The following is a 56,313-nucleotide window of genomic DNA, read 5'->3' as shown; positions in this document are numbered from 1 at the left end:
TTGACTATTTTTTCTGCCACAAAGGCACAAAAGCACGAAGGAAAACAAAGAAAAATGTTACTGCTAAGCTATTATTTTCACCACATAGGCACATAGAACACATAGTTTTAAGAGAATAAAAGAATGAAAACATAGTTGTTTACCTTATTTTTAGTTTTCATTGCATGCCTCCTGGAAGCAAAAAAGCAAGAAAAATACCATGCTTCCACTTTTTTCTTTTTTTCTTCTTTTTTCCTTAGTGCCACTTTGAGCCTTTGTGCCTTTGTGGCAAAAAAACATTTAAACATTGCTATATCTTCGCCCCGTGCTACCACCTTTATTAATACAATCATTGCAGGGCATAAAAGGCTTTCACGCTGCTGCTTTTGAAGCTGTCCACCAGTCTGGCGAACAGGTTACCTCCATACGCCTAAACCCGGCAAAACCGTTGACCGTTGACCGTTTATCGTTCACCGAAAGACCTTTTCCACTTAAAACTCAAAACTCAAAACTTAAAACAAAAGAAATTGCCTGGTGCCCCCACGGACATTACCTTGCCGAAAGGCCGTCTTTTACGCTAGACCCTGTTTTTCATGCAGGTGCCTATTATGTGCAGGAAGCCAGCAGCATGTTTTTGTGGCATATGTTGGAGCAAACCATAGGCAATAATACCAAAGGTTTAAAAGTGCTTGACTTGTGTGCTGCCCCCGGCGGGAAAAGCACCTTATTGGCTTCCTATTTTAAAGATGGACTGGTAATAAGCAACGAGGTGATAAAAGCAAGGGCAAGCGTTTTGGTAGAAAATATTACCAAATGGGGCAGCGGCAATGTGGTGGTTACCAATAACGACCCATCGCATTTTAAAGCCTTGGAAAACTTTTTTGATGTAATAGTGGTAGATGCCCCATGCAGCGGGAGCGGCCTGTTCAGGAAAGATGCGCAAGCCATTGAGGAATGGAGCGAAAACAATGTACGCCTCTGTAGCCAAAGGCAGGAACGCATTATAGCCGATATATTGCCTAGCCTAAAAGAAAATGGTATATTGATATACTCCACTTGCAGTTATAGCAAAGCCGAAGATGAAGATATACTAGATACATTGATAGACAACCAATTACTAAAACCCGTTCCTATTCCACTTCAGAATGAATGGGGTATTGTGGAAACTTTATCTGACAAGCATGTGGCAAATGGCTATCGATTTTATCCCTACCTTACCAAAGGCGAAGGCTTTTTTATTGCGGCTTTTATCAAAACCAATGGAGGCCAATCGGGCTATTATTCTGAACAAAAGCTGGGAGGGTTATCAAAAACAGAACAACAAACGATTAATGAGTTTATCCACTTAGGAACTGATTTTTCTTACTTCAAGCAGGGTGATGCCATCAAGGCAATAGAAACACAATGGTTTGCCTCATTGCAGATGCTGGCAAAGCACTTGTATATTAAAAAAGCTGGGATAGAACTCGGCACAATCAAAGGCAAGGATGTTATACCGCACCACGAGCTGGCATTGAGCTATTTGCCACTTGATTGTTTCAACAAAATGGACCTAGATGAAGAACAAGCTTTGCAATACCTGCGTAGGCAAGATTTTTTTGTGGAAAGCACCAAAGGCTGGAACTTAGTAACCCATTGTGGATTGCCGCTTGGCTGGGCAAAAGTTTTACCCAATCGGCTGAATAATTATTATCCGCAAGCATGGAGAATTTTAAAAAGCTAATTTTACCTGTAATTAACCACTTTGTTGTTTATGCTGCTACCAAGCCCAAGAAAAATTACCCTGTTTATAGCATTATTTACCTGTTTTGTGCTTGGTTTCCTTTCCAGCACGCAAGCTCAAACCGGGGGATATACCCTGCACACCATCAAGCCAAATGAAACACTGTCTATACTGGCAAAGGCCAACCATACAACGGTAGGCGACATCATGCGGCTAAATGGGATGAACACAAAAAGTGTTTTGAAATTGGGCGACATCATCAAGATACCAGATGTGCCAAAAGATGCGAATGCAAAAATCGATAGTTCACTATTCAAAATAAACCCTGCAATACCTGTTAAACAGAATGTTGCCGTTGTCCCGGCAAAACCTTTAGTACAAGTAGTTGCAAAAAGAGTGCAACCTGCCTTGATAACTACAACTACACTTACCCACTACACGGTAGTAAAAGGAGATAACTTGTATAAGCTTAGCAAACAATACAAAGTTCCAGAGCCACAATTGATGGAGTGGAACAACATGAAAACGGACAAGCTATCCCTTGGGCAAGTACTAATAGTGGGCAAGTCAACTTCCAGGAACGCCAAAGTTGATGCAGAACCTGCTCCAGCTGCTGTTGAAAAAACTATACTACCCAAAAAAAACAGCTCAATCAATGTTGAAGATGCTTCATTGGCAAAACAGCCTTTTACTTTGCCTAAAACAGACATTGTTGCAAAAAAAGATACCATTGCACAAATGATTGCTGCAACCACAATAGATACGCTTTCAAAAGCAAGTACCAAAGTAACTGAGGCAACTGTTATGAAAGATTCGGCCATAAAAGCAATAGATACACTTGTAAACGCAAGTGCACATATAACAGACGAGATAACAAAAATAGATACTTCAAAAAAAACACTAAATGCTGTGATAGTAACTGCAATTGCAAAAGATACTGTTGTAAAAAAAAGCCCATTATTACCAAAACAAATTACAAAAGATACAGCCTTGGTTATTATTCCAAAGGACGATTTGCCAAAGGCTATTAGTAACATTAAAGCAGAATCTACACCTATCCCTAAAAATGCTAAGTATGTAAATGAGGAAGGCTTTTTTGCTACTTATTTCAACCGGAAATCCATTTCTTCCAACATAGTTATGGGGGATGCCGGCACCTTTAAATCATCCAGTGGCTGGAGCGACAAAAAATATTATGCCTTGGTAAACGATATTTCGCAGGGTACTATCATACGCATCACTGCCAACAATAAAAGCATCTGTGCAAAGGTTCTTGGCCCATTGCCCAGTATAAAGGAAGATGCAGGGTATTTAATCAGGATTAATGCTGCTTCGGCAGCAGCTTTGGGCGTGGATGGCAGGTTTGCTGCTACAATTAATTATTAAAATTTATATTACAGTTGCCAACCTTTTAAAAGCTAGCAACTTTAATATGTTTATTACTCCGCACTATTCCTCAACTGTTCAAACAATTCTTTCTGCATGTCAGTTAATGTTTCTGGTATTTGCACATTCAATTGGATGTACATATCGCCATAAACTTCTGGCTTGCCATACAAGGGCATTCCTTTCCCTTTTACACGTATGGTTTTGCCATTTTGCGTGCCAGCGGCAATTTTTATTTTTATTTTGCCCGAAAGGGTAATCACAATTTTTTCACCGCCTAATACGGCTGTATATAAGTCAATATTTTCTGTTTGGTACAAATCGTCGCTTTTACGGGTAAATACTGGGTGAGGTCTTACAAGTATGCGTACCAGCAAATCCCCGTTGCGCTCTTTGGTACTACCTTTAGACCCTTTACCCTTAACCTTTAATAAAAGGTCGGTATAGGAACCGGGTTTAGAAGTAATGCGTAGCTTTTCGTCTTCCAATTGCAGAAAACGACTAGTGCCTGTATAGGCTTCTTCCAGCGAAATTTCCATTTCCGCTTCTATGTTGTTGCCTTTAAAGCCTGTGTTCCTACCACCGCCGCCACGACCAGCAGTACGCCCGCCGCCTGAAAAAAACTGCTCAAAGAAGTCAGAGAAACCTGCGCCACCAAAGCCATCTCCACCCCCGCCAAAATCAGCCCCACCAAAAGGGCTGCCACCGCCTTGGTTTTTCATACGCTCGTGCTGCTGCCAGTTTTCGCCCAGCTCATCATATTTTTTCCTTTTTTCGGGGTCGCTCAATACTTCGTTGGCTTCGTTGGCCTCCTTGAATTTGTCCTCGGCAGCTTTATTGCCAGGGTTTTTGTCGGGGTGGTATTTTAGTGCCAATTCCCGGTATGCTTTTTTTATCTCGGCTGGGGTGGCTTTTTTGTCTATGCCTAATACCTTATAATAATCTTTATAGTCCACGGGTTTTATTGTATTTTTAAGTTACAATATAATACAAAGTTACATACCTGATTACAACACAGGTATTATTTTCCCACAAAGACTCAAAGTCTCTAAGTAGCACTAAGAAAGAAAAAGCATATAGTTTTTTCTACCCTTTGAAACTTTGTGCCTATTGGTGTTTTCATTTCTTTGTGGCTAGTTAAATATTTTAATCGCCATTGTCTTCATCCAAGTTCTCATGGTTGTCGCCGCCTAGGCTGTAATAATTGTTTTCTTCATCTTCTTCACCCAGTATTTCGTCCTCGTCGTCCAATTCTCCACCGGGAATATCCAAATCGTCGCCAGATTTGTCCCTGCCAAAATCTTTCTCGTTCCTTTTCTCGAATTTGCCTTTTTCGTTTTCGGTTTTTAATTTGGAAACATCTTCTGGATCAATGTCTTCCTCTTCTTTAAAACGGCTGTATATGTCTTCGTTGGCAGGATAAATAGGGTAGCCGGGAAAATCTTTTTCCTCTTGTTGCTTGTCTTTGCGTGGTTCTTGCGTGTTCATAATCTTTAATTTAATGAGATTAAATTGTGCTAACGATTCTGTATTTGTTCAATATCTATTTCCAAGCTATATAGCCCAAATAGTATGCCCCATTCACATAGTAGAAAAATCCCCATTAAATTTCTCTGTTGAGAAATTTAATGGGGATTTTTCTACTGAATTTTAATCTTTTCCGTGACCATGACCATTACCGTGGCCTTCACCATGACCTTCGCCGTGTCCATTTCCGTGATTTCCATGATCGTCATCATGTCCATTTCCATTATCGTGTTTTTCACCATGGCCGTTGTCGTGCCTGCCTGAGTGAGAAGAATTATCATGGTGTTCTTTCTTGTCTTTAAAAGTTTTTTGATACCCGCCTTTATAGCCTTTATGGTATTTTACGTGGTAAACATTATATGTATCATAAGGCCTGCTTCCATGATAATCTGTCATCACAACTTTATAACCATGATACAAATCGTAATTTGCATAAGGGCCGGGTAAAGAAGCCCCACGGATCCATTGCCCGTTATTCATGTAAATAAAATTTGAATTAGTCACGTCATAATAAGATTCCACATCGGGCAGGTAATAATATTTGGCTTCCGGTGCAGCTGCAGGTGCCCACATAGGCGGCGTGCCGATATTTATGTTTACCGAAAGTTGTGCGCTGGCATTTTTAATCATTAAGCATGATAAGGCTATCAATAATACTTTAACTGTTTTCATTTTTGCTTTTTTAGTTGATGAATGTGAACATGTGCTACAACAATTACTCATCTACTACTATATAAGCATAAAGGATGCCGCGATTGGCCTAATCTTCTGATGCCACTTTTGTAGGGTATTTTAAATGAAGGCTACCGAGGTATTCCGTTACAATTTTTGCCACCAGATAATTCCTGTACCAACGCTTGCCCGCAGGGATTATATGCCAGTTGGGGTTATTGCATTTGGTAATTATTTTATCATAGACTTCTATGTACTCATCCCATTTTTTGGGAACTAATTCATCTGCCTTGGCATATTTCCACATTTTGTGTGGTTTTATCAATCGTTCTTTCAACCTTACCTCTTGCTCTTCCCTGGAAATATGTAGGAAAAATTTTAAGATATGTGTGCCGTTTGCCTCTAAGTGTTCCTCTACCGTGTTAACAAGGTTCATCCGTTGGTCTATATCATCCTTTGACATTTTTTTTGCGATAGAAGGCACAATAATATCCTCATAGTAGCTGCGGTTAAATACTTCTATAATTCCCTTTGCAGGAAAATGCGGCCATACACGCCAAAGGAAATCGTGCGAAATTTCTTCAGGCATAGGTGCTTTAAAATATTTCACGTCAACCCCGGCAGGGTTCATACAAGACATAACGTGGCGGATAGTGCCATCCTTGCCAGAAGTATCCAAACCTTGGAAAACTACCAGCAGGGCAAAACGCCCATCGGCAAAAAATACATTCTGCAGGTCGAATAATTTTTTCTGGAACCCTTTTAACTCTTTCAAGCAGGCTTCTTTTGAGAAGGCTGCCATATCGGGAAGGGTGGGATATTTTTCCAGTTTCCCCATTGGTATCTTGTGCATGGTATTTATTTTACAATCGTTTTATTAAATCCAATCTATGAAAATTTATAATACATAAACCGTGCGGGAGATTTGGGGCGGTGAAAGTTTGTTTTGCTTATAGAATTTGAAGCCCTTTTTTTGAAGCACTTTAAAGTGCTTCAAAAAAAGTGCTTCAAGGGAAGATTAGAAAATTATCCAAAATCCGAAATAACAATATGCCTATAATACTACTAACATGGTTTAGAAATATTCTAATATTTGTATTTTCACAATTGGCGAAATAGTTATCTTTAGTTGAATTTTAAATAATTATCGCTAGTATGCCCCGTAATTTTTTTAAACCCTTCGCCTTCATCTGCATTGCTTTTTTGTTATTGGTTTTGGCATTTACCATTGCCCCTAAGCCTATTGTTGTCAATAAACAAATACAACAAGCAAGCAGGGTACTTCCATGCTTCTTGGTATTTTCAGATATACATTTAGACCTAGGGAATGAAAATCAGGAGATTGCAAACCAAGGCAACAATACCAGTAACGAGCTTTGGGATCGGGCAAAAACAAAAATAGCCAACACAATAGCTGACCAACACCCACGGTTTATAATCGTATTGGGCGATTTACCAAGGCACGATGCAAAAAAAGAGGCGCCATCAACTGCAAGCACCAGGAAGGAAGCTAGGACAAAAGTATTGGCTGACTTGAAAAAATTGTCGGAGGATTATAATACTCCATTGCTGTTTGTGCAAGGCAACAACGATGCAGATACCAACTATGGCAGGTTTTCCACAACTATTTTTCAAGATTCAAGCTGGCCATTTTTGATGGCTAAGAACAAAGTAGAAACTCGCCCGAAAGAAGCACGTTCCCTGTTCAATGCCCTAGGGTGTTATTCGGCATACCCATTGGGTAAAGGGCAAAAGCTAAGGGTAATAGCACTGAACACGGTTGTCTTCAACAAAAAATACCACAAAAAATGGGCAGAGGATGCCACAAAAGAATTGGACTGGCTAAATAGCCAATTAGCCGATGTAAAAGAGAATAACGAACAAGCATTGCTAGTAATGCACATCCCCCCGGGAACGGACGGCTATGCAGATAAAGGCGAATACAAACCTATTTGGGACGCCTCTATTGACAAAGGAAATGACATAAACAATCAGGATAAATTCCTTAATATCATTGCCAGCTTTCAAGATAATATTGTTGGGCTGCTTAGTAGCCATTCGCACATGGATGGGGTAAGGCTGTTAATGGATAAGTCTGGTGCTTTTGCATCCTTAATTTCTGTACCCGCTATTGCTCCGGGTCATGGCAATAACCCTGCTTTCAAGGCGTTTACCTATAACCCCTATAAAAAATTCCAGCTACATGACTTTACCACCTACTATATGCCCTATTGGAACGATACTGCCCCCGAGAAAGCCAAACTTGCTAATTGGGACAGTGCTTATTCTTTCCAAGCTATCTTTGAGAACAAAGCCGGACAATCTATATTCCAAAGGCTAAAAGAGCTAAGAGAAGGCAACGAAGCATCGCAAAAAATACTAAAACAGGATGTTAAGGATATTTATGCTGCAAAATCTAAGTTGATAAATAACAACGTGAATACAGATATTACGATTGATGTGAAATAATAAAAGATGGTTTCAATTTTCTAGTTGGGCTATAAAGTCATGGCCAATTATTTTTTGCCAAATGAAAAATCCCGCCAAAATTACTTTGGCTAACTTGCAGCAATGAAAGAATGGATAGAATATGTTTTGCAATTTGGCAATTTAAACCAACAGCAAATTGACTTAATCTCAAAAAAAGCGACAGAATTAGAACTACGGAAAGATGCTTATTTTTCGGAAGCAGGAAAGATTTCCCGGCAATTTGGCTTTATTATAGATGGTATAGCAAGGGTTTGTTATTACAATAACAAAGGTGAAGAAATTACCAAATATTTAATTGAAGAAAACAATATGGTAGTGGACTTAACTAGTTTTGACAATGAAATTCCATCATCCTCTTATGTGCAAGCCATTACCAATTGCAGGCTCGTTGTTTTTTCCAAGAAAGATTGGCAGGAATTAATAAACACCATTGTTGGCTGGGATACGATTGTACATAAGATTATTTCAAAAGCATTGCTTCAAAAAGTAGAGCGGATAAGCCCATTATTATCGCAAGATGCTACTAGCCGCTATTTAAAGTTTATGGAAATATATCCTACGGTTGTAAACCGCATCCCGCTTTCTTATATCGCTTCTTACCTTGGCATCACGCAATCTTCACTTAGCCGGATAAGAAAAAAAATAAGCTAACACGCTTTTTGCCAAATGGCAAATGGTTTCATTTTTAAATAGGTCATTTTTGCTCCATCAAATTAAAACAAAAAAATGAAATCAGTATTAATTAGCGGGGCCAACAGGAGCATTGGCTTGGAAACAGCAAAACAATTGTCAAAAAAAGGGTTGTTTGTTTATTTAGGAAGTCGAGACATTGAGAAGGGCAATGCTATTGTACATGAATTAAACGAAGATGGTTTTCATAACATCAAGGCTATTGCTATAGATGTTACGAAATCAAATACCATTTTTGCTGCCAAAAAAATTGTAGAAAAGGAGCAGGGGAAATTGGATATATTAATTAACAACGCTGGCATAAGCAAAGGATTTCCTGAAAGCGTATTGACTACCTCTATAAAAGACATCCAGGATGTGTTTGACACCAACTACTTTGGCGTAATCAGCGTTACGCAAATATTTTTGGAATTGCTTAAAAAGTCGGACAGCCCACGAATTAGCAATATTACTTCTGGGCTTGGGTCGCTCAATTTGCATAGCGACCCCACTTGGAAATACTACAATGTGAAGCTGGCAAGTTATGTACCTTCAAAAGCCGCTTTAAATGCCTTTACTATTTTATTGGCTTATGAACTGAGAGACTTGCCATTTAAAGTAAATGCAATTGACCCAGGCTATACCGCTACCGATTTCAACCACCATAGTGGCTCCGGAACAGTGGAGAGTGCTGCAAGTTTCATTATTAAACACACACTTACAGACGAGAATGCCCCAACAGGACAGTTTTTTAGCAATGATATTGAGGATGGAACGGAAGTAAGCCCTTGGTAAACAAAATTGATTTAGCTCTATTGATAAATGTAACTGTTCATTAAGGCTAAATCAGTTCTTTTATTCTTACCCCTTATTTTTCTTTTTAAAAAATCCCCTCAATAAAAAATTATGCTGGACAGCTTCTAGGTCTTCGTCTAGCTTGTGGCTGCTGCTTTCTAGGTTTTTGAGGGTGGTTTTTACAGAAGCAGCAGACACAGAATCATTGAGTAATAAGCCTACCGTATTGTCTTTTTGGTTAAATCGTTCGCTGGCTGTTTTTAAATTGCCTGCAAAGCCACTGATGGAATAGGCAGAACCTGCTAGCCCAGCTATGGCATTGCTCAAATTGGTGTGCATGGCCGTGTCTGCTATTATCTTATTGACAGAATTATTGGGGTCGTTCAGTTTGTGGGAGAAGCTGCCCATATTGGCCAGCACTGTTTTGCTTTCAGCAGAACTTGTTTTAAAATTAGCAACAGTAACATTCAGGTCATTTATGGTCTGGCGTAACTTGTTGGCCATTTCCTTGTCATTGATCAAGCTACTAATGGTGCCAGTGCCGCTATCAATACTTTTACTTATGTGTTTAAAATTTGCCGTAATTTCCAGCAGGTTCTTATTGTTTTGTTGCAATGTTGCCAGCATTTCGTCTGTGCTTCCAGATTTCTCAACTGCGAGGTAATCATCCTTTTGAATCTCAGGTGCAGCAGGCTCACCGCCATATAAAACTACTATTTTATTGCCAATCAAACCATCGGAACCTAGTTTGGCCTTTGTATCCTTGTGCAAGTGCGATTGTGCACTTTCCTCTATGCTCAAGGTTACCAGTACTTTAGAATCGCCATAAAAACTAATTTTCTTTACTGTTCCTATTTTTACCCCAGAAAACCAAACATTGCCGCCTTGCAGCAAGCCGCCTACATCATCAAAAATAGCGTTGATGGTAAACGTTTTTACAAAGGTGTTTTTCTGTTTGCCTAACGACATGGTAATGAGTATCAATATTGCCAAGCCAATACTTATAAAAATGCCAACAATTATCGGGCGTTTATTTATTTTTTCCATGCGATTAATATTTGAGTTGAGTAGAATGGTTTTTATCAAACCGCTTTCTGCGGGTCCATTATAAAATTGTAATTATAAAATGCTTGTAAGCTTTCCTCCTGAGAGGCAAATACTTCTGCAAACGTGCCTATTTTTAAAAACTTACCTTCCTGCAAAACGGCTATCCTGTTGGCAGTTGTTTTTGCACAGGTGAGGTCATGCGTGATAATGATGGCGGTAGTATTGTATTGCTGCTGCACTTTTACAATCAGGTTGTTTATCTCCACACAAGTAATTGGATCCAGCCCAGACGTGGGCTCATCATACAACATAATGTCTGGCTTTAAAATCAATGTCCGTGCAATGCCAATGCGTTTCCGCTGCCCGCCAGATAATTCAGATGGCATTTGTTTAATGGTTTGTGGAAGGCCAACCTCGTGTAACACCTCCTCTATGGCATTGTTTACTTCCTGCCTGCTTAGGTTGGGCTGGTTCCTTACCAAAGGGAATTCCAAGTTTTTTCTTACGCTCATGCTATCGTACAAGGCACTACTTTGGAATGAGAACCCAATTTTTACCCTCAGCTCCCTCAGTTCTTCCGGGCTAATAGCCGTAACATCTTTTCCTAATACGTTTATAGTACCGCTATCTGGTTTCAACAATCCACAAACCAGTTTTATAAACACAGACTTACCAGAGCCTGAGCGCCCAAGGATAGCAATGTTTTCATCTTTAAAAATATTTATGTCTACTCCATCCAACACAGTAAGCTGCCCAAAGGATTTTTTTAACCCCTTGATAGAAACTACTGTATTGTTATAATCGATATTCATTTGTTTTTAATTTAATACCTACTGCTACCATGGGTTTTAACCGTTTCTACTGTTGATCAACCCTTTCAGGGTTATTGGCAAAATGTCAGTCATTTTAAATATTTCCTTTTTGAAAGTCATTTGCAAAAGATGACTAAACCCACATAATTAATAACTCATAATTCATAATTATCGTATTGCGTTTACAACCTGCACTATCAACATTTCCTCCATGAAAATCAGGAACATGGAAATAACCACGGCTTTGTTTGCTGCCATTCCAACACCCCTAGTGCCATTTTCGGCATGGTAACCTTGGTAGCAGCCAGCTACACCAATTGTGAAACCAAAAAACAACGATTTAATAAGGGAGGAAATAATATCTAAAAAGGAGATTTTGCTCAATGCTTGCCGAAAAAAAGAAGTAAAGCTGGTTAGCTCATTGGCATGTACATTCAAGTAAGAACCAAGCATACCTATGAAGCCGGTGTATAAAACCAAAACAGGAAGCATAAGCATTACGGCGGTAATGCGGCTTGCTACCAAATATTTAAACGGGTTAGTACCAGATACTTCCATGGCATCTATTTGCTCTGTTACTTTCATGCTGCCAAGCTCTGCCCCCATGTTGGAGCCTACTTTGCCCGAAGCAATCAGTGCTGTAACCAAAGGTCCTAATGCCCTGATGATGGCTACTGACATTAATGATGGTAGCCAAGAACTGGCCCCAAAAGTGGCTAATGATGGTCGGGACTGCTTTGTAAAAACAATACCTACTACAAAACCAGTTACCGAAACCAGTGCTAAAGACCGTACACCCACTTGATAGCATTGGTTGATAATTTCTTTTAGTTCAAAAGGAGGGGAGAAGACTTCTTTAAAATAGGATATGATGAATTTATAAATGTCGTATATGGATCTAAAAAAATCATCCAATGCTTTAGATATAAAAAAATGCTCTTTTGGTATCGCTTCCGCTATGGGTACAGTTTTTTCCATTAAGTAATTGCTTGTAGTATTTAATGAATAGGCTAATCCCATGCCCAAAAACAGCTTTAAGCATTAGTATAGTTAAAATAAAATGAGAATTACAAGCAACATATCCAAAAACCTACCAGTTAGGCTGTTCGTCAGTATTGGATAAGTATAAAGCAACACAATATGGGTAAATATTTCCCCATATTGTGTTGCTTTAATAAAAGTGGTTATTTTAATTTTTCTTTGAAAAGTGGTGCTGTACAAAAGCGTGCATTTGGTTGTCGGTCATTTTATCTGCCTGCTCCACATCAATGGCTATTTTATCAAAATGATGGTCTGCCTTTAATATATTATGTAATTCTACTTTTGCGTCTGTTGGCCCAAAAAGAAGCACATCCGTGTAGTTTTTAATAATATCACCTAATTGCTTGTAATATCCAGCTTCCAGATGTTGTTCCTTATGGTTGCTAAGGCTTTCGCTTTTACTCAATGTTTCTTCTTTCACGGCATGGGTGAAAGGCGATTCAAGGGTTTTTGTTTCAATAGGTTCAGTTGTAAATTCCATTAAGTGTGCTGTTGAATGGTCCATCCAAATGCCTATGCTGTTCGATACTTTCATTGTAATTCTATTTTACGTCTGCTTTATTGCTTTGTAAAGGTCAATGAAGCAAGGCAATTGAATGTTATACAAAAGCAGTTATCATTTACAAGATTCACACATTTATTTTGCTACAAAGGCACAAAAGCACAAGGAAGCCCAAAGGTTTAAAAGCAAGAAACAGGCAAAAGCAACAGGCAAAAAACAATATTGCCTATTTTGGGTACGAGAACCACCGCAAAGATAAAAAGCAAGCAGAAATTCGCCACCGCTTACGATGTCAGCGAAGCAAGTAACCACGATATGCAGCCGCTTGAGGGCTTGTTGGATGCCACTGACAATAGGCAGCCCTGCATGGCGATTCTGCCTACACCAACCTCAATCAGGAGGCGGTGAAGGCAGAATATGGGATGGTAACCAAGTGAATGAAAAGGTGCTTGGAACATGCCTTTGACAGCGGCGCAAATAGCATCGAACACCTTAAAATCAAAGACAAGGGCAAAAGTGGAGCATGTTTTCGGCTTCATGGACATGTCCATGAAGGGTATGTATATCCACAACATGGGCATCAAGAGGTCAAAAGCCGTGATAGGGCTGATGAATTTGGTGTACAAGATGTTAAGGAAAATCCAATTGGCCATGTAGGGGCTACACTAATCCAGCACTTCTATATCCTTAGGATACTTGGCCTTGTTAAATTGGAATATATTATCGTTTAAGGTAGCATTAGTATTTGGGTTGCTGATGCTTAGCTCAATTGTATTATTGCTTTTGTCCAATACTTTTGCCTTAGTAATAAAGCTCTTGGCTTTATCTATATAAATGTTTATTTTTTGAACATTCTTGCGTTTGTCATTTGGCAACAATTCTATTTGGTAAAAATTGCCAGCAGCAGATATTAACTTGTAAGTATAATCTTTGTCGTAAAAGTTTGATAATAATATTTGTGGGCTAAGTGTAGATCCTGCATCCTCAACACTAGAAACAGTAATGGTTTTGTTGCCATCAAAATTATAAATTTTTGCTCCATCGCAAATGATTTCCACCTTGTTTTGTTTCATTACGTATTTCTGCCCTTTTAAAGAAACAGAACCCACTTTTGTCCCATTGTCCTTGCCTTTGCTTGTTATAGACTTCAATGAGAATGTAGCAGTAATGGCTTTAAAGTTTTTTATTTTAGCACTTACGCCATCCAGTATTTTTTTTGCTGCTGGGTCGTTTTGGGCTTTTGCGGTTGAAACTAAGGTTAAAAACACAAATCCAATTAGGTATATTTTGTTCATTTCAAGAATTTAGAAGTGCAAATATAGGAGAGGGGCAGTATGATAACTTTAATAGATAATTGCTTTAACGAATATTTGAAACCCTATAAGTAAAAAAGAGCAGCTACTTTAACAATAGGTAGCCGCTCTTTTTTTAAAAGTAATAAACTTATTTCAATTTACTCACCCGCCAAACTTAGTGGGTAGGCATAAGTGCCTTGGAAACCAGGGTAGATGCCTAATAGTCTCACAGTATTACCCTTGGCTGAGGTCAAGGCAGCTTTTAGGTCGTCAACAGTTTTTATTTCCACGTCGTTTACGCTGGTGATTACAAACCCATCCTGCATCTTAGTGGCTTTCAAAAGGCCTTCTTTTATTTTCTTAACAAGAACACCACCAGCAATATCATTTGCGCTGGCGATTTTTTTATCTACATTCTGCAAGTCCGCGCCTAGCTGGTCTAGGATGCTCTCATTTTTTACTACATCTGTGTTGCCGCCTTTGTTTTTAAGCACAACGCTTACGGTGTTTTCTTTGCCATCCCTAGTATAGGTAATGGTAATTTTGTCGCCCGGTTTGTAGCGTGATACTTGCTCAACCATTTCAGGGCCGGTGGTAACAGTTACCCCGTTAATTTTAGTAACAACATCGCCTTTTTTAATGCCAGCCGCATTGGCAGCCCCGCCAACAGGCGTTTCCATTACATAAACCCCATCTACATCTTTAATACCTTGCTTGGCTTTTTCTTCTTCGCTAATGCCTTCCATTGGGTAAGAAATGCCAACAAATGCCCTTTGGACAGTACCAAATTTCACTATGTCGTTTACTACTTTCTTTACGATATTCACAGGTATCGCATAAGAGTAGCCAGCATAAGAACCAGTTGGGGAGGCAATGGCAGAGTTGATTCCTATAAGCTCACCATTGGTGTTTATCAGTGCACCACCGCTATTGCCTGGGTTTACAGCAGCATCTGTTTGTATGAACGATTCCACTGGCGTTGCACTCTGCCTTGTGTTAATGTTGATACTTCTTGATTTTGCACTAACAATACCTGCGGTTACAGTTACATCAAGGTTTAATGGATAGCCTATTGCCAATACCCATTGACCAAGTTTGGCATCGTCGCTGTTTCCATAAACTAGGTAAGGCAACCCTTTGGCTTCAATTTTAACTACGGCTATATCGCTGCTTGGGTCTGTGCCTACAACTGTTCCCTTATAAGATTTCTTGTTAGGCAATGTTATGTTTATTTCATCTGCACCGTCAACTACGTGGTTGTTAGTTACTATTAGCCCGTCTTCACTAATAATTACGCCACTGCCACTTGCCCTTTGCTCGGGGATAACTTTTGGGCCGTTGAAGAAGTCGTCAAACATGCCGCCGCCAAACATATCGCCAAAAGGGTTTACCTGCTTTTGGGTATTGGCTATACGTTTTTCTTTTGTTTTTGTTTTTATATGGACTACGGCAGGTGTGGCCGATGTGGCAGCAGCCGTAAAATCAACATTAGCCAGTGGGCTGTTATTATTGCCGAAAAAGCCTGCATAGTTGGCAGGTATTTTTCCTGGTTCCTGAACGGAAGCATACCTGTTTTGTACTATTTTAGTATAGCCAAAAACACTAATCAATGTAGTTGTGGCACTGATGCCAACAATGGTTAAGATGTTTTTTAAATTCATAGTTCCCTAATTTTTCGTTTTGATAGAAACAAATAACATGCCTTTGTGCTGCAAAATAAACAAACCTATTTTGTTCTTAATATATATAGCAAAGCCAATTAACAAATTTTTTGCTGCCAACTATATTTTTGTCATGCCGACAGTAAAAATGTCAATCTGATATAAGCATGTTACTGACAATATGTAAATGTAACGTTGATGTGCATTTGTTTTGAAGAATTGGCAAATATTTAAGGGCTAATTCTTTTTTTGAGGTGCTTGTGAATGCCAACCTAGTATTTAATGCAACCTTAATTGAATACAAAGTGAAAATATTTATGAACTATTTTAAGAGGCGTTGCATGTTTGGTTTGGCTGGCTTTTGGCACCCTGAATTTATTTTTTAGGTATTCATACATCATAACTCATTGAAATACAGTGCTTTTGTGGTTTTTAAGATGCCTATTTTGTGCTTATTTTATGCTTATTTTGTGCTTATTTTATGCGTGATTTATGCTTATTTTGTGCGTGATTTTCGCAGAAAAGTGAGTACTTTTTCGTGTTTTTTTGAGCAAGGATGTAGTTCATAATAATGTTTTTTTGCGTTTAAAATGAGCCCCATGGGGCAGCGAACAAAGGAAAACAAGGGATTATATAGTATAAAGTTAGAATTGATTTAGGACCCGTGCAAAAGAACAATCCTATATGGGGGAAATACGCCCCCATGAGTGTCCAAAAATGCCCCCATGGTGGGGGAAATCTGAATTACAATAACATATACGTACTCACGAGCATCTCCAAAAAAAAATTAGTGTATTTCAGGTCAACTTCCCGAAAGTTTAAACTTTCGGGAAGTTCTTGAAATAGTTTTCCTAATAATGAAACCAGTTTGTTAACACAAGGATTTACTTTTGTCGACCATTAGGGTAGGTTTCTGTATATTTGCTGCCCTTTGCTTGGAGGGTTATGTACATGAATGATTGAAAATGAACCTAACCAAAAAAGTAGATTAAATAACCTAGTAATATTTAAACTTACCATTAATATGGCAGTAGCAGGTGAAAATAGCATTGAAGGATTACTACATAAAATTGATGGGTTATCAATAAAAGAAGTGTTGGAATTGTTTGTTTCCGATTTTCCGGGCAAAGTTACTTTCTCCTCCAGCTTTAGCTTTGAAGACCAGTTTATTTCGCACGAAATACTAAGCAACCAATTGCCTATCAGCATATTTACATTGGATACTGGGCGTTTGTTTTCGGAGACCTATAGTGTGTGGAGCAGCACCAATGAGCGTTACCAAACACATATCAAGCCTTATTACCCCCAACATGAGGCATTAGAAACTTTTGTTTCAGAAAATGGACCCAACGCTTTTTACGAAAGCGTGGAAAACAGGAAAGCCTGTTGCTTTATCCGCAAAGTAGAGCCTTTGAAAAGAGCGTTGGCCGGGAACAGTATCTGGGTAACTGGCTTAAGGGCTGAACATTCGCCCGATAGGCACAACTTGGAAATATTGGAATGGGACGAGGGCAATAAAGTAATAAAATATCACCCATTGCTGCATTACACCACCGAGCAGGTAAAAGAAAATATTACAAAACATAATATTCCATACAATCCACTGCACGATCGTGGGTTTGTAAGCATTGGCTGCTTACCTTGCACCCGCGCAGTAAGGCCGGGCGAAGATTTCAGGGCAGGCCGTTGGTGGTGGGAAAATGCAGCTAAAAAGGAATGTGGGTTGCATGTGCATAATTAAGGGTTATTTTAAGTTTTGAGTGTTAAGTTTTGAATTGAAGGCGCATGAGGCAGGTAACGCTTTTCAGCATAGCATTTTTTGAAAATAAAAAATAAATGAGCAATTACAGATTAGACTATTTGGATCAATTAGAATCGGAATCCATTCATATAATGAGGGAAGTGGCAGGGCAGTTTGAACGTCCTGCATTGATGTTTTCGGGAGGCAAGGATTCTATTGTGCTGGTGCATTTGGCATTGAAAGCTTTCCGACCGGGTAAATTCCCTTTTCCATTATTGCATATAGACACAGGCCATAATTTCCAAGAAGCATTGGATTATAGGGACAAAATGGCAGCGGATATTGGCGAGAAATTGATTGTACGCAATGTGGAAGACACCATAAAAGCTAAGCATTTAACTGAACCAAAGGGCAAGTTTGCCAGCAGGAATGCTTTACAGACCTATACTTTGTTAGATGCGATAGAAGAATTTAAGTTTGATGCTTGCATTGGCGGCGCAAGGAGAGACGAAGAAAAAGCAAGAGCCAAGGAAAGGATATTTTCAATAAGGGACGAGTTTGGGCAATGGAACCCAAAATTGCAACGCCCAGAATTATGGAACATTTACAACGGCAAGATTGATAAAGGTGAAAACGTAAGGGTTTTCCCTATTAGTAACTGGACTGAATTGGACATTTGGAACTATATCAGGAGGGAAAACATTGCATTGCCTTCTATCTATTTTGCCCATGACAGGGAAGTGTTGGAATTTGAAGGTCAGTATGTGGCTATGTCCAAATTTATTCAATTGGAGCCTACTGATAAAATTTCCGTGAAAAAAGTACGGTATAGGACAGTAGGGGACATGACCTGCACAGCAGCAGTAGAAAGCGAGGCATCGGTTATAGATGATATTATCAACGAAATAATAGCCACAAAAACGAGCGAACGTGGCGAAACAAGGATTGACGACCGGGTAAGCGAAGCCGCCATGGAAGACAGGAAGAAAGGCGGGTATTTTTAAGTTCGTTCTCACCCCCATACCCTAATGGGGTGTAAGGACAGCAATGGTATTCAAAATTTAAAATTCACATTCAAAATTCCCCTTGGGTTTATGGATATATTAAGATTTATAACGGCAGGCAGTGTAGATGATGGTAAAAGTACCCTTATCGGGCGTTTGCTGTACGATAGCAAGAGCATTATGATAGATCATTTGGAGGCTTTGGAAAAGCAAACCAAAAACCGTGAGGATGGGGAAATTGATTTGGCATTGCTAACAGATGGTTTAAGGGCCGAAAGGGAGCAAGGCATCACGATTGATGTGGCCTACAAATACTTTTCTACACCTAAACGCAAGTTTATAATTGCAGATGCGCCGGGGCATATACAATATACTAGGAACATGGTTACCGGGGCTTCTAATTCTGAGTTGATTATCATATTAGTTGATGCAAGGCTTGGCGTGATAGAACAAACAAGGCGACATTCTATTATAGCTTCATTGCTTAATATACCGCATGTGGTTGTGGCAGTGAATAAAATGGACTTGGTAGGCTACTCGCAGGATGTGTACAACAATATCTTGATTGATTACGAAATATTGGCGAAGCAATTAGGCATAAAAGATATTACTTATATACCAATTTCTGCTTTAAATGGGGACAATATTGTTGACCCTTCACAGCTTTTACCATGGTACAAAGGGGATACTTTATTACATTTCCTTGAGAATGTATCCATAGAAAATGATATTGATTTAATCAATGGCCGTTTCCCAGTTCAATATGTAATACGCCCCCAAACGGAAGAATTGCATGATTACAGGGGGTACGCAGGAAAAGTTATCAGTGGTATTTATAAAATAGGGGATGCCATCACGGTGTTGCCATCAGGTGTAAAAAGCAAAATAAGCCTGATAGAATTAGGTGGCAAGGAAGTGCAAGAGGCTTTTGCACCACAAAGCGTAATCCTGCATCTGGAGGATGATGTAGATGTAAGCCGTGGGGATGTGCTGGTAAAAGACGATAATTTGCCACAGGTAGAGCAACAACTGGAAGTGTTGCTTTGCTGGATGGACAGCAAACCATTGCTGCCCGGCAATAAATACCTTTTTCAAATAAACAGCACAAGGGTAAGGGCTATTGTAAAGTCAATCGACTATAAGCTGGATGTAAATACATTGGAAAAGGATTATTCGCCAGTAAACGCTGGGCTAAACGATATTATAAGGGCAACTATTAAAACAGCACAGCCCATCCCGTATGACAGCTACCAAAAGTTGCGGGTAAATGGCGGGGCTATATTGATAGATGAAACCAGCAATGTAACAGTAGGTGCATGTATGATACAATAGTAATTAGGAATTGTGAATTAGGAATAATACGGTGGGCTAAAAAATCACTTTTAATAAAATATTAAAAATGGCTTCATTAAACCAACAAATAAGCATCGCGGATTATTATTTTGGATTTTTAAAAAATCTTAATACAAATAGTAAACTTGACCTTATTTCAAAACTTTCTCAATCTCTTAAAGAAAGCGATAAGGTTGAGGAAACTTCGTTGGATTCTCTATTTGGGGCTTATAAATCTGATGAAACAGCCGAAGAAATTATTGAAGGGCTAAGGGCATCAAGAGTGTTCAACAGAAATATTGAACCGCTTTGAAAAAATATTTACTTGACACGAATATCTGTATCTTCTTTATAAAAGGGCAGTATGATTTAAAAAATAAAGTAAACAAGGTAGGCTCGCAAAATTGCTTTATTTCAGAAATAACTGTTGCTGAATTAAAATATGGAATAGAAAACAGTAAGACTGTTGATGAAATGAGGGTAATAGTAGAAGCTTTTATCCCCAAATTTGCCATCATTCCAATTTATAATTGTTTAGATATCTATGCTAAAGAAAAAGCCAAATTGAGAAAGCATGGGCAATTGATTGATGATTTTGACATATTGATTGGTGCTACCGCTGTTGCGAATAAAATGATTATGGTAACTAATAATGTGTCGCACTTAAATAGGATTGAAAATATTGAACTTGAAGATTGGACTCAAGGTTCAAAAAAATAGCCAACTGTCGTAATCGTATTTAAAAAATGAACAAATGAAAGAAGGCGATTTTATACAGGAATTATTCCAGCGGAACAGGAAATGCTTGAGCCATTTCCCTGACAAGGAACTGGTGGAAAATTTCATGGACGAACTGTTTAGTTTCCTGTTTGCTTCTTATCAGGAAAAATACAAAACGGAAATGGCATTGGCTGGGCATTATGCCAACCTGAAAAATACATTTGCAGCCATCCTTTTCGAGTTATTAAAGAATGAAGTTTTAGTCAAAGAAAATGCAGACATTTTCTTTAAGGAGTTGCCAGAAATTTACCAACAATTATTGCAAGATGCGCAAGCCACGTTGGATTTTGACCCTGCGGCAAAATCGCTGGAGGAAGTGTTGATAGCTTACCCTGGGTTTTATGCTACATCAGTTTATCGTATAGCCCACCAGTTGCACCTGCAGGAAATCCAAACCCTGCCACGCTTATTGTCGGAATATGCACATAGCAAAACAGGGATTGACATACACCCGGGGGCAACTATTGGGCAATCATTTACCATTGACCATGGAACGGGTATTGTGGTAGGTGAAACAGCAAATATTGGCAACAATGTGAAATTGTACCAAGGGGTAACTTTGGGTGCATTGAATGTTGATAAATCCATGGCATCTAACAAGCGGCACCCAACGATAGAAGACAATGTGGTTATTTACAGTGGGGCTACCATATTAGGTGGAAAAACCATTATTGGCCATGACAGCATCATTGGCGGCAATGTGTGGCTTACTAGTAGCGTTGAGTCTTTTTCAATTGTTTATCACAAAAGCGAAGTGCGGGTAAGGGAGAAATTTGATTTTTCCGAAGTACTGAACTTTGTTATTTAGGTTGGCCACCAAGGCACGAAAACACTAAGCGGCACAAAGAAAAAAATTTATAAGTATTGGGTAATATTAAGCAGGTTCTCTTTCTTTTCTTTTTAGTTCTTCCCTTTTTACCACTTTGGGTCTTCGAGTTTTTGTGGCAAAAAATACTTGAGTACTATCAATCATTAAAAGCATATAATAACCATTTATGAAAGCAAATAACATTTTAGAAACGATTGGCAACACGCCGCATGTATTGATCAATAACTTGTTTGGCAATAAACACAACATATACATCAAGCTGGAAAAAACTAATCCTGGTGCTAGCATCAAAGATCGTATTGCCTTGGCAATGATTGAAGATGCGGAAGCAAAAGGGCTGTTGACAAAAGACAGTGTAATAATAGAACCTACTTCTGGCAATACTGGTATTGGTTTGGCAATGGTAGCCGCTGTGAAAGGCTATAAGATTATTTTGGTAATGCCGGAAAGCATGAGCATTGAACGCCGTAGGCTGATGGCATTATATGGTGCTGATTTTGTATTGACTCCCCGTGAAAAAGGGATGAAGGGGGCAATAGAAAAAGCAACTGAATTAACGGCTTCTACCCCAAATGCATGGATGCCACAACAATTTGACAATCCTGCCAATACAGATATCCATCGTAAAACAACTGCACAGGAAATACTAGCTGATTTTCCAGATGGGATAGATTATATAATAACTGGCGTAGGTACAGGTGGGCATATTACAGGCGTGGCAGAAGTGCTAAAAGCCAAATTTCCTAATTTAAAAGTATTTGCAATAGAACCTGAGTTGTCGCCCGTTTTAAGTGGGGGTGCACCTGGCCCTCACCCATTGCAAGGCATAGGGGCAGGTTTTGTTCCTTCTATATTGAATACTAAAATATTGGATGGCATTATTAAAGTAAGCAAAGACGATGCCTTTACTTATGCCCAGCGTATTGCGAAGGAAGAAGGCATACTGGTGGGCGTTTCTACGGGTGCATCCTTGGCTGCCGTTGCAAAGAAATTGTTAGAAATACCAGAAGGGGCTACAGTGCTTACGTTTAATTATGATACGGGAGAGCGTTATTTGTCTATAGAAGGGTTATTTTAAGTATTAGAGTGAGCCACTCTCCAAGAGTGGCTCACTCTAAATTTCAGTGGAATAAATTGTATTCCCTAAAAAAGGAATAGTACAATAACAAATGGATGAGAAAAATACAGTTGCAGTAGGAAAGGTAATCTTAGCAGGCGCAGGCCCAGGTGACGCAGAGTTGATTACCCTTAAACTGCAAAAAAGGCTGGCTATTGCAGATGTTATTATTTGTGATAGGCTGGTAAACCCTGAGATAATTGCCTTATTTGCAAAAAAGGATGTGGTAGTAATTGGTGCTGGCAAACAAGGATACAACGAAGCTTCTAAAACGCAGGATGAAATCAATCAATTGATTGTTGACAATGCTTTAAAGGGGTTGACTGTTTTGCGATTGAAAGGTGGCGATGTAGCTTTTTTTAGCAACGTACTGGATGAATTGTATAGTTTGAAATCAAACGGGATACCATTTGAGATTATACCCGGTATTACTGCTGCTGCTGGCGCGTCTGCTTATACTGGTATACCACTTACTGCAAGGGGTTTTTCGCAAGGGGTACAGTGGGTAACATTCAACCCAAGTGCAGTTCACCCGCCTGAAAAATGGAAGTACTTGGTTGAAAGCAATGACACGCTGGTATTTTACATGGCATCGAAAAATGTAATATTCCTGTCAGGGTTATTGTTACAATATGCCGCTCATAAGGACTTGCCATTGGCAATAGTGGAACAAGCCACCACCCCTTATCAAAAAATCAATATTACCAGTTTAAAAAACTGTGCGGTTGATTTCAAGGATAGGGAATTTAGCTCACCAAGCCTAGTGATTGTTGGCGAAGTAATCAACCTTCACCACCAGTTCAAATGGTTTGAGGGCGAAGAAAGCGGGAGCATTTTTAAAGAGTTGGCAAAATAAATACACACACATACAAAATAGGAATGTTGGAAGAAGCAAGATTGAAACAGTTGAAAGAACTGGTACACGCCTTTTCAAAGGAGGAATTGATTTGGATAAATGGTTATACTACCGGCTACCTTGCAAAAGATGGCGCTGGAACAGCACCTGTGCCTGTACTGCATAAAGAACAACAATTGGCTTCGCCAAAAGCTACTGTGCAAAAAATAACCATTGTTTATGGTACTGAAACAGGCAATTCTAAGCGGTTGGCTACTGAATTTGCCGCCAAGGCAAAGAAAAATGGAATATTGGTGAAAATTGTGGGCATGGATCAATACCGCCTTACAGATTTACCCAAGGAAGAATATTTCCTTGCGCTTACCAGCACCCATGGTGATGGGGAGCCACCTGCTGCTGCAAAGAAATTTTATGAGTATATCCACCAAACCACAGTTGCATTGTCTTCCTTGAAATTTAGCGTGCTTGCTTTGGGCGACACATCTTACCCACTGTTTTGCCAAACTGGCGAGGACATGGACAAGCAGTTTGAAAAGCTAGGCGGGCAGCGGATTGCCCCCTTGCAAAAATGCGACTTAGAATATGAGGAGGATGCCAATAAATGGTTTGCTTCGGTACTGCATGCTTTGAACACAACCACGCACAAGGAGCAGATAAACCAAGTAATTGCCGTAACCACAGAGATTAAAAAGTCAACTGGCAAGAAGACATATATTGGTAATATTATTACCAACATCAACTTGAATGCGAGGGGCAGCAACAAGGAAACCCACCACATAGAAATAGTTGCTGATGATTTGGAATACCTGCCCGGCGACTCCATAGGCATCGTGCCAGAAAACCCACAATGGGTGGTAGAAGGTATTATTGCGCTTACGGGTATCCAAGGCAATAAGGAAATTACCTTCAAAAAAGACACAGGCACGGTGTATGATTTATTGACCAAGAAAATAAATATCCATTACCTGCTGGAAAATACTATTAAAAAATATGCAGCCATTATACAACAGGATATACCTATTGTACGGATGGACTTATTGGATTTATTAAAAATTTACCCAACCAAAGATGCTGCCCAGTTTGAGGAAGTGCTGGGTATCTTAAACCCAATACCCCCAAGGCTTTATACTGTTTCTTCTTCCCCTAACGCGCATTCTGGGGAAGTACATGTAACGGTTGTAAAGGACATTTTCCATGTAGATGAAACAGAAAAAAATGGTCTTTGCTCCAATTATTTGTCCTTGTTTAGCGAAGGGGCTTCATTGCCATTCTTTGTTCAGCCTAACAAAAGGTTTAAACTGCCGGAAGCACACAAGGATATAATAATGATTGGACCTGGAACGGGGATAGCCCCATTCCGCTCGTTTGTAGCAGAAAGGGATGCGACAGGGGCAACTGGCCGTAACTGGCTATTTTTTGGCGAGCAGCATTTCACTACAGATTTCTTATACCAAACAGAGTGGCAAAACTGGTATAGCACGGGTGTATTGACAAAAGTTAGCTTGGCATTTAGCCGGGACCAAGAAGGAAAATTGTATGTGCAGCACAAGATGCTACAACAAGCAAGGGAACTGTTTGAATGGATAAAAGGAGGCGCATACGTTTACATCTGCGGCAATAAAGAAAGAATGAGCGTGGATGTAGAAAAAGCATTCTTGGAAATTATTGCAGCCGAAGGCAATTTATCGGAAGCAGATGCAGTGAAATACTTGCATAACTTAGAAGAAGAAGGCAGGTACGAGAAGGATGTTTATTAAAACCCCCATCCCCAAAAGGGGGGCATTTACGCACGATGTCCCCAAGGGTTGCCAACCTTTTGAAGGTTGGCAACCCTAAGCAAGAAAACCTCATAATAGTAGGTAAAAAGAAAAACAATTACAAATGAGCGAGAAACAACAACTGTCAGCAGTAGAACATATAAAAGTGAAAAGCCACGGTTTGCGTGGTACATTGCAACAAAGCCTTATCGATGAAATTACAGGTGCCGTGCGGGAAGACGACCATGCCTTGATAAAATTCCACGGCATGTACGAGCAGGACGACCGTGACCTACGGGAAGAAAGGGCTATAAAGAAATTGGACAAGCTCTATTCCTTCATGGTGCGTATGCGTATACCCGGTGGTTTAATTACCCCTGAGCAATGGGTAGCTACGCACCATATTGCTGGTCAATATTCTACGGGAGTAATCAAAATTACCACTAGGCAAACGATACAATTACATGGTATTTTAAAAGGCCAAATAAAACCTACTTTGCAAAGTTTCAGTAAAGCAGCATTAGATTCCATTGCTGCCTGCGGTGATGTAAACAGGAACGTGGCTTGCGCTTCCCACCCGCACCAATCGCCCATACATGCGGAGATACATGCTTACGCAGATAAAATAAGCACCCTTTTGTTGCCGAAAACAAGGGCTTTTTACGAAATTTGGCTGGATGAAGAAAAGGTAGAAGAAGTAAGCGAGATAGACCCTTTGTATAAGGATACCTACCTTCCCCGTAAATTTAAAATTGGCATAGCCATACCACCTAACAATGAAGTGGATGTGCTGACAAACGATTTGGGCTTGATTGCTATTGTAAAAGACAATGAATTAAAGGGCTTTAACATTGCAGTTGGCGGTGGTTTGTCTGCCACGCATGGCAATGCTAACACCTACCCAAGGTTGGCTACCGTGATTGGGTTTACCGACACGGAAGAAAAAACCTTGAAAGCGGTGTATGAAGTATTGACCATACAAAGGGATTTTGGCAACCGCTCCGACAGGAAGCTGGCTCGGTTAAAATATACCCTTGATAAATTGGGGGTAGAGAACTTCAAGAAAGAATTGGAAAACCGTTGTGGTTTTGAACTGGCTGCCCCTAAAAAAGCAGTATTCACCGCAAGGAAGGATGAATATGGATGGGTAAAAGATTACCGTGGGCTTTGGCATTATACCCTGTTCATTGAAAATGGAAGGGTTACTGACGAAGATGGTTATTTATTAAAAACTGCCTTGTTGGCCGTGGCAGAACAAGGCAAAGCCAATTTTAGGTTTACCAGTAACCAAAACCTTATACTAAGCGATATTAAAAAAGAGGACAAAGCAGCCGTTGAAGATATTTTAGCTGAATACAAAATATTGGAGAAGCAAGCTGCCTTTTCTGCTTTGCGGATAAACTCTATCGCTTGTGTAGCATTGCCTACTTGCCCATTAGCCTTGGCAGAATCACAACGTTACCTACCATCTTTAATAACTAAGATTGAACCCATTTTAGCAAAATACCAGTTGCAGGACGATGATATCGTTATCCGTATGACAGGCTGCCCCAATGGTTGTGGCCGCCCTTATGCCGCAGAAATTGGTTTGGTAGGTACTGCTGCGGGCCATTATAATCTCCATATCGGTGGCGATAGGGAAGGCACACGCCTGAATACCAAATACAAAGAACATTTGGACGAGGCTGCTATTTTAAAAGAACTAGATAGCCTTTTTGCTGTGTACAAAACAGACAAAAAAAAGAAAGAAACTTTTGGTGATTTTGTGATGCGCAAGGAATTAGTATAGGAATGAATCAAAATAGGGTAGAAGGGCAAAATCTGGAAAGGATTTTGCCCTTTTTTATGTTCAATATGGTAAGTCAAAACTAGTTTAGCCCGATTTTTTAAAATACATATACGCCCCTTTAACCTAATTGCCTGTACCCATGTCCATTCCACCGCCTTGATCGGCTTTTGTGTTTTTACGTTTAAATAAATTCACATCGAACTTGCCAAAACGGTAACTGAAATTCAACCTTGCTACTTGTAAATCACGGTATCTTTCTGTGTCTTGTGTAAAGTAAACAGCATCGGTATGCGTTTTGGTTTTTGAGCGGAAAATATCATTCATGCCCAATGTAAGCGATCCGCTTCTGCCCTTTGTCCATGTCCAATCTTTTCTTAAGGCTACATCCACATCAAAATAGCGTGGCAAATTATAGCCTTGTGCCGATGTTTGCGGCCCACCACCAAACATGCCACCGCCACGACCACCACCGCCTTGGTTGCCGCCACTGCCTTGTGGCAACAAGGTTTTAGAACGGCTTTCTCCAGACAATTGTAGGCTGACCCCTTTAGCTATTTTGAATGTATTGTTTATTTTAGCAAACCAGCTAAGTATGCTATTACTAACAGTTTGCCCTGGTATAGTTGCATTAATTTTTGAATCATAAAAATTTACGTTCAACAATATATCCCACCATTTGGCTACTGGCATCTTGTCGGTAAGTTCTAGCCCATAAGTATAACTATTATTTGCATTGATGTAACTGGTGTAGTACAAACTATCGCTAGTAGCACCAGCTTGGATATTCCGGTTGATGTCTTTGTAAACATAACGAGTAATTAAATCGGTAGAATACTTAAAATATGCAGTAGCCAAAAAATTGGAATTGCGTGTGTAGTTGTTGCTGTAAGACCATTCCAGCGAATTGGTAAATTCAGGTTTTAACTCGGGGTTGCCCACAGACGGGTTCTGGGGATCCGTAAAGTCGTAGGCAGGCAACAATTGGAAGAAGTTTGGCCTATTGATACGGCGAGAATAATTCAACTGCAAGTCTTGCTTGTCGTCTATTTTATAAGTAATGAACGCACTTGGGAAAAGGCTAAGCGGGTAAGACACTTTAACTGGGGTAGAGTCGGCACCAGAAAGGGTATATAGCTTGCCATTGTAATTTGAACTTTCTGCCCTGAAGCCCAACTGGAAGGCTATTTTTTTCATTCTGAAACTATAAGTAGCATAAGCAGCATAAACTTGGTCGTCAAATTTATAGCGGCTGCTAGACAAAGGGTTTGCATGGGCAAGGTCAGGCTGGTTGAACTGAAAATTATTTGTCTTATAATTACGGATGGCTGCCCTTGCACCTGCTTCTATTTTACTATCGTCTGTCAACTGGTTTTCATAATCGGCTTGAAGAGTAAAGAAATGGTTATAGCCATCAGCATTGCTCAATTGTTGGTACTGTGGGTACTTAGGTGTGCCGCCCTGCAAAAAAGTATTGGAATTGATAGAAGTGAAATTGCTATTGGTACTGGAATTATAATTAGCATCTGCGCTAAATGTATGCCCATCTTTTGCAAAAAGGTGCTTGTAGCTCAACTGCCCCCCAAAGTTCTCGAAATGGAAATCTGTACCTGTATTACGGCTAGTGCTGGAAATAAATGCGGTAGGTTGTGTGCTGTCTATCGCTTGACTAGACACATTGTTAAACTTGCCTTGGGCGTAATTTCCAGCTATGCTAATGGTGTTCCTATTATCAACAAAATAATCAAGCCCGGCACGATAAAATTGGAAATGCCCATTATTAGTTCCGTCTGTGTTAGAATACACATCTGTATTGGGTTGGCCAAAATAGGTAGTACTGGAAATACTTTTAGAAATCGACTTGCGTTGGTTGTAATTAACACTGCCAGTAAAGTTCACTTTGTTTTGTCGGTAGTTAATATCGCCGCCGCCATTCACTTTGCCCCTGCTGTCAACCCCAGCCCTAAGATTGCCATTGTAGCCATTCTTCCTGTTCTTTTTAATTACAATATTAAGGATGCCCGCATTCCCTCCACTAGCATCGTATTTTGCCGAAGGGTTGGTTATAATTTCTACTTTGTCTATAATATCTGCTGGTATTTGGTCAAGGGTTAAGGTAGTAGGCCGCCCATCTATAAACAAAGTGGGCGTAGCATTCCTAAGTGTTACGTTGCCATCAATATCCACGCTAACCGATGGTATGCTTTTCATGATCTCGGTGGCAGTCTGCCCGGTACTACTTAGGTTTTTATCTACATTAAATACTTTCTTGTCTATCCCTAATTCCAATAAAGGTTTTGTAGTAGTAGTAACGGTTACGCCAGCCAATTCTGCGGCATCCACTTCTAGCTTTAGGTTGCCTAAGTCTTTGTCTGCCATAGCAGCAATTTTTTGCATGTCTGGCGTTGTGCCGGGGGCAGGCATTGCAATACCAAAACTTATAGGCATTTCTAATTTTTTATAGCCAACAGACGATGCTTTTAGTGTAAACCGCCCCATTAAGGAAAGGCCATCCAAGTTAAAATCGCCATTAGGTTCTGTAACCACCGTTTTCAGTATTGCCAGTTTCAATTGCTTAGTAACGGTATCGAACTTATTGCCAGTTAATTGAATAGTTACCCCAGCAATTCCCTTATTTTTTGAGTCAACAATTTTGCCATAAAAATGCCCCATACTCAGATTGCTTCGCCCAGCCCCACCTGCCCTGCCAGCACCATTTGGATACTGGGCAATAGCCCCTAGGCAAAGTGTAACGAGAAATAGTATCACATAAAATTTCCGCATATAAAGTAACGTTTATTATATATTTTATTTATTCAAAATTGTGATGTCATAAAAAAGGCAATCTGTTACAAGTAGATGAACGGTAATTACAAACGGGTAGATGGGCAGAACTGCCAATATTAGGCGATAGAAACCAGTGAGCGTTTAATTTGTTTGCTTTAAGTAAGCATTTTTACTTTACTAGGGCTAATAAAAAAAATTCAAAAAGCCCCATTACAAAACCTAATACACCAGCAATCAACTGTGCCTTTTGCAATTGCCTGCCAACGCTATGTTTAAAAATAGCTTCAAATTTCTCCACTGGGTAATCAGCTATTTTTTGGGTTATTATTGCTTCCAAGTCCAAGTCCGCTTCTAGGTTTACCATATAATTTTTCATCAATGCCGGGAAAAGCGTTTTCATCTCTTCTGTAAAAACGGCTTTTAGGTCAGCAATGGTTTTATCGCCAATAAACATACTGATTACGGGCATTTTTTCTGCTAACGTTACCCTTATAAACTTGTCAACATGCTCTTCTACAAAGGGCATCATTTTTTCAATGCTATCAGGGTTTACCATTTTGCTTTCCAATTCCTGCAAGGAAAAAAGTTCTTTGCTGGCCAATTGGCCTAGCTTTAAAGCTAGTTGTGGCTGGTTGTTAGGAAAAATACCATGCAGCTTAATCCCCATTATTTTACTAGGCATTTGAGGGCGGAACAACATTTTTATAGCTATCCAAATTGTAAACCATCCTATAAATGCAGCGAATAAAGGTATCAACAGCAACGTACAATTCATGGAAATAGTGTTATACTAAAGAAATTGGTTTGTGAAAATCATTTACTCAGCGGTATAAAAAAGGAAAACCTTGGCTTTTTAACAGCCAAGGTTTGATAAAAGTTGTAATGGGAGAATGATGGGTCTCGAACCCACGACCTACAGCGCCACAAGCTGTCGCTCTAACCTACTGAGCTACACCCTCCATCCTATTTCGGGGAGCAAAAATAGGGAATTTTTCTATTTGAAAGGCAATAGGAATTAGAAAAATTTGGAAGAAGTAGATTTTTATTCATTTTTATGAGAGTTAATTTGCCACGAAGACACAAAGAGGCACAAAGTTTTAAAGGAAGAAGGACAAAGAAAAAAGAAGAAGATTTATAGTATCAAGACCTATAACCTTATTTTTCCTAGTGCTTTTTTCATATTCCCTTTGTGTTGCTTTGAGCTTTTGTGCCTTTGTGGCGAAATAATACCTAAGTACTTATACTGCCCGTATCAAAAACCTTTGTTAATCACTTTTGAAACTATTTCCCTGCAAACACTATTTGGCTTACATTTGATAATTGAATTCGTATGCGAAAAATATTGAACTTTATGATGCTTAAAAAAGGATGGGTATTATGTACCATAGTAGCGTTTGCAGCTGGCTTTTTTGCTTTTAGAAAAATAAACCACAATCCAGTACCAGCAACACAGCAACAAAAACTATTAACCGCAGTTGGGCAACTGCTGGAAGATGAACATTATAGCCCTAAGCCACTAGACGATGCCTTCTCCAAGCAAATATTTAAGAAGTACCTAGACGAGCTGGATGGCGATAAAACGTTGTTTATACTAAGCGATATTAATTCATTAAAAAAATATGAAACCACTATCGATGAAGAAATAAAAGGCACTTCCGACATTCAATTCACGCCTGCCGTTAATGCAATCTACAATAAAAGGGTGCCTGAAGTAGTTGCATTGTACAAGGATATATTGGCTAAGCCATTCGACTTTACAGTAGATGAAACATTGCAGCCAGATGCTGAAAAACAAAATTATGCAGCAACCGAGGCAGAACGCAAGGAAAGGTGGAGGAAACGGTTGAAATACCTAACACTAGAACGCTATATCGACCTAATTGAACAAAGGGAGAAAAGCAAAGTCGATAGCATTAAAAACCAAACGGATGTTCAACTAGAAGCCGAGGCACGTGCTAAAGTATTGAAAGGTACAGACAGGATGTATGAGCGCATCAGGGTAAAACTGACCGAGGACGAGCGTTTCAATATGTTTGTAAACGTGATTACCAACCTCATGGACCCACATACAGATTATTTTGCCCCTGTGGAAAAAAGGCAGTTTGACGAAATGATGAGCGGCCGTTTTTATGGTATTGGCGCACAATTGCAAGAGCAGGATGGCACAATTAAAATTATTAGCTTGATACCCGGTGGCCCTGCTTGGAAAAGCGGAGAGCTTATGGTAAACGACATTATTGTAAAAGTAGGCCAAGGTGGCAAGGAAGAAATGGTGGACATCACTGGCTTTGATGTGTCGGATGCAGTAAAATTAATTCGTGGCAATAAAGGGACAGAAGTAAAACTATCGGTTAAAAAAAGCGATGGTACCAGCAAAACAATTGCCCTGCAAAGGGACGAAATAGTACAGGATGAAACATTTGCCCGTAGCGTGGTGGTAAAAAATGGTGATAAAAAAATTGGTTTTATTTCTTTGCCAGATTTCTATGCCGACTTTGAACGCCCCGATGGTGCAAGGTGCAGCCAAGATGTTGCAAAGGAAATTATGAAACTAAAAGACGAAAAAGTTGACGGCATTGTAATGGATTTACGTTTTAATGGTGGCGGTTCTTTGTACGAAGTAATACAAATGGTGGGTTTGTTTATTAAAAATGGCCCAGTAGTGCAGGTAAAAGACAGGGAAGGCAAAATAGTGGTGATGGATGATAAAGATGCTTCTGTTTTATATGATGGCCCACTAGCAGTAATGGTAAACGAAACCAGTGCCAGTGCCAGCGAAATATTTGCTGCGGCCATACAAGACTATAAACGAGGGGTAATTATTGGCAGCACTTCCACTTATGGAAAAGGCACTGTTCAACGCAATGTGCCATTGGGCAAACCATTGGACTTTTTCTCAGGCCGTACTGAATTGGGTGCTGTAAAACTTACGTTCCAGAAATTCTACAGGGTTAATGGTGGCTCCACGCAATTAAAAGGCGTACAGTCTGACATTGTACTGCCAGACCCTTACGATTATGTAAAAATCCGTGAAAAAGACAACCCTAGTGCTTTGCCTTGGGACGAAATAAAAAAAGCAAATGCAGATTTGTTTACTGGTTATGCCGACATTATTAAACAAGAAAATGCTAAAATTAAAACCAATACAGCATTGGCTTTGATTAAGGAAAATACAGATTGGCTGGCCAAAAACGTAGATGCCCCAGTAAACCTGAAATTGGATAAATACAAAGAACAGCAAAAAAAACTTCGTACGACCGTTAATCAAAATACCAGCTTGGCAAAACTAGCCACCGAAATGCAAATGGATGTGCTAAAACCAGATTACGATAAGTTTTACAACAACCTCGACAAGCAAAAAGGTGAACGGTACAAGGCTTGGCTGAAAGCTTTAAAAACCGATTTATACATAGATGAAGCTGTAAAAATTGTAACAGACTTGGGTACACAGCAAAATCCACTAGTGAAGGCGAATTAAGAATTAGGAATTAAGAATTTATATAGTATTTATGTGAAAAATAAGAAAAAGGTTGCAATTTTGCAACCTTTTTCTTATTTCAGTAACAATTAATACTCAGATATATAAAAACTTTGTGCCTCTTTGTGCCTTTGGGTCTTTGTGGCAAATTGTACTAGTTTATTCAATATTCAGCTTTTATCTTTTTCGGCTGCCTGTGTATCGCGTGTGTTTTTTTGCACGGTGATTGCACCAAACAAGCCTAGCAGGAATGCAAAAGCATAAAACCCTTTTTCACTAGGCAACATCGTGGCATTCCACAATCCTATTACCAACAATAAAATGGCCAATAATGTTGAAAACCAGCAGATACCATAATAAATATCCGTTACAGGCAACCCCTCTAGCCTGTCCCTTACACTTTTTTGCAAGGAAACCACGGCAAAAAGGCCAAACATCAACACAGTGAAATAATAGCCTTTTTCATTTAACACCATATCTGATCTCCATAAGCCAACGAAATAACCTATCATACCAATTCCCAAGGCTACCCAGGATGCTGCAATAAATGCACTTGACGGTTTTTGATACATATTTTTTTAGTTTTACAGTTTATTTATATTGAGAAAAAATGCCTTTATCGGCAGGTGTCCAAATACAAGCTTTTTGCCCTGATGCTTTTAGCCCATTATTTGCCCATGTATTACAAGTATGGAAAAGGCTATAACTGCCTTTTGCTTCATAAAAAGCATCCCTGTCATTGTAATTTGCATTGGTAAAAATAAACATTACATGCCCTGATGAATCTTTCCGAAAGCTATTATCGATATAGTTTATCAGTCGTTGATACTGGGGTTTTCCAATCATTATTTTTTTGCAAGAACTATCTTCCTTTATTGTTTTGTAAAAAGTAGCATGTATTGCGGTAGTGCTTAACCCAAAAGCTGCCCTGCAAGCAACACTACATTTCAAATCTGCCCATGTAGGTGTTTCTAAGTAAAAACCCTTATCGCCCCACCCCATAGCCAAATATTGCATGGTAGTATCTTTTGAAGTAGTATTTGAAAACTTAATTTTTTTGCTCCAATCAAATTGATCATTTTTTACTGGAACCACTAAGTCTGTATGTACGCCGTTTGTTTTTATATAAATAGCAACTTCAGCTGATTGTGCTTCTTTAGCGACACCAATATGAGATAACGAGTAAGCAAATGCTAGATAAATCAATATAAATGCAACAAAACCTAACAAGGTATAACCAGTATATTTTAGAACCTTTCTCAATTTGTAGATAATTAGCAGTTAGCAGTAACCAGCCAGCACTGAACGAAAATAATGATTATCATATAAATTTATGCAGGTGTAAAAAAAATAACAACTCTTTAGTATTTTATAACTTCTACTAGTAATAAAGTAAAAAATCAGTACGCTAATAGATAAATCAGTCATATCCCGATAATTAAAAAAGCCCGCAACCATCAGTTTTAGCTGATATTGCAGGCTTCCCCTTTTCAAACCCTCTACCTCTAATTATTACTTATTTACTAATCATCACCCTGCTATTCGTATATTTTTCATCTTCTTTTACCACACACAATATATATACCCCATTGGTAGCTATTTTATTGGCAATATCCACGGCTATGGTATTCAATCCCTTTACAGCTTGGTATTTTGTTGTGTAAACTAACCGCCCTGAAGAAAGCTCGCTGATGCGTATTGCAAAAGCAGTTTCGCTGTTGCTTTGGAAAGCAAATTTAAAATTGCCCCTGCTAGGGTTAGGGTAAACCTGCACATTTTTAGATACTTCAGTATTAATAACTGTATCCTTCGCAACAACTTCTACACCTGCTTTTGCAAATCCTATATTTGATAAAGAACTATTAACATCGGTAACGTTCCTTGTAGGTATCTCTATTGAAAAAACAACGGTTGTTACATCTGTCAAGTCCATGCCAGATTCTGACAAAGCACTTTTAAAATCAGAAAGGCTTACACTATAATCTTTCTTTTCGGATGCCAAAGGTAGCACGATAGTATATTGGTCACTCCAATTGGCAATTGAGTTTTTCAATAGCGTGATGCGCAGGTTGTTGCCGCCATTTGCCGTAAATTTTATTTTTTCAAAACCAGTCAAGTCTGCTGTTGCACCGCCACCTTTTAGCAATTTATATACTGAAACATAATCAGATGTAGAGCCTGCTATATGTATGTCCCTGTAAACTGGGTAATCAGTAGTATAGTTGCTTGCAGAATCGTTACTAACAGTAAACTGCTTGATGCTGGTCTTTGCTTCGTTGTAGTCTATTGCCCAATTGCCATCGCTCATATACAGCAAGTCTTGCACATTGCCATTGATTACCATCCTTATGTCATGCTCGTAAGCATCGTTCACGGCTATGTTTACAGTACTTGTGTCATTTGCAGCAATGGTAAATGGAAACCTTTTTGTTATAATGCCAGACTGTTCATTTTTCCTTTCATCCATTTCAAAATAACCAGTTGTGCTTGCAGATGCGTTTTTTACGTTAAACTGCAACACACCTAATTCCCTTTTGGCAGCGGCAACGTAAGTATTAGGCAATTTGGCTTGTACATCATACGCTTTTATAGGTGCTATTGCTTTGAGTTTTTTCAATACTTCCAGCATCAAGTCTGTAACCAAATAGGGCGATGCAGCCCAAAGCTGGTAGTTGTACATTACCTCATCGTTTACATAATCTTTTGTCAACCAGTTTGACTGGAAAGAAAAAGTATCCCTTCCTGCTTTTGTACCAATGCTAAAACTAGTTGAATATTCAATATTGCCAGCAGGCCTCTTCAAGGCATAGCGTACAAAAGTTAGGTTTTGCAAGGTAAAATTTTCTATGCTCAATATTTGTGAGCCACGCAGTCTGTCGCAAACAGGCTTTGTATGGGCATAAACACTGCCTTTGGTTTTGGTAGCAAAAGCCACAGCCTTGCAGGTAGTGCCTTGCGTAAAATCGATAGAACTTACTTCCATCGCATTTGTAAACCCAGTAATATCTGTTGGAGATGTTAAATAAGCAGTGTAGCCAGCATCGTACACTTTAGCGGGCATAATATCCAGCATTTGCAAGTTGCTAATGCTTGCGGGGCTAGTAGTGCCAAATGTAGCATAGTTGGTATTGCCATATTTTTGAGTTACGCTATAATCAATAGGTGTGTTGCCGCCTTTTTTATATTTGTTCAGCATCCTTTTGCCAATAATATCGCCAAGGCTTTTGCTTTCCAAGCCACCTGTATTGCCAGAATAAACATATTGCCCATTATCTATCATATTGGGGATGCTATCGTTATTCGCAACGGAAGCCCTTGCGTTGATGGTAGCATAAAAAAGCAAGTCGTTAAAGTCATTGTCGCACTGTGCATTATCCCTGCGTACATCTTCAAAGCCCATAACTAGCCTGCCAGAAGCTGCATCGTTGAACATGATCGTATGTTTTTTCAAGGAATCGGCTGTTTCAGGGTTAAAGGCAGCATTTGCATACAATATGCCTTTACTATTTATAACGGTGCTGCCGTTCCAGCCATCCACCACCAGTACAAATGCAATGCTTGTATTTGCTGGAAATTTGCCAAGGTACACCTTATCGCCCGGGTTCAAATCGCCGCCAAAACCAGATTTTGAAGCATTTGGAAAAATCATTTTTATGCTGCTGTCGGCAGGTGCTTTTGCAAGTGGGGCATTGGTGTTGTAGGTGTAATAGCCCAGTGCATTGCGGTAGCTTGCGCCTTCATCTACAAAAGTTACCCATACATCTGCTGCTGCGGAAAGGTTGATAGCTTCAGGCCTGCCACTAGCCAAGAGCCGTGGGTTGTAAACAGGCAACGGCCTGTATTCTGGCAGGTTAACGGCAATTTTGTCCCTGAAGCCAGCAGAGAAAGTATCGCTAGGTGTTACCAAGTAGGTAGGCTTGCCAGCCCAGTTATAAGCACCCATATAAGAAAACTGTGCATTTACAAAAATATTGGCCAGCGTAAACAAAACAAACAAAAAGCTACGAGTTGAATTCTTGTACATGGTGTAGTGATTTACTTTTTTCACCATACAAAGCTGCCTTTTATTATGCCCATAAAAAACCCCTCGAATGAGGGGGTGGGTATTTTGGGGCAAAGAGAAAGATTATGTACACTGGCGCAAGTGGCCAGCTAAAGCTTAACACTTGCGCCAGTGTACAAATAAGTCAGTTTATAACTGGGGGCACAAATAAAAAAACTACAACTGCACGATTGGCAATCTCCCTTCGGCTTTGCCATTATAATATTGAGAGGCACTACCTGAGGAGGGCGAAATAACAAACGAGGGAATAAGAAGAACTAAGCGAAGATTTGGAATGGCTTATTTTCTACTTTTAAGTGATTTATTTTTTTGCTATTTCTCCTTTTTTCCTATAACTCATTGATATTCAGTTGTTTGTATTTTTTAAGCCTCATTTTTTATTATAATTTGAGTGAATTTTATGATAATTAGTTAATAATGGAATGATAGTTTTACTATAGTAAATTGATAATTTATTGATAAGAAACTGATAAGATTTTGATGGTGAATTATCATTTTGCTAAGCCAACTAGCATTCGATGCGGGAAGCAAGGCCAAGATGCCCCTAGTTCCCCCTTTAATGTAAAATTGGCATTAAAAGGTATATAGTCCAAAATAAAAATCCTATATGGGGGAAATATTCCCCCATAAGTATCCAAAATTTCCCCCATATAGGATACTTTTTAAATCTAGATTTTGCAGTTGAAATCTATTGAAAACAATAAAAAACGAAATTTTGAAATGCACCCGTTTTTTACCTTATCAGTATGTCCAATTGCTTGGCTTGAGCAATGGAAGGCTTTGCATCAAGTTGTACTTTCTCCGCCTTAGCAAGCAATTTATCAGCTTGTGCAAGCTGACTATTTATTAAACTATTTATTAATTCTAATTCATTGATTTTTAACAAGTTAATAGTATATTCATTATTATTTTGTTGAAGTAAATTAGTGTTGTGTTGCCTTGCATCTACAAAAGTCCTGATACCAGTCCCGCTTCACCTTCTTTTATTTGCTGTGCAAGGTTTAGTTTTTTAGTGTTGATATTAGACAATTCTAAATCGGACAATAGGGCCATGCCCTCCATTTTAGAATGAAGGTTCTTCAACTAATCGCTTGTTTCCTTTGATTTTTTATAAATGAGCTTGGAAATATTGGAATAAATATCCGTGCCAGTCAATTTTTCCAGCAAGGAAGACTTGGCATCTTTATCTGCTTTTAAAAAAGCTGTAAAATCGCCTTGGGCTAGTAACACAGAACGGGTAAACTGTTCAAAATTGAATCCACTTATCGTTCTATTTCATCCTTTATCTCGCTCCTTGTGCTACCAAAATTGATATTGGTTGATAGGTTTAGCAAAGTCATGGAATAGAATAGTTCAGCAAGCTGCCTTCTCCTTTGTTCCTTGCCCGCCTTACACCCCATGAAGCATTGTATGGGATGCCATCTAGCCCAACAAAAGAAACTTCTGCAAACAGTAGGTACATAATAATAAAAAAAAAGCCACTCCAAAATGTGGAGCAGCTTTTTGTTAATGCTTTGGGCAATCCAGCACAAGCAGCTATTATTGCTTCTTGAAATGCCAGTACGATGCAATGGCAATAGCCACATATACCATGATAATGTAAAATACATTTTTTACTGCCCTGTCCACTTTCGAGGTGTTTTGTTTAGCCATATATCCTTATTTTTCAGATGGTTGAGAACTATTTTTTTTATCTTCCTAATAATTATGGATATTGTCACCTTTATAAACGGTTTTTGAGCATAAAAATTGTATCAAGTACCAAAAAAAGAAGGGATAATTTAAAAAAAGTGTTTGCAATAGTAGATATAGAGACAACAGGAGGCCACGCAGGAGCCAATAATATTACCGAGATAGCTATTGTTCTGCACAACGGTCAAGAGATTGAAGGGAAATATACTACCCTCATAAACCCTTGTATGCCTATCCAGAAATATGTGCAGGGGCTTACTGGCATTACCGATGCCATGGTAGCCCAAGCCCCTAAGTTTGATGAACTGGCCGAGAATATTTTCAACCTGCTAAAAGACAGGGTGTTTGTGGCACACAATGTGAATTTCGATTATAGCTTTGTAAAACATGAATTGGCACTTGCGGGTTTCGATTTGGACACGCACAAGCTATGCACCATTAGGCTTACAAAAAAAATATTCCCGAACTTGCCCAAATATGGGTTAGGGACGGTTTGCCGGGAATTGAATATAATGGTGAATGACCGCCATCGTGCCTCTGGCGATGCTTTGGCCACAGCAGAATTATTTTCGTTGCTAATAAAGCACGATACCAGCGGCGAACTGGCAGTAATGATAAAAAAAAAGGCCAACCGTTACCTTCCCCCACATGTGGATGTTGAAACGGTAGAAAACCTGCCAATGGTGCCAGGGGTTTATTATTTTCACGACAAGGCAGGGAAAGTGGTATATGTGGGCAAAGCAAAAAACTTAAAAAAAAGGGTGACTTCCCATTTCTCCAACAACAAGCCGAGCAAGCAAAAGCAAGATTTTTTACGTGAAATACATGGCATCAACTACACCGTTTGCGATAGCGAGCTTATAGCTTCTTTGCTTGAAAGTATTGAAATTAAGCGGTTGTGGCCTATTTTCAATAAAAGCCAGAAGCATTATGAACACCAGTATGGCATATTTATGTTTGAGGATGCCCGTGGTTATATGCGACTTGGCATAGACAAAAAAAGGAAACTATTGCAGCCGCTAATTACATTTAGCTTGTTTGCCGATGCGCACAGCACCCTTTGGCAGTGGGCAAGGCAGCACGAGCTGCACCCTGCATTGTGTTTTTTAGATAATAGCGAGAAAGTAGCTAGCAACCTGCCCGATGTGGCAAGCCACAATGCGGCCATAGAAAAAGTATTGGCATCAGCACAGGAAGAAAGAAAAACCTATTTGATAAAAGAGCCTGCACAAAACTACATATTGATAGAAAATGGCAAGTTTTATGGCATGGGTAAAATTGAAGATGAACGCCTGGTAACCAAACCGCATGAATTAAAAACACTGCTCACGCCTTTCCCAGAAAATGAGGTAATAAGAGGCATGTTGCGGAAATACACGGAACGATACCCTGGCAAAGTGGTAATGCTGGGTTAGTTCTTTGCCACGAAGGCACAAAAATCAAGAAGCACAAAGAAAAAGGAGTACAAAGTTTATTGGATATTATAAAGCCACTTTTTCCTTTTTCTTCTTTATTTCCTTCGTGCCACTTTGATTCTTAATTTCTCAAAAAAATAATAAAGTATTACCTACCCGTCCATTGCAACCTCAACACAAAATAACCCAGTACACACAAAACCAAAACTATTCCAATAGCAACAAGCACCCATTGGTTTGAGGGTATGCCTCTTTTTTTCTTCCTTTTTGTTTTGGCGGCTATTGTTTTTTGCAGTTGTTGGTTTAGCGCAGCAATGGATTGGCTTATTTGTTCCTTGCTCTGCATAGCTTGCAGCCCCTCCATGGCATCGGCCATAAAAGGGTCGTCAAGCATGTTTTTTTCAATGTCATGGGCATCGGTTGCAGGCAAATTATGGTTTGCATAATCTATCAACTGCTCGTTGCTCACTTTTGCTGTATGATTGGATAATATGTCTTTTATGCCGCTCATGCTTTTTGCTTCAATTGCTTTTCTACCAAAATTTTTAAATTCCGTTTGCCATTTTGTATGTAACTTTTCACATGTGCTATATCAAACCCTGTGGCTGCGCTTACTTCCTGATAACTTCTCCTTTCTAAATAAAATAAAGTTAAGCAGGTTTTTTGTTCTTCATTCAATTTTGGCAAGCAAATTTCCATGGCTGTAAGCGTTTGCTCATTGTTTTGCAAAGCCTGCAAATCTGTTTCCTCTGCAGGCATTGCCAAATCGCCCTCTTCTACTAGCATTATTTTGTTTTTATGCCTCAGCAAAACTAGGCAGTGATTTTTAGCAATCATGTACAGCCAGCTTTTAAAATAGGCCACTTTGTATTTCCTCACTTCAATAATTGCTTTCAGGAACACTTGCTGCACGGCATCTTGGGCTTCTATTTCATTTTTCAAGTATTTCATGCAAACGCCCAGTAATAACAAGGTATATCGCTGCAGCAATATTCCCATCCATTGGCTATCGCCATCGACATAAAACTTATTCAGCAGCTCCTCGTCGGTTATATGTTGATATTTATCCGTTGGCACAGTGCAAATGCAGGTTTAGGATGGTAAGATGCAGCAATTTTATTTATCCATAAAATTAGTTCTTAAATAAATCATATTTTTCTTCTAAGTACCTAGTAATATATTGGTTATTAAAAAAGGCCGCCCCAATTTTAGGGGCAGCCTTTTTTGTTGTTAAAGGATATCATTTGCTTTGTTCAGACCAATATTGTAACTATTTGCATACTTGTTTTTTTAATGACATAGTACCTGAAAGTTAGAACTAACCCCTATGTTGGTATTTAAAAAATATAAGCGCATCTAAACAAGTGTATGCTTATAGGCAATATCCCCAAACAAAAAAGAATGCACAAGCCAACTCAACAGTAATAACTGCCAAATTTTCATAAATATATCATTGGTTTAAATATTGATTTTGAAAAGCATATGGAAAATATAATTAGCGAGCTAAATTTTATAGCCAATAACGATAGGCAATTGCTGGATGCTTATTCATCTACCGTTATGGGGGTGGCCTCCAATACTTCAAAAGCAGTGGTGCATATCCAAGTGAGCAAAAAGATGCGCAACAAACGGACAGGTAAAATAGTGGAGCAACAAGGTTCTGGATCAGGATTTATCATTTCATCTGACGGGTACATTGTTACCAATAACCACGTGATAGAAAATGGCGGCAACATACAAGCTTCTTTTGATGATGGCACAGAGTTGAGCGCAGACTTGATAGGCAATGACCCTTCCACAGACATTGGTGTGCTGAAAGTGCACCATGGAAACCTCAAGCCATTGCAATTTGCTAATTCTGACATGCTTCTGCCAGGTCAAATTGCAATAGCCATCGGCAATCCCATGGGTTTGCAGCACACGGTTACCGCAGGCGTGGTTAGTGCCACTGGCCGAACGCTTAGGGCAAACAATGGGCGGTTGATAGATGATATTATACAAACAGATACTGCTTTGAACCCCGGAAATAGCGGTGGCCCATTGGTAAACTCAGAAGGGAAAGTGATTGGGGTAAACACGGCTGTCATTACTTCTGCGCAAGGGCTGTGCTTTGCTGTTTCCTCAAACTTGGCCGCTTATGTGGCCGGGCAATTAATCATGCACGGCAAAGTAAAAAGGGCGCAATTGGGCATTGCGGCACAAACCATCAACCTTACCCAGCGGATGATGAATGCCAATCAATTACAAACAAAAACGGGCGTATATGTTTTTGAAATTGTACCCGATGGAGATGTTTACAACACTCAAATAAGACTTGGCGACATCATCGTGGCCTATAAAGACAAGCCAGTTGCCACAATCGACAACCTATATAAATACTTAAACGAGGAATCTATTGGCAAGAAAGCCAGCTTGAGCGTTTTGCGTGGCGGGATAAAACATACGATTACGGTAATACCTGGGGAATTAAAATAAATGGTTCACGAGTATCCCATTTAAGCGCATAACTATTTTTTTGATAGCCATTTTAGCCAAATGGCTCAATAGAGGCGATAGATATTTTATACAAACTTCGGCAATTTGACAATCTTCTTTGCTTGAATAAAGTGCATTAATACTGCCAAATATCTGTAAAATTGAACCGTTTAAATAAATATATTCTAAAATCTACTCTACATATTTAATTTCATGCTTCGATTGTTTGGCTTGTGAACAAAATAAATGCCATACTACTTATTACTATTTGCTACCTAAATAGTTACTTATATATCAATAACCAATAATATCCAATAAAAATGACTACATCCATAGAAGTTTTCTATAACAAATCAACAATAAAAACTAGGCTTATTTTATTTTCATGTTTGTTGGTATTATTGCCCTATAAGGTATTAGATTACCTTGTTACAAATTTGAATGCAAGTGCCTTCTTTAAAAACATATACTTGCAAATCATTGTTATCATTTCACTGGCTCTATTTTTAGTAGTGTATTATTATTTGTTTGAACAGTTTAAAATTTGCTATAAGAAATTTACATGCAAAAAACCTGTTTTTATTATAAATGAGCTAGGTATTACTGATAAAATAAATTGCAATTCGGTGGGGTTTATCCCTTGGCGCAACATACAAGAAGTAAATGCCTTATCTTCAAAGGAGCGTTATTTGGTATTTTTTATTAAGGATACTAATGAAGTAATGGAGAAATTCAACAAAATTAAAGTGGGTAAAAAAATAGCCCGAAACTTCAAAAAAAATGGTTCAAACATCCGGGTAGCAGTAAAGAATTTGGATGGCAATGTAAACAAGCTGAAAAAGATTGCCCAAGCCCAATTAGCAAACTATAATAAAAGCAATGGAGCTATTGTGCAGGCTAATCGCCTTTAAAAATTTTTGGTCTTCCGCCCTTGTGTGTTTTCGCTCCGCTCGTCGCCGATGTTGTGTCTCCTGACCAACAAAGAACTAGCTTGAATTGATATTGTTCAGAGACATAATATTGGCGAAGAAATAAGCTAAGAAAATAATAGATGATAAAATAAAATTCCTTCCTAATATTTTTATTACGCTATATAAAGTTTTACCTTTAAACTTTAGCGTATGAACTACCAGCTTGAAATTAAGAAATTTATTTATGGCCAATATGTGTCCACTGGGGTGCGGATGACAGCTAGTGTGCTTATTCCGGGCATTATCCTTTTCCACTACAACTTATTGTCAGTTATGATCAGCATCCCATTGGGTGCTTTGTTTGTTGCGCTCACAGACAATCCGGGTCCGCAGCACCACCGCATCAATGGCATGAAGGCTAGCATAGGCTTGAATGGGTTGATGGTTGTAATTGGTGGGCTAAGCCATCATTACCATTGGCTAATTGTTGCCCAAATTATTTTGTTCAGTTTGTTTTTTTCGCTGATTGCCGTTTACGGCAATCGTACCTATAGCATAGGGTTGGTTGCAGTGATTGTTTTCATTATTAATATCAATCTGCCCGATGGCCTTAGTGTTTGGCATAATGCGATGTACTTTACTGTTGGTGGCATCTGGTACGCATTGCTAAGCATTACTTCCATTAGGTTGCAGCCCTATCGCCCTATACAGCAATTATTGGGTGAAAACCTGATTGAGGCTGGCAATTATTTACAATCGAAAGCCCTTTTTTACAACATAGGGTTTAACGATGATAATGTGCTGCCAAAACTAATGCAGCAACAAATATTGATCCACCAACAACAGGGCGACTTGAGGGAGATTTTTTTTAAAACCCGTACCTTTTTAAAAGACACTACCAACACAGGCAGGCGGCTCACCATGATTTTTTTGGATAGCATCGATTTATTTGAACGCATCATGACCTCCCAGCAAAATTATGAAAAGCTACATGCTGCGGTAGATGGCACGGGCATCCTAGAACAGTACAAAGCCAATATTGAACTCTTGGCCACAGAACTGCACCGCACAGGTTTAAGTGTGCAAGCGGGCCATGTGTGCAATGCAAAAAAAGAACTAGATGATTTTTTGGAAAAAAGCAACCATGCTTTTATGGAGTTGCGGAAGCAACAGCTAAAACCAGCTAATATTGAACATTTTATCACCCTACGCCATATACTGTTCAGCTTACAGGATTTAACTGAACGTATCAAGCGAATACAAACCTATACACATTACGAAGAAAAAGTAAGTCGCCAGCTTTCAGCAGAAGAAGTGCAGGATTTTATTGTACATTCTAACTTCGATAAGGATTTGTTCCTGTCCAACATAGATATTGGCTCGGCACATTTCCGGCATGGGCTGCGGCTAGCTACCGCCCTTACTATGGGTTATTTAGTGTCCTTGTTCTTTGCCCTTGGGCATGGCTACTGGATATTATTAACCATTGCCACCATCATTAGGCCGGCATATAGTGTTTCGCGCCAACGGAATATTGAGCGGGTGGCTGGTACTTTTGTGGGGGTAATACTAGGGTTTGGCACTTTGTATTTTACCCAAAGCGATAGTATCATTTTTGCCGTTATGATCCTTGCAATGCTCGTGGCCTATAGCTTTTTAAAAGTGCAATACTTGGTCAGTACCGCAGGCATTACCCTGTATGTATTGCTCAATTTCCACTTCCTCTATGCGGGTGGCTTGTCAAAAGTGCTAAGCGATAGAGTGCTGGATACATTAATAGGTTCTGTGATTGCGTTTGCCAGCTCTTATTTTATTTTACCAGCATGGGAACACCAGCAAATCAATAAACTTTTGTCTGATGCATTCAAGGCCAACAAAAAGTATTTTATTTCCATAGCCGAAAGGTTTTGCATTGCCAAAGAAACGAACAAAGATTATAAACTTGCCCGCAAGGAAGCATTTGTGGCATTAGCCAATTTATCGGGTGCCATACATAGGATGCTATCGGAACCTAAGAAAAGACAGCTGAACCTGCAGCCTTATTATCAGTTAACAACCGCCAGCCACATGCTTACTTCTTACATTGCATCCCTTTCCTACTATGCACACCAATATGGCGAAAAATATTGTGGGACTGGCTTTGAAATAATGACAAAAAAAATTATCAAACAATTTGACGATGCCATTGCGCTGGTTGACGATGAGAATAATATTACCATCAGCACAACTGACAAATTCCCACTAAATAAAAAAGTACAGCAATTATTAGAAGCCCGCAGGAAAGATTTAGAATCCGGTATTGACAGCGATTTAAAAAAAGTGCGCAAAACCCTATCGGAAATGAAAACCATTACAGACCAATTTCAACTCGTGAGTTCGCTAGTGCTGGATGAGATAAAAGTACTGCAAGGGATGAGAGGGGGCTAGGGTTATAGCTTTCTGATATTTTTAGAAATGAATTACAAATAAAATAGTTGCTTGATATTTTAATAATTCACTAAGAATACTATATTTGTGTTATCTATTTTCACACAAAAACCAATAATTGTGGGTTACGAAGGGAACGAAAACAAAATAACAAATGTGTACAGCAATAGGATAAAAGCTGGCGTAAAAAGGACTTATTTTTTTGACGTAAAAGAAACACGCAACAATGGATGCTGCCTTGTGGTAACCGAAAGCCGAAAACGTTTTGACGACAGGGGCTATGACCGTAATAGCATCTATATTTACAAAGAAGACATCAACAAGTTTGCAAAAGGCCTCACCGAAGCAGTAGACTATATTAAAACAGAGTTACTTCCCAATTATGATTTTTCTTCTTACGATAACGCCTATGCATCCACAGAATATATTGGAGTTGAAACAGAAAAAATAGAAAGGGAGTATCAAAAAACAGAAAATATCGAAATGTTTTCTTCAAGTTCAGCCATAGAAAAGCAATATCCTTTAAATATAGATGAGATAGACAAATGGTAAACTAGTGAGTTAGTATTAATTAGTATTTTATTGGAAGCTGCACTAGTTCAAAATCATTTAGTTTGTTAATGTATAATATGGTACCTGTCTTCTCCGGGTTGGGATGGTACATCTGTGTAAATCTGGCACCATAAACAAACTCCTCGTAGGTATAAGACGAACGGGAAATAACGGTATTGGAAAAACTTTCATCGAAACCTTGTATAAATATTAATATTTCTGCCTTTGCATTGTCAATATCATCTTTAGTCAAATGATACAATGGGCTTTCTTCATTAATGATATGAACTAGCGTCCAGTTAGAAATTAATGTATTTGCCCTTGAAATATCCAAGGCAAGGTTAAAAAATTTGTTTTTCTGGATACCGTCTTCCAATACTTGCATACTTAGTGTCATCCTTGCTTCTACATTTACCAAGAAGTTTTTAGTATAGGGTACCATCCTAATCATAAAAGCCACCCCTCCCCTGAAGGGCACGAACAATGCGTTTTTGCTATAATTAATATAAGATTTGGGCCTTGCAAACCTTCCATACAAAAGGCCGGTAATCAAGGCAAAACTCATAAGGCCAATCAATGCTTCCAAGGCAGCCACAAAGCTGGCAGCGAAACCAACGGGATTTATCCTGCCATAACCAACGGTAGTAAATGTTTGTGCGCTAAAGAAAAATGCCTCTCCAAATTTTTCTGCCCCATTGCTAGCTACCATGCCATTTAAGTGGCTGATACCAATGACTAGGTAAATACCAGCAAAAATAAGGTTGATAGCAACAAAGGACAAGCAAGTGATAAATAGGAACTTCCATGTAGGCAACGAAAGCAGTGCATGGTACAAATTGAACCTTTCTAAAAAAGGGACACCTCGCATTTCTTGGTTTGGCGTGCCGTCTTTGTTGAAGAAACGCCCGCCGTTACTGCCGCTGTTGGTGCCTAAACCAGTTTCGTTTTCCGCTTTTGCTTTTTTGTTGAATGCTTTTAATAGTGCCATAATATATACTTGCGAAAATACAATAATTGTAATAGCTTACTTTAGCCGCAAATTTTTTTTATTGAGACAATAGGCAAAGAGGCAAAGGGGCATAGAGGAGAGCAGGAGCCAAATAGAAAAGATACAATTTAACGATGCCTTCTAAATATAAAAGTGAACAATGAACTTTGAGAAGCTGATTAGGCAAAGCCTTATCTGGAGGGGTTTTTATTTTGTGGCGGTACTGGTGCTAAACATAGTACTAAGCCGCTATTTGCAAGCTGCTGGTGCAGGCTGGGTATATTTTTTAACCAATCTATACTCATTGGTTGTATTGGTAAGTAGCCTTAGCCTTGAAAGCGGCCTCGCTTTTTTTGCCGCTAGCCAAAAAAACATCCTAAAACAGGCATTGGGGTGGTTTGCTATGTTGTTTGCAATGGTGGTAAGCGTGCTGCTTTTACCCATGTCCAAAATTTATTTTACTTATTACCCATTGCACGATGTGCCTTCAAAAAACACAGTTTTGTTTGGTGGCTATTATACTTTAGGCATAATGCTGGTTAATTTTTTTTCTGTTTTGTTTTATGCCGAGAAAGATTATAGCACACCAAACATAGTGCTGGGGCTACTTAATTATTTCCTAGCGGGATATATTTTTTGCTTGCAAAGAAGCAATGCCCCAACTGAATGGGCAATATCAATTTATTTTATCTTTTTCATAGCTCAGGGGGCCGTTTTGGCAGTGGTGTTTCTTATCAAATACAACTTGCTCCTATCTTTTCAGTTGCCATCCTTTTTGCAGGCAAAAGAACTGCTACGCTATTCAGCCCTTGCATTAGCAGCCAATTTTGTTTTTTTCTTGGTTTACAGGATAGATTTTTGGTTTGTAGAGCAATATCGCAGCCAAGCAGAGCTCGGCAATTATATACAAGCATCCAAAATGGGGCAAATGCTACTTATCATCCCCCAAATATTGGCTAGTGTGGTATTGCCTCAAACAGCAGAAGGATTAAATAAAATAGTCATCCAGCACAACATACTAGCAATATCCCGTTTGTTGATGCAGTTTTTTTTAGTGCTGGGTATATTCAGTTTCTTTTTTGGCGAAAAAATATTCAGTGCGGTTTTTGGCAATAGCTTCCACACCATGTACCTGCCTTTCCTGCTGTTGCTGCCCGGCATGTTGGCCTTGTGCATACTAACGCTTTTTTCTGCTTATTTCGGTGGCACCAACAAAGTTTATATCAATATGGTTGGTGGTTTGCTGGCATTAGTGTTTGTAATACTGGGCAATTTTTGCTTTACCAACCAGTATGGGATAGTTGCCGCTGCCATGATCAGCAGTATTGGCTATACTATTAATTTAGCATATGCATTGTATATATTCCTTGGGCAGGAAGCATCTTTTTCTATCAAAGATTTTTTTAGGTGGCGGATGGAGGATTATAAATGGGTTAAAGGGTTGTTTAAGAAATGAGTAGCAAGTTATCTGGATAGAAGGCAGCATGTAAAACAAAATGCCCCTACAGCAACAAAAACACAGCTTCTTAAAAAACTTTAGCATTTGCAAGCTGAATTTGGAACAGTTATGGCATCATAGTAACAAATGAATGTTATGACTAAGGATAAACGCAAAAATCCGGGTTTTGTTGCTATGTTGTTTGGCTTGCTTAGCTGCGTTGTTACAGTATTATTGTTTATTATTTTATATGGGTTTTTGCCTGATTTGAGTTGGGCTTATAAGTTAGATAAAGTAATAGCCTTGCTTGCCATTGCTGCATTGGTGCTGTGGCTAGTAAAATTGTTTAGGCCGATTGTATTTGTGTTTTTAGTAGCTATTGGTGGATGGTTTACTTATAAGGTACAAAATACAGACTATGACTTATTGAATTTTTACAACGATAGCCGCCTTGTATTTACTAATATGCAAACTAACCGGAATGGCAATTTTGTATATGTTGGTTATAAAGGGCTTTCTACTGATAAGGATATTTTGAATGCTATTGACTATAACAATCCTTTGGTGAGGGATTTTGCGGTATCGGCTGCCAATGCTTCTTTTAGAAAAGAACAGCAAATAACTGGGAAAGACAACAATTGGCAGTTTATTCAAAGCCTGGCAGTTTTTAAGAAAATACGCACTAATTGGAATTATGTAAGCGACCCGGCAGGCGAAGAATATTTTGCAAAGGCAAGCGAGTCGATTAAACTGTTAGCTGGTGATTGCGATGACTATGCTATCCTCACAGCTGCCTGTATTAAATCTATTGGGGGGGAATGCAGGCTGGTGTGCATCAACGGGCATATTTATCCAGAGTTGCTTATTGGCTCCAAGCAAACTTTTGATAACCTTGCAATATTGATTGCTAAAAAGCTATTCCCCATAGAAACTAAAGGCAAAAAACTAAATTATCATTTGGATGACAAGGGGAATGTTTGGTTGAACTTGGATTATACAGCCCCATACCCTGGCGGAAAATTTATGGGTAACGATGTGATAGAGTATATCTATCCATAATGGTGGTGGGTGGCATTAAGTATTGCTTTTATTATCAATAGAATTGATAATACCCATACCTACAACTTTTTCACCTTCAAATATCTTGAACATAACACCAGACTTCAGGTTTTCGCTGATATGCCTTGAAGGGAGTAAGTTTATTTTTACAGTTGCAGAATTGCCAGCCTGTAATTCGTCTATATCTGGGAAACTAATTTCGTCAGAAAAGTGCTGCTTCGACCCAAAAGAAAATGATGGCCTAAAGTTATTGAACACATGCCTCTTCTTGCCGCCGTGGCTGGTTGGCAAAAGCGGCAATATAGCCGTCAAATTGTAAGTGATTTTATGGGTTATCATTAATTTTATTCTTTCACAAAAGCAACACAATTATTAAATGCTAGCAAGTTGCCTGAGTGAATCACATTTTTTCCAGGCAAACTAAGGGTTGCCAACCTTCAAAAGGTTGGCAACCCTACTATAAATGACGTTTTAAGGCTAAACTACCCTACCATAGAAGTTCCATCGGTAATTGCAACAATATATGTTTTCAACGCTTTTTTAAACTTTTCTTGGTAAGCTATGATAGCTGCATCTATAAAAGTGGCGGTATTTTCTTTTTTTACTAGGTTAATGGTACAGCCCCCAAAGCCGCCGCCCATCATCCTGCTTCCAGTTACCTGGCCACTTTCAAAAGCCAAGTTTTTTAGAAAATCTAATTCTATACAGCTCACTTCATATAGTTTGCTAAGGCCTTCATGGCATTGGTACATCAATTGCCCAAAACCTTCTAGGTCATTTTTATTTAATAATATTGAGGCATCGCTAACTCTTTTTATTTCCTGCACTACATAAGTGGCTCTGTCAATTGTTTTTGTTGGCAATAAATCTGTTATGCTTTGTATTTGACTCAGGGTTACATCCCTGAAAGATGTTATGGAAGGGTATTTTTCTTTTAAAACCGCAATGGCCGAGTCGCATTCCTGCCTGCGGGTATTGTATTCAGAATCGCCTAGGGAATGTTTCACGCCCGTGTCGCACAAAACAATGTCGTAGCCAGCCATTTGAAAAGGGAAGTATTCATAGTCTAGCGATTTGCAATCGAGTTTTATTACATGGTGTGCCTTGCCAAAAGTACTGGCAAACTGATCCATGATGCCGCAGTTTACGCCTACAAAATTGTTTTCGGCTTGTTTTGAAAACTGCACAATTTGCAACTTGGTTAAGCCCAACCCAAATATTTCATTCAGTGCGAATGCAATGCCGCATTCCACAGCAGCAGAACTCGACAAGCCTGCCCCCGTAGGTATGTTGCCGCCAAACACACAATTAAAAGGCTTTATCTGGTAACCCGCTTTGTTCAGTTCTACTATTACCCCCAGTACATAGTTTGGCCAGCCTTTTGAGGTTGGTTCCAAGTTAGAAAGCGAAAAAGTAAATGTGTCGTTGAAATCGGCGGCATACAATGTGCAAATACCGTCTATAGTATTTGGTGCAATGGCTAGTACTATTTCTTTATCTATGCTTGCAGGCAATACAAAACCATCGTTATAATCTATATGTTCGCCTATTAAATTAATCCTGCCTGGCGAACGGACAATAGTTGTTGCTTCTTCGTTGAATAGGGTATTAAATTTTTGTTGTACTAAAGTCGATTTCATGCTGATGGTTATTTAGCTGCTTTTAATTAAGTGTCCTGTTGACAATAATTGGGGCAAATATGCAGAAAAAACCAGGACTATGCTATAAAAAATATCTAATCATAGGTAAAAGAGAGTGGCAAATGCCCATAAGATTGGCGGGTGCATAACATTTTTTTCCTGTCAGGCTAAGGGGTTCACACAAGGACTCAAGTGCTTGTCTTTATTGCATTTGAGCCTTTCATAACGAAGTCAACTGCAAAATCTGGTTTAAACTGCAAACGCCAGGGGTTTTCTTATGCAAATAGTCATTATTTAAACAGACAAAAATGAAATAGAAATTATTACACCCCGTAACTTTTAAATGCCAGCCATATAGTGCCGTGGAGAAAAGATGAAAAGAACCGTTTAAACCCAATGAACGGACTTTGCCAAAATGCCTTGCACGACAGGGCTCTTGACAAATATTTACTAACGATTAATGCCGTAGATTATACCATACAAGTATCTTCTAAGCTTAGGGCAAAAGAAACACTTGCAATGATGGATTTTAATTTCTTTGCTTTGGCTGGCAAGGAAATTAGATTGCCCGATAAATTTTTGCATGATAGGGAATTATTAAAAAGGCATACAGAAGAGTTTGTAGTATAAATGGTCCTTAAAAAATAAAATTAGTTAGAAAGTCTCTGCCTTTGATAAAATTTTCATTTACTTAGTTTGTTGTTGGTCGGGAGACGCAACTACGGCGACGAACGGAGCGAAGACCAACTTTTACTTTGCGTTTTTGCTCGCTAAAATCTTCGCCGATGTTGTGTCTCTGACCAACATCATTTCTTCCTAGTAGTTCGTTGTTGGTCGGGAGACACAACAACAGCGAGGAAAGGTGCGAAGGCACAAGCGGCAGACACAAATTTTTTGGTTTACTAACTTTGCCGACAAACCGAACTGCTAACTTATCTGTAATAAATTTTTTGTAATAATTTTTTTAATTACAAAAAATTTATTACCAAGTTGTAATAATTTTCTTGTAATAATTTATTTTATCACATAAATTTTATTACAAGTAATGATGCTTGCAAAAAAATAAAGACGGAAAGTTGTTTATGATATGTGTTTACTAAAAAATTGTATTTACCCATTTTCATAATTGAGTGAAGAACAAGAATGCAGAAAAATAATTGCCACAATTGCTAATTAACATACAATATAGAATACGTGACTTAAAAGCCAATGTAAACGAGAAAATTCACCTGAATTTTGCACTGTGTCTTAAAGTATGCATATATACAGAAAGACAATAAATACATTCGTTCTTAAATTATTTTCTATGTATCGACCAACGGCTAAAGGGTATTTTTCAGGGTGTGGGGGAATGGAATTGGGCATTTTGTTAGCAAATATTGATGTAATACAATCATTGGATTTAGATAAGCAAGCAACGGATTGTATGAATGCGAACAAGCATTATTTTGGGCATACCATTTTAAATGAGGATATAAAAGATAAAACTGTTTTAAACCAGCCACAAACAGATATAATTATTGGCACTTATCCTTGTACTAAATATTCGCCGATTGCTGATATTCATGGGACAAGAACTGGTGATGATTTATTTCTTCATTTCTTTAGGCATATAGCCCTTGAAATGCCAGAGATGTATATTATAGAGAACGTTCCGGGCATGAGAAAATTTAAAGTTGTGATGGAAGCAATGACCAAACTACCCAACTATTATGTAAACGTATTTTGCCCTGTAGATGCTGCTAATTGGCTGCCACAAAAAAGACAACGTTTGATTCTTTTTGGAACTAGAAAACCATTTTCTTTTACTGAACCTACAAACAATTATAACAAACCTCGGCTAAAGGATATTTTAGAAAATAACCCTGAAGTAGAAATGCCTGAATATATTATCAATCGGATAAAGGGGAAGTATAGGGATTTGCCAATAGTGGTTGACCCTTCTTTGGCAAATGCAGTTGCGCCAACCTGTGTGGCGCATTATGCAAAAGATTTGAGTACAAGATTGGTAAAAGATACAAAATCCCAATACGGGGTTCGCCCTTTTTCAGTTAGGGAATATGCCCGCTTGCAAGGATTCCCTGACGATTTTAATTTTGAAAACAAACGGAGTTCTTACAGGTTAATTGGTAATGCGGTGCCAGTACAAATGGGGGAGTGGGTTGGCAAAGAAGCCATGAAGTACTTTAATAAAAATGGCCTTTAAAAGATGTTTGTTTTATGCTATAATATTTATGGTAGTCGGCAAAAGGATTATATTAGCCATTAATATGAAAGACGGGCAAAAACTTTGGACAAAAGATGAACTAATGCTAGCTATAAACTTGTATTGCAAATTGCCATTTGGTAAAATGCACAAAGGAAATCCTGCTATTATTGGTTTGGCCAAGATGATTGCTAGGACACCATCTTCTGTTGCGTATAAACTTGTAAATTTTGCTAGCCTTGACCCAAGTTTGCAGGCTAGGGGCATTAAAGGTGCAAGCAATACCAGTAAACTTGATAAACAAATTTGGGATGAATTTTACCACAATTGGGATGCTGCGCTTATTGAAAGCGAACAATTATTAGCAAACGCTAACCATGTAACCGTAGAAGCATTAAACCAGATTGACGTAAATGAAATATTGCAGCAAGGGTTGGATAAGGAAAGATTAGTAAAAACAAGGGTTAACCAATCTATTTTCAGGAAAATGGTATTGGCGGCTTATAACAATACCTGCTGCATTACGGGCATTGACAACCCCGAACTTTTGAATGCCAGCCATATTGTGCCGTGGAGTAAAGATGAAAAGAACCGTTTAAACCCAATGAACGGGCTTTGCCTGAATGCCTTGCACGACAGGGCTTTTGACAAATATTTACTAACGATTAATGCCGAAGATTATACCATACAAGTATCTTCTAAGCTTAGGGCAAAAGAAACGCTTGCAATGATGGATTTGAATTTCTTTGCTTTGGTTGGTAAGGAGATTAGATTGCCCGATAAATTTTTGCCTGATAGGGAATTATTGAAAAGGCATAATGAAGGTTTTGTTGTATAAATGTTGCCTACAAACCACAAATTGTTGGTAAGTCTCAGCTACTAATAAATTTCTTTCTTTACACTTTATTTCGTTGTTGGTCGGGAGATGCAACAACGACGAGGAATGGAGTGAAGACCAACAAGGGATGATTTTTTTATATTTCTCGAATCAAACTTTCTTCTATTACTAGTTTATTGTTAATTTGATATATGCTTGGGAAATAAACTAAATACCCTTCAAATCCGATATGTTTTAAAACTAGGCAATTGATACAAAAAAGAAGTCTTCCGTTTGTTATAGATAGATAGTGTCTATCTCCTTGCTCTGGAATTCTACCATGTAAGAAATCATTTCTTTTTTCAATTGATTCAATATCCTTTGCGGGTAAATTAATACCGAAATGTTTGAATGGCTGTAATAATTTCTGCTTATTAGTAGGTGAATTAATCCTTTCAATATCAGATGTGATTTTATTAAATGCTTCATCTGTTAGTTTGTTCTTAAACAAAACAAGAGTCTTTTTGAGTTCACATCTTAAATTTTGAGCAATGTCTTTCGATTTAATTGGCTTCAATTTTTCTTTTATTTCATCTGATATAATATTAGTTATTGTTTCCAGAGCTACAGAATATAATGTTGATGTGACATAAGCTGGTTCGGTGTGAGCCTGACAAATTAATAAAAGAGTCCTTTTGTAAACTACAGAATTTAGTAGTTCATGAATTAAGTTTTCTAAATACTTAGGTGAAAACCTAATGACAGGTACATTTACTTGATGCTGAAGGTTTACATCAGGTAAAATTGCATAACCATTTTTTAAATCGTCAAAAAAGGATTTTAAACTTAATAAAGATGTGTTCTCGAAATTTTTCGAACCGCTACCTATAATATAAATCTCTTTCCCTAAAAAGATGCCCGTTAAATAAGTAATAGCAAGTATAATTTCATCTTGTAGCGAGATGAAATTTAAGTAAGAGGATAGACTTTGGCTTTCAACAATAAAATATGATTTTTTAGTTTCTTTTGAAGTGTAAGAAAAAAGATTTAGCAATATGCCTTTTATATTAATCTCTAAAACTCCTGAGCCATAAGTGGTTGTACCAATTTTCAATGAATTATTATGAGCAAAAAATCCACTTAAGGCATGGTCTGACTCACTTATAATAATCGCCCTATAATATGATTCATTATAATTTTCTAAGGAATCAGTTGTAAAATCCTTTATATAACCTGATACTGAAGTGTGACCAGAAAACCCAAAAGAAAAAGTGCATTTGGCCTTAATAAGATCAAATACAATGCTTTTGAAATTGTTTAAAAACGTTGTTGGTAGAGTTTGAGCATAAGTGATTTTATACCTATCGTCTTGAGATGGTAGAGTCATTTTTGCAAATTCAAAGAAGAACCCATCATCCTTTCTTTGCGTTTTTACAACTGCGTTATTTAAAGTTTCATGTTCGCTAATTACTTCATAATGACACTCTGAGAAAAAAGATTCTATAGTTCTTATCGTATCAGTTATTTGTTTTTCTATTATCTGCATCTAGTTAATGTAAATTAT

General features: G+C 38.7%; 50 protein-coding genes, 1 tRNA gene and 1 pseudogene. 28 read left to right on the top strand and 24 right to left on the bottom strand.

Annotated features, from left to right (window positions below; genetic code table 11):
• Positions 1-304: 304 nt before the first annotated feature.
• Together ACHFIY_RS16060 and ACHFIY_RS16055 are read left to right on the top strand one after the other, a co-directional pair.
• Positions 305-1,702 (top strand): methyltransferase RsmF C-terminal domain-like protein, encoded by a 1,398-nt coding sequence (locus tag ACHFIY_RS16060; protein WP_410847134.1) that lies wholly within the window; start codon positions 305-307, stop codon positions 1,700-1,702.
• Positions 1,703-1,732: 30 nt separating this feature from the next.
• Complete coding sequence (locus tag ACHFIY_RS16055; RefSeq protein WP_410847133.1) at positions 1,733-3,088, top strand: LysM peptidoglycan-binding domain-containing protein; 1,356 nt, start codon at positions 1,733-1,735, stop codon at positions 3,086-3,088.
• A 53-nt stretch (positions 3,089-3,141) separates the two neighbouring features.
• Here ACHFIY_RS16055 and ACHFIY_RS16050 read toward each other — a convergent pair whose 3' ends face one another.
• From ACHFIY_RS16050 to ACHFIY_RS16035, 4 genes are all read right to left on the bottom strand, one after another.
• On the bottom strand, positions 3,142-4,044 hold the full coding sequence (locus tag ACHFIY_RS16050; protein WP_410847132.1) for a DnaJ C-terminal domain-containing protein: 903 nt from the start codon (positions 4,042-4,044) through the stop codon (positions 3,142-3,144).
• A gap of 190 nt (positions 4,045-4,234) precedes the next feature.
• A complete protein-coding gene (locus ACHFIY_RS16045; protein WP_410847131.1) occupies positions 4,235-4,576 on the bottom strand; it encodes a hypothetical protein in 342 nt (113 codons plus the stop codon).
• A gap of 162 nt (positions 4,577-4,738) precedes the next feature.
• Positions 4,739-5,287, bottom strand: coding sequence for a hypothetical protein (locus ACHFIY_RS16040; RefSeq protein WP_410847130.1), 549 nt, complete (start codon positions 5,285-5,287; stop codon positions 4,739-4,741).
• An 88-nt stretch (positions 5,288-5,375) separates the two neighbouring features.
• A complete protein-coding gene (locus ACHFIY_RS16035; RefSeq protein WP_410847129.1) occupies positions 5,376-6,140 on the bottom strand; it encodes a PPK2 family polyphosphate kinase in 765 nt (254 codons plus the stop codon).
• A gap of 302 nt (positions 6,141-6,442) precedes the next feature.
• Here ACHFIY_RS16035 and ACHFIY_RS16030 point away from each other — a divergent pair, with 302 nt between their 5' ends.
• From ACHFIY_RS16030 to ACHFIY_RS16020, 3 genes are all read left to right on the top strand, one after another.
• Positions 6,443-7,756, top strand: a complete 1,314-nt coding sequence (locus ACHFIY_RS16030) for a metallophosphoesterase (protein WP_410847128.1) — start codon at positions 6,443-6,445, stop codon at positions 7,754-7,756.
• Positions 7,757-7,858: 102 nt separating this feature from the next.
• A complete protein-coding gene (locus ACHFIY_RS16025) occupies positions 7,859-8,428 on the top strand; it encodes a Crp/Fnr family transcriptional regulator (RefSeq protein ID WP_410847127.1) in 570 nt (189 codons plus the stop codon).
• Positions 8,429-8,503: 75 nt separating this feature from the next.
• The gene (locus ACHFIY_RS16020; protein ID WP_410847126.1) at positions 8,504-9,241 is read left to right on the top strand and encodes an SDR family NAD(P)-dependent oxidoreductase; all 738 of its coding nucleotides are present in this window, start codon (positions 8,504-8,506) and stop codon (positions 9,239-9,241) included.
• A gap of 66 nt (positions 9,242-9,307) precedes the next feature.
• Here the strand turns inward: ACHFIY_RS16020 and ACHFIY_RS16015 are convergent, their stop codons facing one another.
• The 4 genes from ACHFIY_RS16015 to ACHFIY_RS16000 all read right to left on the bottom strand — a co-directional run bounded on the left by ACHFIY_RS16015 (position 9,308) and on the right by ACHFIY_RS16000 (position 12,676).
• Complete coding sequence (locus ACHFIY_RS16015; protein WP_410847125.1) at positions 9,308-10,288, bottom strand: MlaD family protein; 981 nt, start codon at positions 10,286-10,288, stop codon at positions 9,308-9,310.
• Positions 10,289-10,323: 35 nt separating this feature from the next.
• Complete coding sequence (locus ACHFIY_RS16010; protein WP_410847124.1) at positions 10,324-11,100, bottom strand: ABC transporter ATP-binding protein; 777 nt, start codon at positions 11,098-11,100, stop codon at positions 10,324-10,326.
• A gap of 168 nt (positions 11,101-11,268) precedes the next feature.
• Positions 11,269-12,120: an MlaE family ABC transporter permease gene (locus ACHFIY_RS16005; protein ID WP_410847123.1), complete on the bottom strand. Its 852-nt coding sequence runs from the start codon at positions 12,118-12,120 to the stop codon at positions 11,269-11,271.
• A gap of 169 nt (positions 12,121-12,289) precedes the next feature.
• Positions 12,290-12,676 (bottom strand): hypothetical protein, encoded by a 387-nt coding sequence (locus ACHFIY_RS16000; protein ID WP_410847122.1) that lies wholly within the window; start codon positions 12,674-12,676, stop codon positions 12,290-12,292.
• Positions 12,677-12,874: 198 nt separating this feature from the next.
• Between ACHFIY_RS16000 and ACHFIY_RS15995 the strand changes: the two genes are divergently transcribed.
• Both ACHFIY_RS15995 and ACHFIY_RS15990 read left to right on the top strand, forming a co-directional pair.
• A complete protein-coding gene (locus ACHFIY_RS15995) occupies positions 12,875-13,051 on the top strand; it encodes a hypothetical protein (protein ID WP_410847121.1) in 177 nt (58 codons plus the stop codon).
• Positions 13,052-13,099: 48 nt separating this feature from the next.
• Positions 13,100-13,300, top strand: coding sequence for a hypothetical protein (locus tag ACHFIY_RS15990; RefSeq protein WP_410847120.1), 201 nt, complete (start codon positions 13,100-13,102; stop codon positions 13,298-13,300).
• 8 nt (positions 13,301-13,308) lie between these two features.
• Here ACHFIY_RS15990 and lolA1 read toward each other — a convergent pair whose 3' ends face one another.
• Both lolA1 and ACHFIY_RS15980 read right to left on the bottom strand, forming a co-directional pair.
• Complete coding sequence (lolA1, locus tag ACHFIY_RS15985; RefSeq protein ID WP_410847119.1) at positions 13,309-13,938, bottom strand: outer membrane lipoprotein periplasmic chaperone LolA1; 630 nt, start codon at positions 13,936-13,938, stop codon at positions 13,309-13,311.
• Between the two features lie 158 nt (positions 13,939-14,096).
• On the bottom strand, positions 14,097-15,599 hold the full coding sequence (locus ACHFIY_RS15980) for a trypsin-like peptidase domain-containing protein (protein WP_410847118.1): 1,503 nt from the start codon (positions 15,597-15,599) through the stop codon (positions 14,097-14,099).
• A 1,024-nt stretch (positions 15,600-16,623) separates the two neighbouring features.
• Here ACHFIY_RS15980 and ACHFIY_RS15975 point away from each other — a divergent pair.
• The 10 genes from ACHFIY_RS15975 to ACHFIY_RS15930 all read left to right on the top strand — a co-directional run bounded on the left by ACHFIY_RS15975 (position 16,624) and on the right by ACHFIY_RS15930 (position 26,804).
• Positions 16,624-17,340 carry a phosphoadenylyl-sulfate reductase gene (locus tag ACHFIY_RS15975; RefSeq protein WP_410847117.1) on the top strand — a complete coding sequence of 239 codons (717 nt, stop codon included), beginning with the start codon at positions 16,624-16,626 and terminating at the stop codon, positions 17,338-17,340.
• A 95-nt stretch (positions 17,341-17,435) separates the two neighbouring features.
• Positions 17,436-18,344 carry a sulfate adenylyltransferase subunit CysD gene (gene cysD / locus ACHFIY_RS15970; protein WP_410847116.1) on the top strand — a complete coding sequence of 303 codons (909 nt, stop codon included), beginning with the start codon at positions 17,436-17,438 and terminating at the stop codon, positions 18,342-18,344.
• Positions 18,345-18,434: 90 nt separating this feature from the next.
• Entirely contained in the window at positions 18,435-19,676 is a 1,242-nt protein-coding gene (locus tag ACHFIY_RS15965; RefSeq protein WP_410847115.1) for a sulfate adenylyltransferase subunit 1, read from the top strand.
• A 67-nt stretch (positions 19,677-19,743) separates the two neighbouring features.
• Complete coding sequence (locus ACHFIY_RS15960) at positions 19,744-19,989, top strand: hypothetical protein (protein ID WP_410847114.1); 246 nt, start codon at positions 19,744-19,746, stop codon at positions 19,987-19,989.
• Complete coding sequence (locus ACHFIY_RS15955) at positions 19,986-20,396, top strand: type II toxin-antitoxin system VapC family toxin (protein ID WP_410847113.1); 411 nt, start codon at positions 19,986-19,988, stop codon at positions 20,394-20,396. Before ACHFIY_RS15960 ends, ACHFIY_RS15955 begins: the two co-directional genes overlap by 4 nt.
• A 34-nt stretch (positions 20,397-20,430) precedes the next feature.
• Entirely contained in the window at positions 20,431-21,264 is an 834-nt protein-coding gene (locus tag ACHFIY_RS15950; RefSeq protein ID WP_410847112.1) for a serine acetyltransferase domain-containing protein, read from the top strand.
• A 187-nt stretch (positions 21,265-21,451) separates the two neighbouring features.
• Positions 21,452-22,363 (top strand): cysteine synthase A, encoded by a 912-nt coding sequence (gene cysK, locus ACHFIY_RS15945; RefSeq protein ID WP_410847111.1) that lies wholly within the window; start codon positions 21,452-21,454, stop codon positions 22,361-22,363.
• 91 nt (positions 22,364-22,454) lie between these two features.
• Positions 22,455-23,258 (top strand): uroporphyrinogen-III C-methyltransferase, encoded by an 804-nt coding sequence (cobA, locus tag ACHFIY_RS15940; protein ID WP_410847110.1) that lies wholly within the window; start codon positions 22,455-22,457, stop codon positions 23,256-23,258.
• A gap of 23 nt (positions 23,259-23,281) precedes the next feature.
• Positions 23,282-25,015 (top strand): diflavin oxidoreductase, encoded by a 1,734-nt coding sequence (locus ACHFIY_RS15935; RefSeq protein ID WP_410847109.1) that lies wholly within the window; start codon positions 23,282-23,284, stop codon positions 25,013-25,015.
• A 124-nt stretch (positions 25,016-25,139) separates the two neighbouring features.
• A complete protein-coding gene (locus tag ACHFIY_RS15930; RefSeq protein WP_410847108.1) occupies positions 25,140-26,804 on the top strand; it encodes an NADPH-dependent assimilatory sulfite reductase hemoprotein subunit in 1,665 nt (554 codons plus the stop codon).
• A 123-nt stretch (positions 26,805-26,927) separates the two neighbouring features.
• Here the strand turns inward: ACHFIY_RS15930 and ACHFIY_RS15925 are convergent, their stop codons facing one another.
• The 3 genes from ACHFIY_RS15925 to ACHFIY_RS15915 all read right to left on the bottom strand — a co-directional run bounded on the left by ACHFIY_RS15925 (position 26,928) and on the right by ACHFIY_RS15915 (position 30,547).
• A complete protein-coding gene (locus ACHFIY_RS15925) occupies positions 26,928-29,585 on the bottom strand; it encodes a TonB-dependent receptor (RefSeq protein ID WP_410847107.1) in 2,658 nt (885 codons plus the stop codon).
• 172 nt (positions 29,586-29,757) lie between these two features.
• A complete protein-coding gene (locus tag ACHFIY_RS15920) occupies positions 29,758-30,363 on the bottom strand; it encodes a DUF445 domain-containing protein (protein ID WP_410847106.1) in 606 nt (201 codons plus the stop codon).
• Positions 30,364-30,473: 110 nt separating this feature from the next.
• Positions 30,474-30,547 (bottom strand) — tRNA-His (locus tag ACHFIY_RS15915).
• 392 nt (positions 30,548-30,939) lie between these two features.
• On the opposite strand from ACHFIY_RS15915, the gene ACHFIY_RS15910 reads away from it, so the two are divergent.
• A complete protein-coding gene (locus tag ACHFIY_RS15910; RefSeq protein WP_410847105.1) occupies positions 30,940-33,066 on the top strand; it encodes a carboxy terminal-processing peptidase in 2,127 nt (708 codons plus the stop codon).
• Between the two features lie 170 nt (positions 33,067-33,236).
• Here the strand turns inward: ACHFIY_RS15910 and yiaA are convergent, their stop codons facing one another.
• The 5 genes from yiaA to ACHFIY_RS15885 form a co-directional block, all read right to left on the bottom strand.
• Positions 33,237-33,638: an inner membrane protein YiaA gene (gene yiaA, locus ACHFIY_RS15905; protein ID WP_410847104.1), complete on the bottom strand. Its 402-nt coding sequence runs from the start codon at positions 33,636-33,638 to the stop codon at positions 33,237-33,239.
• A gap of 19 nt (positions 33,639-33,657) precedes the next feature.
• A complete protein-coding gene (locus ACHFIY_RS15900; RefSeq protein WP_410847103.1) occupies positions 33,658-34,329 on the bottom strand; it encodes a TIGR02117 family protein in 672 nt (223 codons plus the stop codon).
• Between the two features lie 253 nt (positions 34,330-34,582).
• Positions 34,583-37,090 carry a DUF4114 domain-containing protein gene (locus ACHFIY_RS15895; RefSeq protein WP_410847102.1) on the bottom strand — a complete coding sequence of 836 codons (2,508 nt, stop codon included), beginning with the start codon at positions 37,088-37,090 and terminating at the stop codon, positions 34,583-34,585.
• 1,122 nt (positions 37,091-38,212) lie between these two features.
• A complete protein-coding gene (locus ACHFIY_RS15890) occupies positions 38,213-38,359 on the bottom strand; it encodes a hypothetical protein (protein ID WP_410847101.1) in 147 nt (48 codons plus the stop codon).
• Between the two features lie 106 nt (positions 38,360-38,465).
• Positions 38,466-38,591 (bottom strand): hypothetical protein, encoded by a 126-nt coding sequence (locus ACHFIY_RS15885; RefSeq protein ID WP_410847100.1) that lies wholly within the window; start codon positions 38,589-38,591, stop codon positions 38,466-38,468.
• Positions 38,592-38,865: 274 nt separating this feature from the next.
• On the opposite strand from ACHFIY_RS15885, the gene ACHFIY_RS15880 reads away from it, so the two are divergent.
• The gene (locus tag ACHFIY_RS15880) at positions 38,866-40,236 is read left to right on the top strand and encodes an exonuclease domain-containing protein (protein ID WP_410847099.1); all 1,371 of its coding nucleotides are present in this window, start codon (positions 38,866-38,868) and stop codon (positions 40,234-40,236) included.
• Between the two features lie 148 nt (positions 40,237-40,384).
• Here the strand turns inward: ACHFIY_RS15880 and ACHFIY_RS15875 are convergent, their stop codons facing one another.
• Positions 40,385-40,747: a hypothetical protein gene (locus ACHFIY_RS15875; protein WP_410847098.1), complete on the bottom strand. Its 363-nt coding sequence runs from the start codon at positions 40,745-40,747 to the stop codon at positions 40,385-40,387.
• Positions 40,744-41,313, bottom strand: a complete 570-nt coding sequence (locus tag ACHFIY_RS15870; RefSeq protein WP_410847097.1) for an RNA polymerase sigma factor — start codon at positions 41,311-41,313, stop codon at positions 40,744-40,746. Before ACHFIY_RS15870 ends, ACHFIY_RS15875 begins: the two co-directional genes overlap by 4 nt.
• A gap of 405 nt (positions 41,314-41,718) precedes the next feature.
• On the opposite strand from ACHFIY_RS15870, the gene ACHFIY_RS15865 reads away from it, so the two are divergent.
• From ACHFIY_RS15865 to ACHFIY_RS15850, 4 genes are all read left to right on the top strand, one after another.
• Entirely contained in the window at positions 41,719-42,711 is a 993-nt protein-coding gene (locus tag ACHFIY_RS15865) for a S1C family serine protease (RefSeq protein ID WP_410847096.1), read from the top strand.
• A 320-nt stretch (positions 42,712-43,031) separates the two neighbouring features.
• Positions 43,032-43,622 carry an STM3941 family protein gene (locus tag ACHFIY_RS15860; RefSeq protein WP_410847095.1) on the top strand — a complete coding sequence of 197 codons (591 nt, stop codon included), beginning with the start codon at positions 43,032-43,034 and terminating at the stop codon, positions 43,620-43,622.
• Between the two features lie 210 nt (positions 43,623-43,832).
• Complete coding sequence (locus tag ACHFIY_RS15855; protein WP_410847094.1) at positions 43,833-46,049, top strand: FUSC family membrane protein; 2,217 nt, start codon at positions 43,833-43,835, stop codon at positions 46,047-46,049.
• Positions 46,050-46,169: 120 nt separating this feature from the next.
• Positions 46,170-46,601, top strand: coding sequence for a DUF3276 family protein (locus ACHFIY_RS15850; protein WP_410847093.1), 432 nt, complete (start codon positions 46,170-46,172; stop codon positions 46,599-46,601).
• Positions 46,602-46,620: 19 nt separating this feature from the next.
• Here the strand turns inward: ACHFIY_RS15850 and ACHFIY_RS15845 are convergent, their stop codons facing one another.
• Positions 46,621-47,589, bottom strand: coding sequence for an ion channel (locus ACHFIY_RS15845; RefSeq protein WP_410847092.1), 969 nt, complete (start codon positions 47,587-47,589; stop codon positions 46,621-46,623).
• Between the two features lie 160 nt (positions 47,590-47,749).
• Between ACHFIY_RS15845 and ACHFIY_RS15840 the strand changes: the two genes are divergently transcribed.
• The gene (locus ACHFIY_RS15840) at positions 47,750-49,045 is read left to right on the top strand and encodes an MATE family efflux transporter (protein ID WP_410847091.1); all 1,296 of its coding nucleotides are present in this window, start codon (positions 47,750-47,752) and stop codon (positions 49,043-49,045) included.
• A gap of 138 nt (positions 49,046-49,183) precedes the next feature.
• Positions 49,184-50,086, top strand: a complete 903-nt coding sequence (locus ACHFIY_RS15835; protein WP_410847090.1) for a transglutaminase-like domain-containing protein — start codon at positions 49,184-49,186, stop codon at positions 50,084-50,086.
• Positions 50,087-50,101: 15 nt separating this feature from the next.
• Here the strand turns inward: ACHFIY_RS15835 and ACHFIY_RS15830 are convergent, their stop codons facing one another.
• Both ACHFIY_RS15830 and galK read right to left on the bottom strand, forming a co-directional pair.
• Positions 50,102-50,425: a hypothetical protein gene (locus ACHFIY_RS15830; protein ID WP_410847089.1), complete on the bottom strand. Its 324-nt coding sequence runs from the start codon at positions 50,423-50,425 to the stop codon at positions 50,102-50,104.
• Positions 50,426-50,568: 143 nt separating this feature from the next.
• Complete coding sequence (gene galK, locus ACHFIY_RS15825; protein WP_410847088.1) at positions 50,569-51,726, bottom strand: galactokinase; 1,158 nt, start codon at positions 51,724-51,726, stop codon at positions 50,569-50,571.
• A 351-nt stretch (positions 51,727-52,077) separates the two neighbouring features.
• Here galK and ACHFIY_RS15820 point away from each other — a divergent pair.
• The 3 genes and pseudogenes from ACHFIY_RS15820 to ACHFIY_RS15810 all read left to right on the top strand — a co-directional run.
• A pseudogene (locus tag ACHFIY_RS15820) lies at positions 52,078-52,356 on the top strand (hypothetical protein); the annotation flags it as partial.
• A 676-nt stretch (positions 52,357-53,032) separates the two neighbouring features.
• Positions 53,033-53,932, top strand: coding sequence for a DNA cytosine methyltransferase (locus ACHFIY_RS15815; RefSeq protein ID WP_410847087.1), 900 nt, complete (start codon positions 53,033-53,035; stop codon positions 53,930-53,932).
• Positions 53,933-53,960: 28 nt separating this feature from the next.
• Positions 53,961-54,770 (top strand): HNH endonuclease, encoded by an 810-nt coding sequence (locus ACHFIY_RS15810; protein WP_410847086.1) that lies wholly within the window; start codon positions 53,961-53,963, stop codon positions 54,768-54,770.
• Between the two features lie 136 nt (positions 54,771-54,906).
• On the opposite strand, the gene ACHFIY_RS15805 is transcribed toward ACHFIY_RS15810, so the two are convergent.
• Positions 54,907-56,295 (bottom strand): hypothetical protein, encoded by a 1,389-nt coding sequence (locus tag ACHFIY_RS15805; RefSeq protein WP_410847085.1) that lies wholly within the window; start codon positions 56,293-56,295, stop codon positions 54,907-54,909.
• Positions 56,296-56,313 lie beyond the last annotated feature (18 nt).

The sequence above is a fragment of the Parasediminibacterium schistidii genome (assembly GCF_046546515.1).
In the GTDB taxonomy this organism is placed as follows: Bacteria; Bacteroidota; Bacteroidia; order Chitinophagales; family Chitinophagaceae; genus Parasediminibacterium.
The sequence above is the reverse complement of the archived record's forward strand: the minus strand, read 5'-3'. Positions and strand labels throughout refer to the sequence as shown.

Excerpts from the sequence above, each read along its gene's own strand:
- cobA (WP_410847110.1), top strand. The coding sequence starts at position 22,455 with ATGGATGAGAAAAATACAGTTGCAGTAGGAAAGGTAATCTTAGCAGGC.
- ACHFIY_RS15860 (WP_410847095.1), top strand. The coding sequence starts at position 43,032 with ATGACTACATCCATAGAAGTTTTCTATAACAAATCAACAATAAAAACT.
- ACHFIY_RS15845 (WP_410847092.1), bottom strand. The coding sequence starts at position 47,589 with ATGGCACTATTAAAAGCATTCAACAAAAAAGCAAAAGCGGAAAACGAA.
- ACHFIY_RS15930 (WP_410847108.1), top strand. The coding sequence starts at position 25,140 with ATGAGCGAGAAACAACAACTGTCAGCAGTAGAACATATAAAAGTGAAA.
- ACHFIY_RS15805 (WP_410847085.1), bottom strand. The coding sequence starts at position 56,295 with ATGCAGATAATAGAAAAACAAATAACTGATACGATAAGAACTATAGAA.
- ACHFIY_RS15980 (WP_410847118.1), bottom strand. The coding sequence starts at position 15,599 with ATGAATTTAAAAAACATCTTAACCATTGTTGGCATCAGTGCCACAACT.
- ACHFIY_RS16010 (WP_410847124.1), bottom strand. The coding sequence starts at position 11,100 with ATGAATATCGATTATAACAATACAGTAGTTTCTATCAAGGGGTTAAAA.
- ACHFIY_RS16055 (WP_410847133.1), top strand. The coding sequence starts at position 1,733 with ATGCTGCTACCAAGCCCAAGAAAAATTACCCTGTTTATAGCATTATTT.
- ACHFIY_RS15875 (WP_410847098.1), bottom strand. The coding sequence starts at position 40,747 with ATGAGCGGCATAAAAGACATATTATCCAATCATACAGCAAAAGTGAGC.
- ACHFIY_RS16035 (WP_410847129.1), bottom strand. The coding sequence starts at position 6,140 with ATGCACAAGATACCAATGGGGAAACTGGAAAAATATCCCACCCTTCCC.
- yiaA (WP_410847104.1), bottom strand. The coding sequence starts at position 33,638 with ATGTATCAAAAACCGTCAAGTGCATTTATTGCAGCATCCTGGGTAGCC.
- ACHFIY_RS15935 (WP_410847109.1), top strand. The coding sequence starts at position 23,282 with ATGTTGGAAGAAGCAAGATTGAAACAGTTGAAAGAACTGGTACACGCC.
- ACHFIY_RS16045 (WP_410847131.1), bottom strand. The coding sequence starts at position 4,576 with ATGAACACGCAAGAACCACGCAAAGACAAGCAACAAGAGGAAAAAGAT.
- ACHFIY_RS16025 (WP_410847127.1), top strand. The coding sequence starts at position 7,859 with ATGAAAGAATGGATAGAATATGTTTTGCAATTTGGCAATTTAAACCAA.
- ACHFIY_RS16015 (WP_410847125.1), bottom strand. The coding sequence starts at position 10,288 with ATGGAAAAAATAAATAAACGCCCGATAATTGTTGGCATTTTTATAAGT.
- ACHFIY_RS15865 (WP_410847096.1), top strand. The coding sequence starts at position 41,719 with ATGGAAAATATAATTAGCGAGCTAAATTTTATAGCCAATAACGATAGG.
- cysD (WP_410847116.1), top strand. The coding sequence starts at position 17,436 with ATGAGCAATTACAGATTAGACTATTTGGATCAATTAGAATCGGAATCC.
- ACHFIY_RS15910 (WP_410847105.1), top strand. The coding sequence starts at position 30,940 with ATGATGCTTAAAAAAGGATGGGTATTATGTACCATAGTAGCGTTTGCA.
- ACHFIY_RS15895 (WP_410847102.1), bottom strand. The coding sequence starts at position 37,090 with ATGTACAAGAATTCAACTCGTAGCTTTTTGTTTGTTTTGTTTACGCTG.
- ACHFIY_RS15815 (WP_410847087.1), top strand. The coding sequence starts at position 53,033 with ATGTATCGACCAACGGCTAAAGGGTATTTTTCAGGGTGTGGGGGAATG.
- ACHFIY_RS15950 (WP_410847112.1), top strand. The coding sequence starts at position 20,431 with ATGAAAGAAGGCGATTTTATACAGGAATTATTCCAGCGGAACAGGAAA.
- ACHFIY_RS15885 (WP_410847100.1), bottom strand. The coding sequence starts at position 38,591 with ATGTACCTACTGTTTGCAGAAGTTTCTTTTGTTGGGCTAGATGGCATC.
- ACHFIY_RS15925 (WP_410847107.1), bottom strand. The coding sequence starts at position 29,585 with ATGCGGAAATTTTATGTGATACTATTTCTCGTTACACTTTGCCTAGGG.
- ACHFIY_RS16000 (WP_410847122.1), bottom strand. The coding sequence starts at position 12,676 with ATGAAAGTATCGAACAGCATAGGCATTTGGATGGACCATTCAACAGCA.
- ACHFIY_RS15835 (WP_410847090.1), top strand. The coding sequence starts at position 49,184 with ATGACTAAGGATAAACGCAAAAATCCGGGTTTTGTTGCTATGTTGTTT.
- ACHFIY_RS15830 (WP_410847089.1), bottom strand. The coding sequence starts at position 50,425 with ATGATAACCCATAAAATCACTTACAATTTGACGGCTATATTGCCGCTT.
- ACHFIY_RS15840 (WP_410847091.1), top strand. The coding sequence starts at position 47,750 with ATGAACTTTGAGAAGCTGATTAGGCAAAGCCTTATCTGGAGGGGTTTT.
- ACHFIY_RS15990 (WP_410847120.1), top strand. The coding sequence starts at position 13,100 with ATGCCTTTGACAGCGGCGCAAATAGCATCGAACACCTTAAAATCAAAG.
- ACHFIY_RS15810 (WP_410847086.1), top strand. The coding sequence starts at position 53,961 with ATGGTAGTCGGCAAAAGGATTATATTAGCCATTAATATGAAAGACGGG.
- lolA1 (WP_410847119.1), bottom strand. The coding sequence starts at position 13,938 with ATGAACAAAATATACCTAATTGGATTTGTGTTTTTAACCTTAGTTTCA.
- ACHFIY_RS16020 (WP_410847126.1), top strand. The coding sequence starts at position 8,504 with ATGAAATCAGTATTAATTAGCGGGGCCAACAGGAGCATTGGCTTGGAA.
- ACHFIY_RS16005 (WP_410847123.1), bottom strand. The coding sequence starts at position 12,120 with ATGGGATTAGCCTATTCATTAAATACTACAAGCAATTACTTAATGGAA.
- ACHFIY_RS15855 (WP_410847094.1), top strand. The coding sequence starts at position 43,833 with ATGAACTACCAGCTTGAAATTAAGAAATTTATTTATGGCCAATATGTG.
- ACHFIY_RS15920 (WP_410847106.1), bottom strand. The coding sequence starts at position 30,363 with ATGAATTGTACGTTGCTGTTGATACCTTTATTCGCTGCATTTATAGGA.
- ACHFIY_RS16040 (WP_410847130.1), bottom strand. The coding sequence starts at position 5,287 with ATGAAAACAGTTAAAGTATTATTGATAGCCTTATCATGCTTAATGATT.
- ACHFIY_RS15965 (WP_410847115.1), top strand. The coding sequence starts at position 18,435 with ATGGATATATTAAGATTTATAACGGCAGGCAGTGTAGATGATGGTAAA.
- galK (WP_410847088.1), bottom strand. The coding sequence starts at position 51,726 with ATGAAATCGACTTTAGTACAACAAAAATTTAATACCCTATTCAACGAA.
- ACHFIY_RS16030 (WP_410847128.1), top strand. The coding sequence starts at position 6,443 with ATGCCCCGTAATTTTTTTAAACCCTTCGCCTTCATCTGCATTGCTTTT.
- cysK (WP_410847111.1), top strand. The coding sequence starts at position 21,452 with ATGAAAGCAAATAACATTTTAGAAACGATTGGCAACACGCCGCATGTA.
- ACHFIY_RS15975 (WP_410847117.1), top strand. The coding sequence starts at position 16,624 with ATGGCAGTAGCAGGTGAAAATAGCATTGAAGGATTACTACATAAAATT.
- ACHFIY_RS15960 (WP_410847114.1), top strand. The coding sequence starts at position 19,744 with ATGGCTTCATTAAACCAACAAATAAGCATCGCGGATTATTATTTTGGA.